Raw genomic sequence first — 57671 nt, 5'->3', positions numbered from 1 at the left:
TAAGCAGCGGGATGAACCTTGCGCTCTTCAAGCCAGAAAAGGCGACGGCAGGTGCTGTGCAGAAACACGTGGTTACGCGTGTCTCCGTCGAGGTCGAGGGAGCGCAATAGCTGCACCGGCAACAGAGCTAACTGGGCTGAGTATCAGGCGGAAGTCGCACATTGCGCTTAATCACTCTATACAGAGAAAATCTAGCAAAAAAATCGTAGATCAGACTCGATTGATCTTGAATTGCTCCAGTCGACTATCACCACCCTTGGCCGCAGGCCCTACCCGTCTTTTCAATGAATAAATGCTCGTGGTTGGTCATCAGCACATAGGCGTGAATGTCACAATCGTGCTTTTTACAGGCTAACCGTAATTTACCAATATAGAACCTGTAATCCACCTCTTCATAGAAAATCGAAGTCCGATTATTGCCATGTAAAATCACTTGCTGCGGTTACCATTCTGATCTTTCGCGTCACTATATTTATAATTCCAGCGTGCGCTTACGTAATAAGATAATAATTGGCAGTTTGAATACCAAGCTTGTCGGCAATAGCCTCACGTTAACCTGAAGCGCTGACGTCTCTGACCAATTTCAGATAAGTGAATCATCTCGTCATCACCTGGAACAGATAATGAATCATCTAATCACTAAGCTCGGCTGGTGGGCGTTTGCCGCGCTTGGCGCGTTTGCATTCGCCTTCATCGCACTGCACCATGGCGAATCGATAGGCGCCATCTGGATCGTTATCGCCACTGTCTGCGTCTACACCATTGCCTATCGTTTCTACAGCCAGTTCATCGCCAGCCGGGTGCTGAGGCTGGATCCCACCCGCATGACGCCGGCTTATAAATTCAATGATGGCCTGGATTATGTGCCGACCAACAAGTACGTATTGTTCGGGCACCATTTCGCCGCGATTGCCGGCGCCGGTCCCCTTGTCGGCCCAATTCTGGCGGCCCAGATGGGTTACATGCCGGGCATGTTGTGGCTGCTGGCGGGTGTCGTCTTCGCCGGCGCGGTGCAGGATTTCGTTGTGTTATTCATTTCCACGCGGCGTGATGGCCGCTCGCTGGGTGATCTGATCAAATCGGAACTGGGGCAGATACCCGGCATGATTGCCCTGTTCGGCACCTTCTTCATTATGCTGATCCTGCTGGCAGTGCTGGCGCTGATCGTGGTCAAAGCGCTGGCGGAATCACCATGGGGCACCTTTACGGTTGCCGCCACCATGCCCATTGCCTTGTTCATGGGCGTTTACGCGCGTTATATCCGCCCTGGTGCGATCGGCGAAGTTTCATTGATCGGTTTTGTTTTATTGATGCTGTCGATCATCGGCGGGCAATACGTGCAGGAAATTCCCGCGCTGGCGGTCATGTTCACCCTGACTGGCGAACAGTTGACCTGGGTACTGATCGCCTACGGCTTCATCGCTTCCGTACTGCCTGTCTGGCTCTTGCTGGCGCCGCGCGACTACCTGTCCACCTTCCTCAAGATCGGCACGATTGTCGGCTTGGCCATCGGCGTCATCTTCATTTCGCCTATGCTCAAGATGCCGGCGTTCACGCAGTTTGTGGATGGCTCCGGCCCGGTCTGGTCGGGCAGCTTGTTTCCCTTCCTGTTCATTACCATCGCGTGTGGCGCGGTATCCGGTTTTCATTCGCTCATCTCATCCGGCACTACCCCCAAGATGATCCGCAACGAGACCGATGCCCGCTTCATCGGCTACGGGGCGATGCTAATGGAATCGTTTGTCGCCATCATGGCGCTGATCGCCGCTTCGACGCTTGAGCCCGGGGTGTATTTCGCCATGAATAGCCCGGCCGCGATTATCGGCACCACAGCGGAATCGGCTGCGCAAACCATATCGCAATGGGGTTTTTATCTCACGCCCGAAATGGTCACGCAGACCGCACGGGATGTGGGCGAACACACCATTATTTCTCGTACCGGCGGCGCGCCGACACTGGCGGTAGGCATGGCGCAAATCCTGTCGGAGTTTGCCGGCGGCAAGGCGATGATGGCGTTCTGGTATCACTTCGCGATCCTGTTCGAGGCGCTGTTCATCCTGACCGCGGTCGATGCGGGAACCCGTGCCGGACGCTTCATGCTGCAGGATTTGCTGGGTACCTTCATCCCGTCGATGAAGCGCACCGATTCATTGGTTGCCAGCCTGATCGCCACCGGTATCTGCGTTGCCGGCTGGGGATATTTTCTGTACCAGGGCGTGGTTGATCCGCTGGGCGGCATCAATACGCTGTGGCCGCTGTTCGGCATTTCGAACCAGATGCTCGCCGGCATTGCGTTGATTCTCTGCACCGGCGTGCTGTTCAAGATGAAGCTTGACCGTTTCGCCTGGGTGACGATCGTGCCTGCCACATGGGTGCTGGTGTGCACGCTGACCGCCGCCTGGCAGAAGATATTCGATGCCAATCCACGCATCGGTTTTCTGGCGCACGCCAGCAAATACAAGGACGCTGTCGCGGACGGCGTGCTCCTTGCGCCAGCCAAGTCACTGGAGCAGATGCAACAGGTGATTTTTAACGACTATGTGAATGCATCGTTAGCGGGATTGTTCATGCTGGTACTGATCAGCATCCTGTTTTTCGGTATCCAGACAGTGCTACGCGCACGCGCCACGGGCAGACCTACCGCTAAAGAAGCGCCATTCGAATTGCTGCCGGTCGAGGCGGCAAGAACGTGAGGAATCACCTATGCTGAATAAAATAAGCAGAACAGTTCGGTATCTGGGACAGAGCATGCGGCTCATGGTTGGCGTGCCCGAATACAGCACTTATGTTGATCACATGAAAAATGCGCATCCCGACAAGCTGATCATGTCTTACCAGGAATTCTTCCGGGAGCGCCAGGAAGCGCGCTACGGCAGTACCGGTAAAATCACCCGCTGTTGCTAAGCAGCCGTCCAAAGCTAAGCTGCCGCATACGCGATAAGGATCGCGTAAGGATACTGATAGTCGGAAAGCGAGGATGGGGGCCTATCGCTGCCTCCCAACATTGATGTCGATCAGTGCCGGATAACTCAAAATCTGGCTCGGGATGCCTCTGCTCTTCCCTCTCATCACGCACAGTACGCCAACTTCGCGATTAACCCGGTAAAAAAACTCCCATTTCGGAATGCCTGAAAGGAGTCCGGACGAGTTCCGATTTAACCTTCCTGTCTGTTCGCTGAACAGTCGAAAATAAAAAACTTCAATTCATGATGGAGATTCAGCATTCCGATCTTGCTTTGCTGAACCGTGAAGTAATCATGAATTTTATTTTCGATGCCTAGGAGGTTATATGAACCATCTGATAAAACATGGACTTTTGGTAACAGCATGCGCAATCGGAGTTGGACTGAGCCAATCTTCAGTTGCAGCCGACACCACTGCCCCGGTTGCAGCGACCGCTACTATCGACTGGAGCAAGCTCCAGCTATCGATTACGGGTGTCAACGATACAGTACCTACAGTGACATTTTCAGGTCAAAACACGTCGCTGAGTTCATATGCGTCGTCTCCCGGACAACACGAAAATAATTCGAAGTCAATCAATAACTGGACAGATCCCAAGAGTGCCGACGCAGATGCCGGAACCACGTTTGCCAATGCGTTAGCCTCCACGCTAAATTTTTCAGGGGACGCGAACTCGGTGCATGGTTCTGCAAGCTCTTCGGGTACCCGAACGGAGCAATTCACTTTTGACGGGCCGGGTGTGCTGACTGTAACCGTTCCTTATACTATCAGCTTAAACGGGGAGACTTCCAATTACTGCTACTATTGCTACAATTACGACCACGCATCAGTCAGCGGGAGCGCGTCCTTTAACAGCTACGTAGACAATGGGAGCTCCAGTACTCATTCCAATTCTTCGTTTTCGCTGCATAATTACTATGGGACCCCACCTTCACAATCACAATCGGGAACCCTGGTATTTGGCATTTTCGCCAGTGGTGCTGGCAATGGCTCGCTCAACGTTAACTTCGATCTATCGGCACACTCTCCAGTCAGCTCGGTGCCGGAGCCCGAATCCTATGCAATGTTGCTGGCTGGCCTGGAGCTGATGGGCGCAATGGTCCGGCGACGGGGCAATAACCGGAGCACCTGAATCCCGTCACCCAGGAATCGGTCTTCAAAGGATAAGAGGATTATCCAGCCTCCTTCGGGAGGCTTTTTTGTATCGACTCGAAAATAAACACCCGAGCTTCGGGGCTTTATCGCGTTGGACCAATGCGTAGTTTTTTACGTGGCTATCCCCTTCATAAGGCCCGGTTTCAGATACTCATGATTCATAACCAATCTAAAAGTTAGCAACGACCGTCAGGCGAAAAATGCGGGGCGCACCCGGCGTTATGTTGTTATTGCTGTTGGCTGACGCAACATAGTTGACATTAGCTATGTTTTCGATATTTGCCTGAACCCGCAGGGTCTTGTTGAGGCGGACGAACACGGCCGTATCCAGTCGCGTGAAGCCGGGCAGGAGCACGGTATTGTCTACTGCAGCATACATGCTGCTGCGATGAATCACGCCTAGTCCCAATCCGATAAACGGCGTGAAATCATAGCGGTTCCAAACGGAAACTGTATGCTTGGGAACTTGTGCCACAACCGAGCCGGCTGGAGTAGTGCTCCCTGAGGTGGTGACTAACGCCTTGCTAATTTCCGCATCGGTATAGGCATATCCCCCCATCACGCTCCACTGCGGAGTGATGCGGCCCATCAAACCTATCTCGGCCCCTCTGGCGCGCTGGCCATCGACCAAGCTTGTCCGGCTGAGATCGTTGGGATCTTGAGTAATTACATTACTGCGGTCCAACTGATACAGCGCCGTGGTCAGCGAAAGATCAGGGCGAATATCCCACTTGGCACCCAGTTCCAGGTTCATGAAACTTTCGGGCTTGAGCGCCGCGTTGCTCAACGTTAACGAACTGAGCTGATCACCCGCACGCGGTACATAAGCCAGACTGTAGTTGCCGTAAATGGATACTTCTTCGATCGGTTTATATATCAATCCGACCCGAGGCGAAACCAGTCCATCATTGGTATGTATCCGCTGGCCGTTGCGATTATTGACAAAATTCGCATCGAAATTATCGTAGCGTATGCCCAGGACCGCCTTCAATTGGGGGAGAAGCGTAATCTGATCCTGTAAATAGATTCCCACCACCTCTACCACACCGTGATTATTGGCATCAGTGGGGCTCTGTGAGAAGGAGACCGGACCCAGAAAAGTGGGGTTAAGAAAGGATACTCGATTAGGCGTACTGAAAAAACCGCTATTGCGGAAGTTGTCCGAAACCTGGCGGCCATACTCCACGCCCGTCATGAACTCATGCTTCACACCCCAAGTTTCGAGGTTGTACAGAAAGTCTGTCTGAGTGAAAAGATTCTGGCGTTGGGTTGCATTGTTGTAGGCCGAAATAGCTACTGTTCCCGTAGCATCTTCGGCTGAAGCAGCGCTTCCGGCAAATACGTTCTGGTAGAACTTATCGTAACTGGCATAACGGGTACGGTTACGGACTTTAAGATTGTTATCGAACCTGTGCTCGATGAGCGAATTCAGCGACCAGGCATCGACATTCGTCGGGCTGTTTTCCGCATTGCCAAAGAAGGTCGAGCGGTCCGTATTGGCTGGGCGCCCCATGAAAGAAGGAATGCCGCGGTCTGCGGTACGCCGATCGAAAAAGTATTCCCCGCTCAGCACGACCTTGGTTTGAGCAGTCGGCTTGAATGTAAACGTGGGATTGACCCCGCCTCGCTCCAGATCGACGCCGTTACGATAGCTGTTTGAATGTTCGTACATTGCGTTGAGCCGGAAAGCCGCGACGTCGTTGATGGGTTGGCCGATATCGACCGCAATCCGCTTATGGCTGAAGGATCCATACTGCGCCGAAATTTCACGAATGGGCGTCCAACCGGCCTCCTTGATGACACGATTGATCACGCCACCCGCACCACCCCGCCCGAAAATCATCCCGTTGGATCCTTTCAGGACCTCGACCCGGTCTACATTGTAGAGATCGCGGAAATACTGAACGTCATCGCGTAACCCATCGACATAAAAATCGCCCGTTGAGCTGTTACCACGAAAAATCACGGTATCGCGATTGCCCTCCCCCTGTGATGTGTTGACACCCGGCACATAACGCACCACGTCGCCGATACTCAGCATGGTCTGATCCTTGATCATCTCCTGTGTTACAACGGTGATGGATTGCGGTACATCGCGTAGCGGGGTATCGGTTCGGGTGGCGCTAAAACTTTTTGTGGCCATATAACCATCCGTCGGGCTGGTTATGGTGCTCGCAGAGACTTTTATTGGCGGTAGCGCCGTAGGTTGATCAGCTACGATCGCAGGTAGCTTCCTTACAATGTACCCATTGGCCTGCGGTACCGCTTCGAGGCCGCTCCCAGTCAGAAGATGGTTCAATCCGCCCTGTACCGAGAAATTGCCGTTCAGCCCTTGCGTGGTGATATCTTTTACATCGGCGGCAGCGAAGGAGAGCTTGACCCGTGTCTGCCTTACAAAATTATTGAGCGCATCTTCCAGCGGGCCGGCAGAAATATTGTATGGCTGTGCATGGGCGCTGTCGCCAACGCCAGACTCGGCAAAAGCCGCATGAGGCAAGGCTATCGCAGCCGTGCCAAGAAAAAGCAGCGCACCCTGTATTGCCGCTGCGAGGGAAGATCGATATAAGTTGGATTTTTCTTTCCTGCCATTGTGCTTTCGTACCACGTCGTGGTTTTCGGAGCGAATCGCACAGAGGGGGGTATTCTTGAGTTCATTAGCGTTAACCGAACAGGCGATAAGTCGGGACGCAACAATGTTCGCGCTACTTTTATATTTATTTTTCACAGCCAATAATTCCAATAGGTTGGATAAAAATTGGCTGGCTTGCCGAATGGCTGGCGGGCTATAAGAATGCCGCTGGTTTAGGCACTAATTCTCCTATCCCAGCGGCGGTGAAATCATTTCTCGGCTTTGCAGCCGGTTCTCAATACGGTATCGCCTCGGAGTGGCGCCTTCCATATCCCACTCTGATGAGTGGGTTTACGATTGCCGCCTCGTCTGAGGCGCCGGAACACGGTATGAGATTGTGAGTAATTCTTTCTTTATCTTAAGAAATGATAACGGTTCTCATTATATTTCAATGACACCGGAAAGGCAATAGCGTTAATAGGGTTTTATGGTTTTCCCTGCGCAGCTTTGCGGCTGATAGGAACCGGATTTTTAGAAGTCTTTTTATATACTCTCGTTTTCGTTCGATTCCTCCACATGAGGTAGCCGGTAACAAATAGCACAAGAGGCGAAAATCCTATGATCACTTGTAAAATCCGTGTGAACGTTCCTCCTACCATACCGATATGGAGAGGGTAAAAAAAGTTATAAATCCGGGTTCCTGAAGGTGCTGCCAAAGCATTTTCAATCCGCAATACTGCTCCGGTGTATTGGTCGAAATAGATGAAGCTTCTTCCATTCGGATGGAATTCTTCCGGCATTTTTTTGCGCACCACCAGAGGCGCCTGGGGCGTTTGCGGAAGGTTGATCCAGGTAGTTGGCCCTGAGAGAATGCTGTCGGCCTGATGCAGTAGATCGTCCAGCGGAAGAATCATTCCTGCGGCACCGAGAGGATCGGAATGAGGCGGGGCCGGTCTTGGCACACTCGCTGTCAGAAAATTGGTAAGCTCAACCACGGTTTTATTGAACACGAGGGAGACACCGGTAAAGGCAATAATCAGGAGAAAAACGATAGTGTAGGCGCCTGATGCACGATGCAGATCAAAAATAACTTTTTTCCATGGCGCAGACCAGCCAACCTTGAAACCCCGCGCAAGTTTCCCTATTCCCTTTCCATTGGGCGGCAACCAGAGGAAGAAGCCGGTAATGCTCATGCAAATCAGCAGTAAGGCGCTGACACCGAGGATGGTTTTACCGCCCTCCCCAATCAGAAGTTCGGTATGCAACAGGGCAACCCACCCCATAAAAGTGTCTTCCTGCCGATGGGCGCCAAGCAACTCACCGCTGTAAGGATCCGCATAAATGAATAGCCCATGCGGCTCATTCATTTTCAGCAGGTAAGTCTGCTCCGGCGTGCGCGGCATGCGAACAGAAAAAACCGTGTCGTCAGGGTAAGCCTGTTTGACCGCATTCAGCACGGTTTGCAGAGGAACCCGCTCGCCGCTCACTGCTGCTTCCATCAATTCGGGATGCAAAAGTGCTTCGATCTCCTCGCGAAACACGATCATGCTACCGGTCAAGCCGCTCAATACCAGGAACAATCCAGCCGCTAACCCGATATAAAGATGAAAATTGAAGACGACCCTTCGTATTTTCATGACGAATACCTCATCTGGATATTTAACCCGGTACCCCAAAAGCGGGCGCTCCAGCTTCAGGAATTCGGCTTCCCGAATACCCTCCTGGAACCAGTTATTAGAACTCGACCCGAGACACGACCTTCATAAGAATCGGGGCGCCGACACCCAACAATCCGTTGCCCGCAGTACTCCAATAATTGCTGTTGGCCGCGTTATCCACGACTGCCTGGATCATGGTGCGTTTGCCCGCAATACGAGTCGTGTAGCGTGCGCCCAGGGAAAGTATCGCGTAATCATCCACGAAGGCCTGGTTGGCGCTGTTCACGGGCCGCCTCCCCACGTAATGCACGCCGCTGCTGAGCGCCAGTCCAGGTATGCTGGTCGGGCGGTATTCGGCAAAGAGGCTGGCCGTGCGTTGCGGCGTGTTATCCGGTATCTTGCCGAATGTCTCGGCATTGGCTCTGTTCAATTGTTCCGCCTCCATGAACAGGGCCGAACCGATGAGCGACAATTGCTTCGTTATCTCGCCAGAGGCTGACAACTCAAAGCCGCTATACCGGGCCATGCCGTTGAGAACAAAACGATTGGCTGCATCCACGGTTGTCGAGGCGCGCTTGATGTCGAAGTACGCTACTTGAAGCAATATGCCCTGCGCGACGAGTGCCTTGACGCCCACTTCCTTTTGCTTCGACACCGCCGGCGCCAGGATCTCCCCACTATTGGCACGATTGGCGGGCGCCTGCCCGCTTTCCTCGACCCCTTCAATGTAACTCGCGTATATCGACACGTTGGGTATGGGCTTATACATCAGGGACAACGACGGATTGACCCTATCGGCTTTATAGTGAGTGGTCGCAGCGACACTCTCATAGAAACTGCTGCGTACCCCCAGCATGACTTGCAACCTGCCGCCAATCAAGATTCGATCGGATATATACAAGCCGAAATCCGTTATTTTTGATCGGTTTGCGCTAAATGGCGTGGTGGGAGACTGCCGCGCAATATCAATGGGGTTATACAGATTCTGCGTGGCATTGAATGTGGATGAGGTGCGAGGATCCTGCCTGCGCTCGTTGCCGGTAAACCCCACGGATACCTCATGGGTAATGGCCTGGCCTGGAAACCGCCCGAATACTTCGGCGCGAATATTCTGGTTATCCCAATGCTGGCCACGGTTGAAGAAAGTTTGCAGAGTTCCCTCGCCGGTGGCAAGGTTGTAATTCTGGAACTGGGAGAAATTGCGGTCTCGCCTGGTTTGCGCCTTACCGATCTCGAATAGCAGTCCCCAATTGTCGCTTATCGCATAATCGGCACGGAGCAATAAGTTGGTTGCTTCCGCATCATACTTTTGCCATTCCCCAGCGAGATTACGGCGGGCATTCGGAATAGGGGGTAATGTGATCACACCATTGACTGCTGGAAGGATCTTTATCGCCGCTTGCTCGGAAACCTCCTTACGGTAATGCTCCACATCAAACTTGACGGAAAGGTTGTCGGTGATCCGCCAGTCGAAGGCTCCCGACATCAGGGCGCGGTAACCGGAAAAATTGTGGATGCCGATATCTTCACGCCCGGCGAGAAGATTGATGCGCGCCCCGAACTGCTGCTCGCTACCGAAGCGCCGCCCAACGTCGATATGCGTATTGGCGCCGCCGTACATATTTGCCATCAACGAGACATTTGTAATGGGATCCTTGCCCGCACGTTTGGTTACCAGGTTGACGATGCCGGATGGCGGCACGAAACCATAATATAGCGATGAGGCGCCTTTGAGTACTTCAACGCGCTCCTTGTTCTCCATCGGGATATCGATCAGGTTGATAATCGGCAGGGATCCGTTGAGCCGGTAATTGCTGCGGTTTTCCACGAGAATGCCGCGAATCGCAATATTGTCGTAAGTCGAACCGTTCAATTGCGAACGCGTAACACCCGCTGTATTACGCAATGCGCCAAATACACCGGTTATGGCCTGTGCATCGAGCACTTCCCGTGTGATCACATTGCTGGTCTGTGGCACATCGATTGGCGCCATATCCCGGAATGTTCCAACCTGAACGGAATCGGAGTTGAAACTCCCTACCCGCTCGCCGGTCACGGTGACGGCGGGCAGCTTTTTCCCTGCCTCGGATTGCTCTGCCTTGGATTGCTCTGCCTTGGATTCAGCAGGCGGAGTCTCTGCTTCCGCCTGCTGAATCCAGAACGTCGATGAAAGTGCAACGATTGCCGAGTACAAATTAATTTTCATGATGCCAATGCCTCTCTCCATGAACCAGGATTTACGCCTCACGTTAAGTCCTTATTCATGGTCGGATGTTGCTCATCAGCCGCCGTTGCCATACTGATTTCATAGCGAGACATGAAACGCGTGGATGCGGGCAAGGAAGATATGACAGCCGGATCCTGCAGCAACGGCACCGAAATGTTGCAAATGGGAAACGGCGATGAAAACCGGTGGTGGGTGGTTTTCGGTGGATATAACTCGCCGGTTCTGGCGCGGCGCACGATTTCATGCGGGTTGACCAGGTAGCCCTGGCGCGTTGCATCGACTTTTACGCAATCGTAGTCGAGCAGCAGGCAGGGGATATACTTCAGCCTGAGCCGGCGCGCTGCCTCCAGGCGGTGGTGACCATCCATGACAGCCAGGCTGGTACGCTCCACGGCGATGGGGATGCGCCAGAGCTGTTCGCGCAAAATGGTATCCGCCAGGGTCACCGCGTGATTAGAATAGTGGCACTCATTCGGGCGAACCCGCTTGACCTGTACAAAATGAATGGGGAGCGAACAGAGCATCGTGAATCCTTTTAATAATTGTCCAGAAACACACGTTCAGGATGAGGGTGGCTTAAAAAATCGTGATGGGAGATATGCCAGCCATAGGCGCCGGCCAGCAGGAAGGCGACACAATCCCCGGCTCGAAGCTGTTTGACATGGACATCGCGTGCAAGGGTGTCCTTCGGCGTGCATAGCTCGCCGCAAAGTGTGACCGGGGCATCGCGAACTGAAGGACGCGAAAAAGGGTAGTGCCAGCTTTCGCGCTCCAATATCATGAAAGGATGATTGTGCTGCCACGAAACCGGTAGCCGGAAGTGGTGCGAGCCTCCACGGAGGATGGCAAAGTGTTTGCCATAGGCGGTTTTCACGTCAATGACTTCACTCATGTAGCAACCACAGTCCGCGGCGAGAAAACGTCCGCACTCGAATACAACCTGAAACCCGGGCTGGCGCGCGGCGATGAGTACCGACAGGCCTGCGCAGAAGCTTTCCCAATCGAAAGACGAATCCGGGTCAGCATAATCAATGCCAATGCCGCCGCCGACATTCAGCCAGTCGAACTTCAGCCCATAGTGGCGCTGCCACGCCTCTGCCAGGTCAAAGTAATGCTCCATCAGGGCGAGGTGGGCATCCGGATTGAGGTTGTTGGAAATGGCATGGATGTGCAGACCCTTGAGGCGAATGCCCGGCAAGGTCCGGATGAGTTCGAGCAGGGCGGGAATTTGTGCCTCTTCAATGCCAAACTGGGTCGCCTGTCCGCCCATGCGCAATGTTGCCTCTTGCGGCACATGGGCCGGGTTCACACGGAGCAGAATATCCGCCACCTCGTGACGGTGTCGCGCGATCCAGTCGAGGCGCCGCAACTGATGCTCGCTTTCCACATGGATCAGCATGATTCGGTGGTCAAGCGCACCTTCCAGTTCGGCGTCACTTTTGCCGGGACCACCGAATACGATGGGAACGGCGTCATCGATGGCGCGCACGCGCCGGATTTCGCCCAGCGATGCCACTTCGAAGCCGTCGGTGTGGTTGAGCAGCGCCTTCAATACCGGCTCGTCGCTATTGGCTTTGATGGCATAAAAGAGCTGGCATTGTGAAGGCAGGCTACGGCGCAGCATGTCAGCGCGCCGCCGTAAATGTGCCAGATCATAGATATAGGCGCATACGGGCTGAATATCGGGCGAGTCGGACTGGGCGCGACCATGCAGATAATCGTGCAGGCGTTGCGGGTTCATTGCTTGAGCACCTTGGCCTGGTGCTGTACCAGATGCGACGCCATGGCGCGCCGCGTAATACCGCGATCATCGCCAAGAATGAACATGCGAACCGAGCTGCGATAATCAGATTCGAAATCCCCCGGTATCCGCGGCAAGCCGCAGAACATCTTGCTGTGGCGTTCTGCCGCGGCGCGAACAAGCGATACCGCTTCACGTACGTCCGGATGATGGGTTTGCCAGGGCAAGTCCAGCGATTGCGAGAGATCTGCCGCACCCGCCAGCAATACGTCTACCCCTTCCACCGCCGCAATTTCATCGACATTTTCCATCCCTTCACGGTCTTCAATCATCGCTACCACCAGGGTGCATTCTCGTGCGGCACTCGTGAACCTGGCGAGGTCATCGCGCCCGTAACGGGTATGCAGGGTAGCGTTCAGGCCACGCTCCCCGAGCGGGGCGAAATGGCAAAGGCGCACCGCATCCCGTGCTTCCTGCGCCGAGCGAATATGCGGAAATACAACGCCCTCCGCGCCGGCATCCAGTACCTGAACAATCTGATGAGGCGAGGCTACCCGGACCAGCGCCGCAATGCTGCCGGCGCGGGCTGCCAGCAGCATTGCGGCAAGCTGCCCGGAGCTGATCAGTGTGTGTTCCAGGTCGATCACAATGAAGTCGTAGCCGGCCGCTGCGATTATTTCCACGCTCAGCGCGGCGGGGGTGGAACAGAACAATCCATAGACGATGCCGCCTGCCTCCAGGCGCGTCTTCAGACACATGACGGCTCCTCGATTTTTGCAAGGGGGTTCTGCGCAGGCCGGGTACGTAACCGAATTTCCGACTGGAAACGCCGGCTGGCAAGTAACTCGACGCCTACCTCATCGGCAAAGCAGTCGAACAGCGAATAACGCGCCTCGCTCTGAGGATGGCGTTTCTGGTGTGCCTGCAGCACTTCGCCGGTGATCTGCCAGAATCGTTTTTCCGCTACACCGTAGTGGCGCAGGAACAGCCAGGCCAGTTCCGCCAGATTGACGAAAAAAAGCGCATCGAAGGTGAAATCCCGTAATTCCTCGGCGTTCTCGCTTTCCAGAAAGGAATTGGGATTGATCTGCGCATGCTCGGGCGGCGGTGCGGTGAGCACGGGCGCAGGCGCGGATAATAGCGCTCTGCTGAAGCGCACCCCATCATGGAAGTCCTTGAGTGCTACGCGCGCCGGTAGCCCCTCTTCCACCAGCAGGAGCATATTCTGGGCATGCGACTCCAATGCGGTTCCATGTTCCCAAAGCAGATGCAGTACCGGCAAGTATGCCCGCTCCACCAGCCGCTTCAGCCATTGCTCGGGCCCATGGCGCCGAACCCACGGATCGATGAAAGGCTTCCCGTCGATATCGATATGCGTGACGGCGGTCATCGGCACCGCTCTTTCACTTGGGCGCAGATAGTTATGCACGCTTTCGCGCCAGATGCACGACAGCGCGCCATACTGGCCGTGAGCCAAGGCCACTGGCGTGAAACTCACGCCGGCCACTTCGCGCAACAGCACGGGGCGCGCCAGGGGTAATGACCAGTCGGTTCGCTCCGCCAACCCATGCAACCAATCACTGATGACGGGTGCATTCTGCACGGTGTGCGGCGCCAGCACCCGCGAGGTGGATGTATTGACGAGGCTCATCGAAAGCTTGAGTGACAGTCGGTTGCGGTCGCTCAAATTACTTAGCGTACGGATCGATTGCTGAGGCAGATACCGATCAGGTAGCAGGCCCAGCGCAAACAGTTCGCCTCGCGCCAGGGCCTGGTGATAGCCGGGCAGGACAACTTCGTCCCATTGCCAGGGATGAACCGGTAGCGGCAGATAATCGTCGGGCTGCAACGAGCGTCGGGATAATTGATTGTAAAAGTACTGCCAGCCGGGCTCACCCAGCAGCGCAGCGCCCCTTTCCGCATCATTATTCAGCGTTTTACTAACCGCCCAGCGGCAACGATCCCGGCGTACGGCGAGTAGCAGCGGCCTTACCGAGGCCGCGATTTCAGGCGCATACATTCCGTTGTCATCCAGCGTGAAGCCCATCCGCGACTTGTAGGCCGGATGATAGAGATGGCCATCGGTCAGCCTTGCTTCCAGCGTGTCATAGTCCGCATCGCGCAACGGCTTGCCGCTGTGTGCGAATAATGTTTGCGCATCCTTGATCTGCGTAGCCAGCAGTTCGGATGCAAATTGGCTGAGCCGTAGTTCGTCGGCAACCAGCCAGGGGGCAATTTCCGTCAGGAACAACGCAGGGTCGCAAGCCTCATGGGTAACGCCGCCATCGATGCGCAGCAGCGGCGTAATAATGCGCACGCGGCCAAAGCTCATGGTTTGGCGGGCCTGGCATTGATAGCTGAGGGGAACGTTATCCGCACGGAGGCCCGGCAAATTCAGTGTTTCGCCATCCCAGGTGCAATGCGGTATCGCACGCTCAAATAGCAGCGCCTCCAGGAGTTGGCGTAACACGCGGCGGCTCGCCTGGCGGTAAGCCGGACTATCAATCAGGTTTTCATAGTCGACAGGATTCATTAGTTTACTTTTGCAATCATTGGATTGGGTATCTCGACCCATGATGGGTGTTCTCCCTGCTGGTGGAAGCTGCTGAGCATATTGGCCTTGGCCGGCAAGGTCGGCTGTATGAGCAATCGGCGTATCAACGGGTCGTCGATCGAGCTCAATATCGATGCGGTGTCGCGCCACAATGCCGCCTCGGTAGTCAGCCCGGTGCGAGCCAGACAGGCGGCCACATGGCCGATATGATTAACCAGCACGTAATACTGGAAGCGGTGCCAGGCCTGCTCCTCCGCGTAGAGAACCGGGCTGTCGCCGGGTAGGTGGTCGAGGAATTGGAAACGTGTGCGGCTGATGCTGACGCCCTCCATGTCTCGCGCGTAGCCACGAGACGGCCAGCCATCATGGAAGGCGATCAGGGTATTCTGCAGGTGGGCTTCAAGGCTGATGCCATGCTCCAGAAAGAGATGCAGCAACGGCAACAGAGTGACATCCAGATAGCATTTCCACCACATGCGTATCAATTCCTCGCTGAGCGGTTTTCCCCTGGCAGAGAGCCGCAACAAGGCCAGCAATGGAATTTCTCCATCGGCAGGCTCTTCCAGTACCGCCACGATTGTCTGGACGTGCCCTGCCTCGATTACTGGCATCGCCTGCCGGTATACCACTGCACAGGCAGCGCGCAAGGCCTCGTCCGCCAGCCTCAGCGTCTGGCTCGCCAATTCGGGCAGGATGCGAAATGCCGATTGCTCGGAGATATGACGCGGTAGTAACGACAAAGCCAGGCTGGCATCCAGCGCCCGCCTGACCTGTTCGGATGGGTTGTTGCGTATGAAATTGGTGATACGGATATTTAGCGACAGTTTGAGAAACAAATTTTGGCGAGGTAGCCAGACGGTGCGCACCGAAGATGTAGGCCAGGCCACTTCACCCATCGGTCCGAGCGAAACCAGCGTTCCTTGATTTATCAGCATGCTGATTTCGGGCAGACCCAGCAAATAATTGGCTTGCCAGGGATGACAAGGCAAGAGCCGGTAATCGCCGTTGGCGAGCATGTCTCCGGCGAACAATGCCACTTCCGGGTCGATGGCGGGCTGCTTCCCATTGATAGTGCGGGTCTCCAGCATGCGGGACGCGACCGCGAAGTAGTGCAGGCGAAATGACGCACTCAGCTCAGGCGCGTAACGTTGCATGTCTTCTTCGCTGAAACCTTCCGCAGCCTTGGAGGTAACATGAAAAATGTGACCGAAGCGCAGTCCCTGCTCGGCAGAGAGGAAAGACGGGCGTTCCCCGGTGGGTTTATGCAAATGGAAGCGGCGGACGTGGGCTATGCTGTTCCGCATCAGCGTTTTTAACCGGACACGGCTGTGATCGGTTATTTCCGCAGGCTGATCGGCGACTGCGGCGAGCGCGTCGGCGATCAGATCAGCCAGCAACGCCGCATCTGTAATCAAGGGTTGCCAGTTACCGTGCCGTCCAATCCAGGCGAATGGCGCCAACCGGTGATAGCCAATCGGCGAAAAGTAGGCAAACGCACCCGCTAGCCAGTACTCGGTTTTTGCAAGCGAAACCAGATACGGCGCCGATCCGGCGGCACGCCAGGCCTTGATATGCGAACGGAGTTCAACCGGTCCTGCGTCATCCGCTGCGAGACGTGGATCAAAACAACCTGTTTCCCGGCAATAGGTGTTGACATACTGCTCTACCAGGCGCCGCTCTATGGGTGCCATTTCCAGCAGATGTGAAGGCATCGGAATCATTTTTTTAACTCCGCAAATGAAAAACCATCGGTACGATCGCTGAGAACCAGTAGTCCACCCGCGAAGAACAGCACGGCAACAGGCCAGATAAGATCGATGGGGGAAAGGAACGGCAGCAGGAATAGAATGAGTAATGGGCCGACCAGCTGACCGACAACCATGAAGCTCCTGCTTAATCCCGTCACATAGCCATATGCCGAGATGGGTAGCTGGCGGCTGCAAGCCAGTAACACCGATTGCATCAATGCTGCGTAACAGGCACCCTGGGTTATCCGCAACAGCGCGACGATCCAGATTTCGTCGATAAGGATCAGTAAACCGGCCGATAGCGCGCACCCCATGGCAGCAAACGTGAAGTAGCGTCGCGGTTCACCGCGATCGTTCAGGCGGCCCCACAACGGAGCGGCCAGCATGGTCGCAAGCCAGCCCAGCGCGTGCAGGAACCCAATCTTGCTGGCCATTGCCTCGGCGGCAGGGAAACGCGCCGTCAGATAGAGTGCGAAGACATTGACAAAGGCGAATGCGGCCGCCTGAATAAAACAGGCTGCAAGCATCCAGTTGCGCAGGTTGCTGTCGCCAAGCACAGTACGTAGTCCGGAAAAGGGCAAGCCGGAAATTCCTGCAACTTTTTGCGGTTCGCTGAGTTGAGTCCACAGTATTCCGCCAGCCACACCCGTAAGTACGGCACTCGTCAGCAGCAGTGGTTTGAGCGACCAATAATCCAGCATCATGCCGCCCAATAACGGGCCGGCCAGCGCCCCGCACGCAATAGCGCTTTCCTGCAAACCCAGCGAGCGCCCACGTGAAGTGTCATCGCTGACATAGCCGATGAAGGCGGTGAGCACCACGCCTATGGTACTTATGCCCTGCAGCAGACGGCCCAGCATGAAACCGTGCACACCCGGGCTCAACGCCATCAGCAGCATGCTGGCGGTGAATACGGCCAACGATGCCAACAGCATCCGCTTGTAGCCGAAACGATCGCAGCATTTGCCGACGTAAGGAGCGAAACACAACGTACCGATGGCGGGTGCCGCCAGTGCAAGACTGCTCCAGTGCGCGGCACCCACGGCATCCATCTGTTCCAGCGTTGCAATATATAACGGCATGATGGGCACGAAGACCATCAGCCCAAGCGTGGTAACAGCCTGGCAGACCAGTAGCAACGTGAGGTTATTCATGCCTGTTATCACCGTGCCTGTCTGTCGTCTTCCGGCCACGATGGACTGCCGGCTAATAAAGGATTGGGCAGACGACCCATTGCGCTGGGCATACCGGTACCGAAACTTGTGACATTGAATAGCGGAGCAAGCAACTGCTTGAAGGGCCACTCCGCCTCCTCCAGCAGCATTTTTCTTGCCTGCCCGGCGATTTCAACCGGCAGCGGAGCATGTGCCAAACAGATTTCGAGCGCTTGGCGGACAACACCCCAGCCATGCGCTTCGTCCCGGCCATAATATGTGGCCAGCGCAGCGAGAATCGCATACAGATTGACCTCAATCGCCAGGGTTTGCAGATAGGCCAGCAGTTCCCGCGGGGTATTCAGTTCCAGTGTATTAGGCGTGCTGCGATCGATTACGTAGTCCGGGATCGTGACGCCCTGGGCCTGCATCAATGGATGGCACACACGCAATGTGTCATGATCACGCAGCACCAGCGCGGCAATTTGCCGGTCCTTGAAGGCCAGCAATACATTCTGCCCGTGCAACTCCGGCATGACGCCGTGCGCAAAACAGCGCAGTCCCAGCTCGAGTAAAGCCCCGGCAATGTCGCCGAACAGGCGCCAGGCGGCTTCTTCCGGCGCTGCGGCGCCGATCAGGTGATCGAATGCCGGCAACTTGCCATCAGCCGAGACTGTCGGCAACGCTGCCATCGGGATCAGTGTTGCGCCGGGGAGCACCGGATAGCGGCGAATCATGCAGGCCAACTCACCCGGTTCAGCGTCGAGTGCGTCGCATTGGCTCAATGCCCACCACTTGTCCTCATCGCACAGCAGCAGGTGAGCAGCCAGCCAGTCGTCGCGCCGACGCAAGGATTCCAGGCAAGCGCTGGCAAGTATGCCGTTATGTAGATAGCGTGGCGGCAGAGCGCGAGTTGCCCCCAGCGTACGAACGGAGAGTGCGAGCTTCAGATGGGTACCGGGGTTTCCTGTGACGGCAAGCGAGCGCAACGATGCAGTGGGAACCGCCGTTCCGGGCCCCATACTCAAATAAATGCATTCGCTGAGCTTCGGGGAAATTGCCCGGTTGAGCCAGGCCCACTGCCATGGATGGACCGGCATCCATAACCAGTTCGCGCCATCGGCATGGCCAGCACGAGCAGCGCTGGCCAAGTTGTCTTGCTGACCAGGGTCAAGCAGACTCTCCGCCAGAGGCTGACCGGCAAACTGAGCCGCCGGTGCGCTTACTATACAATCGCGCGGTACGGCCACCCAGTGAAGCGGAAGCGACGCCATCGTTTCCGTGGCATAGCCATAGCCATGGTCCCCATTCCAATCCTTGGCACGGGCCAGGGGGTGAAACGGCCGGTCTTTGAGGCAGCTCAACGCTTCCCAGGGCAGCAGGTCTTCGGGCGCAGCCATGAGACTTTCCAGGATATTTTGCTCATGCACTGCCGCAAATGCGGCCTGATCATAGGCAAGCGTGAAGAACCGCGTAAAACGACCTGTCCGGTCACGCCACCAATTTGCCGTCTGCAAGACTTCGATAATCTTGCTGAGCTCGAGATTCGTCGTATTCGTAGCCGTATGCAAAACCGCGTTTGAACCCAGCACCCGAAACGGGCGCAAGCCATCCGCCCTCTGCCCTTGCCAGCGTAACGACCGCGTTTCGTCAAGCGCAATTTCCATCACTACTTTTCCATTGACCTCCGGATGCATGAGGCAATGCCCGCGAAAACTGTAAAGGTTTTCCAGCCAGAGCGCATCGAACAGGTCCTGAGCCAACCGGCTCGCATACGGATGAGGTGGGATGATTTGCATGGTTCAACCGTATAGCGGCAGCCGGGTACCGGTTCCACGCTCATGCGCAAGGCGGTAAAAGTGACGCGCGCAGATGATGTCGTCGATGGCCATACCCATGGGGTTGAGCAAAATGATTTCGTCTTCGTTCTCCCGTCCCGGCCTGTCTCCGATAACGATCTCCCCAAGCTCCGCATGTAACTGTTCGCGGCTGAAGCGCCCTTCCAGCACCAACTGGCTGATGATCTTCTTTTCGCGATTCGACTGGTCCCAATCATCTACCACCACCTTGTCAGCCTTCTCATAGACATCCTTGTGAACGTCCATGATGGATATATTGCTGATGAAAGCACCAGGTTTAAGCCAATCGAAGGCCAGGTAGGGTGTACTGGTTACGGTACAGGTCACAATCACGTCAGCCGCTCTCACTGCGGACTCCGCCGAGTCTGCGCTGATAAAATCCACATCCGGATAGCTTTCCGCCAATAGGGTACCCAGCAATTTGGCCGCTTCAGCGGACAAGTCAAACAGATGAATACGCTCGATATCCGGAAACTGCTCCAGCAGCGTCTGCATCTGCATACGTGCTATCGGTCCGCATCCGATACAGGCAACATCGGTAAAGCCCTCGCGTGCCAGATAGCGGGTACCCACGGCAGTAATGGCCGCCGTGCGCATGCCGCTGATCAGCCCGCCTTCAAGGATTGCGACCGGATAATTGGTCTCCGCATCATTCAGCACAATGACCGCGCTGGCACGCTCAAGACCGAAGTGAACCGGATTATGCTGGCGGCTACCCACCCATTTCAGGCCGGCGACCGGTTGCTCGCCGCCCAGATAACAAGGCATGGCAATAATACGGTCGGCGATGTGATCGGCGCCTGGCCAGCGCAGATAAGGTTTGAGCGGTTGCACGTAGTCGCCACGAGCATGTGCCGCCAATCCATCCACTATCGCATCTACATAAGGTTGCGAGTGGCTGCCGCCTAGTGAGCTGAGGTCGCTGCGGCTAAGGTAGAGCAAATCAGGTGAGGTATCCGGCATGCTCATGCTGTTTGCTCCTGAGGCGTGCCGGTAAACCCTTTTGTCATGCGTGCAAAATGGCGTTCCCTCATGCGCAACAGCCACTGGTCGTTGTATACCGTGTCCAGATAGCGCTCGCCCCGATCGGGCAGGATGGTCAGGATGCGTGCCGGTTGCAACAGACGGGCGGAAAGGCGCTGGATAGCGGCGATTACGGAGCCGGATGATCCTCCGGCAAAGATTCCTTCACGCTTTACCAATTGCCGGCACGCCACAGCGGATTCATAGTCATCGATCTGGATGACCTCGCCGAGCTCATCGCGCTTCAATAATTCGGGTACGCGGCTTGCGCCAAGCCCGGGTAATTCGCGAACTGCCGGTGAAGTACCGAACAATACGGAACCAAATGCATCCACGGGGATGACCTTCAGGGCGGGCCAGGCCTCGCGCAGACGCCGCGTAATGCCGTGGATGGTTCCCGAGGTGCTGACGCCCAGCACCAGATAATCCACGGGCCGATCCAGGTCGCGCAGGATTTCCTCGCCCTCGCCGTGATAATGGCTTTGCCAATTACGCTCGTTGGCATATTGATTCGTCCATACCGCATCGGGTTGCTCGCGCAGCATGTGCTTGACCCGCTCGATGCGGGTTTCCAGATAACCGCCCTGGCGATCCTTTTCGGTGACAAGCTCGATATTACCGCCGTAACATTGAATGATCTGGCGGTTCACAGGTGAGAGTTTTGGATCCACCACCGCCGTGAAACGTAGTCCGTGCATACTGCAGACCATGGCCAGCGCAATGGCAAAATTGCCGGAGGAGCTTTCGATGATATGCGACCTGGAACTGATGGAACCGTCCGCCAACCCGCGCTCGACAATATGGTGTGCCGGCCTGTCCTTGATGCTGCCACATGGATTGAACATCTCCAGCTTTGCCAGCACTTCACACCGCGAATCGTTGAACATACGAGAGAGGTTGACTATTGGCGTCTTCCCTATGCCATCAAGAATACTGTGAAGGATCATTTTGGTGCCTTCCATTAGATAATAATAATGATTAAGTAAATAAGAACGATAACGCGAGTAATAATCATTACTTCACGATGCAGAGGCTTGGATCGGCCTTCTCTGCTTTGTTCTACTTCTAGAGTTTGATTTCGACCAGAAACCGGCCCTTCGCAAGGCTCGGCCGGACGATGTGATCCAGCCAGGCTGGTTGTCAGGCTATGTCGGCTTCGGCTGAACTCCTCCGGCCGCCCGGCTAAAAGTTATTATGTGGCGCTGATTACGTCGGAAGCAGCCAAGGCGTGGCGATGCGTGCAGTACTATTGTTGATATTTCCATAGCCAATATTCCCGATAGATAGGGTTAAAAGATTGGCTGGCTTGCCCAGGACGGGCTGGCGAGCTACAGAACTGTCAGCGTAGAAGAATGCGTGAAAAATTATTTACAACTTATTTACAACGAATAGCCCCGTGATTTCTTGGCCGGCTTTACGCCATTCCTTGACGAAGCGCAAATAGAGTGCATTTCTTCTTATGGATCGGTTTTGCACTCCCTCTTTCCATGAATTTGCATCTACGACCGAATGTCGAAAAATCGGCTGGGGATGTACTACTATTACCTGATGGTTTCTATACTTGTAAACGGGAATGATTCTTATTATATTTAATCACAACTGAAAATCAAGTCTTTTCATCAAACATTTTCACATAGACGTAACAATAATGCCGTATCAACATTTCAGTGACTTATCGACGCAACGCCAATCATGAGCCCGCCTCGCAAGGACACCAGCACTTCTCCAGCCGCGTACGCCGGGAAAAATGCTTATGGGGATTTGCTGCAGGAATTGACGACATTGCGGCAGGAGTTGATGACGCTTGAAGCCGAATCGGCCGAAATACTGCGCATGGTGGATGCGCGCCATCTGGCTAGCGCGGCTAATCTGATACATTATCTCGCCTTGCGGCGGCGCGATATGCGCCCCCTGCAGGAAAAGCTCGCGGCAGCCGGTTTGTCTTCCATGGGGCGTGCGGAATCGCATGTCCTGAGCAATCTGCACGCCATCATCACTTTGTTGCAGCACGCGCTTGGAAAAAAAACACGGCAAGCGCCCGCTTCCCTCATCGCATCTTCCATAACCGGCCCGGATCTGCTGGAAATCAATACCAATAGCCTGCTCGGCAAGCCGCCGGCGCACAGATGCGTACGCATTATGGTCACGTTTCCGAGCGAAGCCGCGGATGACTACCCATTGGTCAAGGAGATGCTTTTGCAGGGCATGGACTGTGCCCGCATCAATTGCGCGCATGACGATGCTGGCGTCTGGAAGCGCATGATCAAGCACATAAAACGTGCACGCCGTGAAACAGGTCGTCCTTGCCGCATCCTTATGGATCTGGGCGGCCCCAAACTACGCACCGGAGAGATCGCATCAGGCTTGCCGGTGCTCAAATGGCAACCGCAGCGCGACATGTACGGCAAAGTGACGGCGCCTGCCCGAATCTGGATATACCCGCAGAATGATGGTTCCACCTGTCCGGCGCATGCCCATGCGTGCCTTCCTGTCAAAGGAAATTGGCTGGCCCAGGTAACTTCACCGGACAGGCTTGAATTCCGCGACGCCAGGGGAGCACTGCGCAGCCTGCAAGTGGTAGGAAAGGTTGACGGAGGCTACTGGGCGGAGTCTACGCAGACCACTTATGTCAAGCCTGGCCTGAAGCTTTACCTGTTGAGAGTGACCGATTCCGGCGTAATACGAAGAGCCGGTCACGCCGGTGAAATAGGCGCGCTGCCGCAGATGCCCGGAACGATCCGGTTGCACCGCGGAGATAATCTGATTGTGACGCGTGAACCGATTCCCGGGCACCCCGCCCAGTTCGGTGAAGATCGGCAGTTGTTGCGTGCTGCGAGCATTGCCTGTTCGTTATCGGAAATCTTTGCCAGTGCGCATCCCGGTGAGCGAATCTTGATCGACGACGGCCGTATCGGCGGCGTGATACGCAACGTCAACACCGAGGAAATCCTGGTTGAGATCACCCAGGCCCGCGATGGTGGAGAAAAATTGTTGGCTGACAAGGGCATCAACCTGCCCGACAGCCATCTCGATCTGGACGGTGTCACGGCCACGGATATCGAGCACCTCGAATTTGTTGCCCGTAATGCGGATATGGTTGGGCTTTCCTTTGTGCGAAAGGCCGCCGATGTCGCGCTGCTGCAGGCGCATCTCAAGCGCCTTGATGCCGATAAACTGGGAATCGTAATCAAGATCGAGACACGCGCCGCTTTCGAGCAGTTGCCGGAGCTGATGTTTACGCTGCTACGCTCGCCGATTGTCGGGGTCATGATTGCACGCGGCGACCTCGCCGTGGAATGCGGTTACGAAAGGTTGGCGGAATTGCAGGAAGAAATTCTATGGCTGGCGGAGGCAGCGCATATCCCTGTAATCTGGGCCACCCAGGTACTGGAAGGACTAGCCAAGACCGGTAAACCGAGCCGGGCCGAAGTGACCGATGCGGCCATGGGCGAGCGGGCGGAATGCGTCATGCTGAACAAGGGCCCCCACGTCGTTAAAGCCATTCAGATGCTGGACAACATTCTTCAACGCATGCAGGGACACCAACAGAAAAAGCGCGCATTATTGCGCCGCCTGCATTGGTAGCGCCCAAATACTGCAATTCATCTCCGCAGAGTCATGGCAAAGCCAAAATATCGAGCTGAACAGAAGATGGCAATGGGGAAGTGCAACCTCTGCCCTCCCCCATTGCCATCAGATGTGCCTGAGACCTCCCTCAGTTAACCCTTGCTCGCGCTAACCGTTAGAGGAGTATCTTCCGCGGCGAACCATGGCGCCCATCAATCCAAGACCCGCCAGCATCATGGCATAAATTAGTGCTTGCGGCGATAGTTTCAGTGAGCCCACCCAAGGCAATGAATGTGCTGGGAACCAGAAAACCCAATTTTATGTGCTTAAGCATACCGTTCTCCCAAGAAATTGATAGGGCGTCGATTTACGAAGTACTGCACATCCTGATATATATAATCGGCGAGTCTTCCGATTTCTGCCGAATCAGGTGCCGGTGCTTCTAACCGTGCAGCAGGATGAAAATATAACGCGTAAATATGACAAGCTTGCTTCGCAGCCTGTAATTACCTTTACGTTTGACCTGCTGCAGGCGTCGGATCCGTTGCTGAAAAGCGCCTTAATCTTGGCTGGCTTGGCGTCAAATTGTTCCATCAAATCTTTAAGGCGGTACCCATTTCGCGTCGGTGTCGACTCCAGATCGTCAAGCTACCGCGATAGGATCGACTCAACCATTTCGGCAGATATGGGTTAATTCTGATGGGGCGGTGGGGCAGTTTTTGGGATTAAATCAACTCTAAAAAGGTGGATCAGTTGCGGATAGTCAGGGTGAGCGATGAGTGGTTCTGAACCTGGTTTGCACTGGATTTCGCTGCGCTCGAACAGGGCCATTACCGATTCATTATTATATTGATGGCTCATATATAGAATGCCATCTGCTTCAGGTACTTGACTGTGTAATGCTGCGGATATTTGCATTGAATGGGTATAATCATCGGATGCGCTGAGATCGCTGTTTAGTCCGAGCACTTTAAGATCGCGGCCAGTGAGTTTGGCCAGCTTCAGGGGTATTCCATTCGCCCGATCGAAGTGAGCAATATATCTCTCATTAACGCGCGCCTGCTCGATGATCCATCGGTTGTCTCTGTAGCAGCCCTGTTCATGTAGAACGGTTTCCGCAAAAGCGACCTCTAATTTTTGGGCTGCATAAGTGACTCCAAAGGTTGCCACAGGGTCGTCAAAACGGTACTTTACGTTCCTTCCCCAATGCGGCTCGGAATTTGGGAACCTGGTTAAACGCAAAAGCGTCCTGGCGTCAATATCTATTAACGATAAGTTGCCTTCCGCCCATATGGCAGCGAAGTCCGGCAGATGCATCAGTCGCGACCCCACCCGCCCGCCAAGCGTATGATGTCATTAAGCATGTCGCCGGCAGCATCGGCAGGTGTCCGGCCTTTTAGGGCTCCGTGTTTATGCAGCAGAAATACGAGCTTACTTGAAGGGTCAAGATCACCCAAGGCTTCGTTAATGCGCGCGAAGGTAGTACGTTCGAATTTTCCCAATTCCCCAGGATACCAATGCTGCCCTTTCACCCACAACGAGAATACCTCGCCGCGATTGCGCGCGGCATCCAGTGCTTGGCGCGTGATTCCCCATAAATCAGCAAGTGTCTTGCTATCGATCAAGGTCCCGTCTCGAGTCCAGTCTACCAAGCGAGCTTCGCCCCGAGCTTGGGCGTTCTGAACCGATTCAGCATAACTGATGTTTGGCGTCGAAGTCTCAGCAACCACCGGTATCCATTCTAGAATCTCCTTTGATTGCTTTAATTTTTCAATATCTTCTCTCAGGGCTTTCACCTCAGTCCTGAGGTGTGAGGCTTCCGCACCAGTTTCAATATACCTGTTCAATTTCTCACCACCCATAATAACCGAGTCAATATCCCGTTTGAGTTTTTGCTTAATTTCATTCGTGATTGTGTGCCTTACATTCTCTTTATGCATTACATCCCCCAAATATCGTGGTTAGCTCATAGTCCTTTTAGTAAGGGGTGGCCGTATTACGAAATGGCTCACCTCGACCTTAAAAAGGCTGCGTGAAATTTTTATCGCTTTAGCAAATATAGCATAAATCGCAAATATAGCAAAATTGAGATTTCAAACATTGCTACGACTCGAATTTCCCCCACTTCAGAATTTGATTTGGGGCTTATACGGACTCGAGAGCCGGCAAGGCTGTTTTCAAGGTTTGTATTCCAGGCACAACCACGATCACTGCCGGCATCCAACGTGTCGAAGCGTGCCTATAGTGAAGCACTCCTTGGTTACTTTTTTGTTGGGGCAATTCGGCATGCGCCGCTTTACTTGCTTTTTCAACGCCCTGATCTATATTAAAGAATCTTTTGAACAGTTCGGTCTATGGTGCCGATTCAAGCGTTGAAATGCCAAACAGGAGACGATCCATGCCAAGCCAGAACCAAATTAACCGGCCAACCATGAAGTCAATAAGTTCATACGTCAAAAAGCATGCCCCACAAGTGGAGGAAGCCCAGAGGCACCAGCACGAGGCATCTGAAACTGTCCGCGAAGCGGACTATGAAGGCCACCATATCGTTGTCCGCACAACTTATCAGATAGAGGTCGATGGGGTACCGGTTACCGGACACCTCGGGGTGACCGACGACGGGCAAGTCCATTATCACCCCATACCGAACATGAGCTTCGCTTCCGCCCTGGACATGGTCAGGCAGTTGATCGATGTCTTCCCTGATGACTTCGTTGATAAGGGGGGTATGCCCGCTGGACATGAGGGACATGAGGGCCATGGCGCCCCGGGCCGACCTCGCACCAAATCCGCGCCGAAGACCCATCGCACCAGGAAAACCCATACTGATCACGAATAGACGCTGGAGAACGCCATGGCCATACGAGAAAATATTCTGACTAGCGCGGCCGCGCGCGACAAGTATATCCAGGGTGTAAAATTATTGAAGAACGAGTTCCCAGGGCCAACCACGGCAAGCCTCGGCATCGGAGGTCTTTCTCAGCCAGTCAGCACCTACGATCTGTTTGTAGTTTGGCATCACGTTGCGATGACAACGTTCACTCCGCCTACGCAGAGTGACAGAAACGCCGCCCATCGCGGCCCTGTCTTTCTTCCGTGGCACCGATTCATGCTGATGCAACTGGAAATGAATCTCCAGCGCGTGCTTGGCGACGACTTGACCTTTGGACTGCCATACTGGGACTGGGCGCAAGATGGCCAATTGTCGCCGGCACGTCAGAGAAGGGCTGCCGTCTGGGCCAGCAACTGCATGGGAGGTAGCGGAGTTCCGGTAACGACAGGTCCGTTCGCGTTCGAACCCGGTGATCCAGGCGCTTGGCGCGTTCACATCACAACAAATGTCAACGGACAACTGGTTCAGGTAAACCGTGGCTTGCGCCGGCAGCTGGGAACACAGACGACCCGCCTGCCGAAAAAAACGCATACGGCCGCCGCCCTCGGTCAGCCCATCTATGACACTGCTCCATGGAACACGACTTCCGCCGGTTTTCGCAATCTTGTCGAGGGCTGGCAAGACCAGCCGCAAATTCCATCCCCGAGCCTGCACAACCGTGTCCATGTGTTCGTTGGAGGAGATATGTCGCCTTCAACTTCACCCAACGACCCGGTGTTTTATCTCAACCACTGCAATGTAGACCGCATTTGGGAAAGCTGGATGCAGCCGGCACCGAAAGGTCATGGCCGCGCTTATGTCCCGGCGCAATCGGCACCCGCTAGCTTGAAAGGCCACCGCCTCAACGACACCTTGAACTCCCTTTTGTCTGGAACCACTACTCCTGCGGAAATGCTGGATATCAGTGAACTGTATACCTACGACTCACTGAGTGTGTGAAGTCATAAAATGCCCCCAGGCTGCTGGAAGAATCGTAACGACCTGATACAAACCATTCGAGAAGATATAATCCAGGGTGATAAAGATATAAAGCGCGAGCGGTATATTTTGTCCTATAATACCGCGCAATCCGCATGCAGGTTCAGATGCTGAGGACGCCCTGCATCCAAACTACTTCGCTAAAAGCCGAGATTCAATCACGACGGCTCATCGCGATAAGTTCATAGTAGGTAGCAGGTGCAAAGAACGAACCTGAATCCCTGCAGCAAGGTGATCCATTTTGCTTGCTGGTAGTGGGAGTGATCATGGCCATTTTGATATTTTAACAAGAAGCATGTCATTGATCAGCCATCCCTTCATTATTGAGTTCCTGCAATTGCCAGTCCCCTCGCATTTGAGCCAGAGTGTCGGCTTGATATACGTCAGCCATGAAACCGGGCAGCGCAACCTTATACTCAAACAGGCACTGCCGTCGTGGCCAGCTGCCATGTCATTTCCCTAGAGTAATCAATGTATTCGACAAGAGTTCATGCACAACGCACGAGCTTGTTATTCAGCGGACGCCATTGATGTGCTCAGCATCCTGAACGCTGCATCAAAATCAGGTATTTTTTTTGGCCTGCTGCTCGCCTCATGCGCCATGGCGCTACAGGCGCAAACAATGTCCGCTGAGGTGGCGGGACAACTCGCCATTACTGAACAACAGGCCGTCGCGTTGTTCTATCAACGCAATCTTGGTTTGATTGCGGCACGCCTCAACATCGATAGTGCCGAGGCTGAGCAAATTATTGCCGCCGCGATTCCTAACCCGGTGTTCAGCCTCAACACTTCAGAACTGGCCCCGAAAGCATTTGCGCGGGAAAGTCGTCACCTGGCAGTCCCGGCGATAATGCCGCAGATTGAACAACTGATTGTAACCGCTGGGAAACGCCGGCTGCGGATAGAGAGCAGCGAACTGGCTACCGAGGCAGTGCACTTTGATGTGCAAGATGTTGCGCGGGTACTCACCAACGCCGTACGGCGCAGTTATTACAATCTTTTGCTGGCACAAAAGACACTTGAAGTGGCAAGCGCTAATTTTGAGCGCTATCGGAAAATTTTGCGGGTCAATGAAATCAGGCTCAAGGTAGGGGATGTAGCAGCAGTCGACTTTATCCGTATTGAGGTTGAAAGCCTGAAGGTTCAAGGTGATCAGGATCAGGCACGGGCTGCGTTGAACGAGGCGCGAGCCGATCTGCTGCTGCTACTGGGATGGCCAGAAAACAGTGTAGAAATCAGTGCGGTGGAAATCTGGCCTGAAGCAGCTCCCGAAATTGCGCTGGCAGGACAGGATCAGTTGGTTGGACGCGCGCTGGAACGGCGGCCGGATATGCGCGCGGCGAAGGTGCGCATAGCGCAGGCCAAGAAGATGCTGACTCTGGCGCAGCGGCAGATCATCCCCGATGTGACCATAACCGCTTTTTATGAACAGGATGCGGGTAACCAATTCCCGCGTACGGGCGGCGTCGGTATCAGCCTGCCACTTCCCTTGTTTTATCAACAAAAAGGCGAAATTTCCAAAGCTCGTGTGGGTGTAACCAACTCTGAACTGGCGCTAGCGCAAGCCAAGCAAGACATCCGGGCCGAAGTGATGAAAGCTTCGGCATCCTGGCAAAGTGCCGATGCCATAGCCCGTCGCTTTGAGACTTCGGTAGTCAAGCGAATTGAGACATTACGCAACGCACAGGAAATCGCGTATCAAAAGGGGGCGATAGATGTACTGGATCTGATCGATGCCGAGCGCAGCTACAAGGCAATAATGCTGGATTATTACACCGCTCTGGCGAACCGCAGCAAAGCCTGGGCAGATCTCCTGATGGCATATGGAGAAGAAATGAGAAACCCTTCAAGTAATCATCCGAGTGGAGATGGTTAATCCATCTGCTGTCATCCTGTGCGAGATGCCTTGCAATCGTAGCGGATCAAGTATCTGGTTGAGAATCCTTTTACGATATCTCTTTTACATCGTGTCAATTAATCACATCCACACCCACATAAAATCATATAAAGAAATACATAAAGAACCGGGTTGAATAATGAGCAAGAAACTTATCAATATCACTCATCTGGCTGCCGGCCTGTTGAGTTTATCGCTCTTGGCCTGCCAGCCGCAAAAAGACGAACAGCCGCAGCAAATCGTCGACCACCCCAAAGACGAAGTCATACTCAGCGAGAATTCACCCAAGCGCGAGTATATCAAGGAAACCATTGTCGAATTGGTTCAGCGCCCGCTGATGGATCCAGTAACAGGCAAGATCACTTATGACGAAACTCGTACTGCCCGTGTTTCCTCGCCGATAGCCGGACGGGTGATTGGTGCTATTGCGGCGCTGGGCATGCATGTTCGGACAGGTAATGCGCTGGTGGAATTGGATAGCCCGGAACTGGGAGCAGCACAATCAGCCTATGCGGAAGCAATGTCCGATTTGAATCTAGCCAACCGTGCTTTTCAGCGGATACAGGAGTTGTACGATAATGGCATTGCTCCCCGTAAAGAGCAGGAGCAGGCGGAAGATAATCTGGCACGTGCGCGGAGTGAGGCGGAACGAGCCAGACTTAAACTGGCGAACCTGGGGTCACGTCCTGGGCGTATGGATAACCGCTTTATTTTGCATGCTCCCATCTCAGGAGTAGTTACCGAACGCAATATCAACCCTGGCATGGAAGTCAGGTCCGATCTGGCCGCACCGTTGTTTGTCATTTCTGATCTGAGCGACTTATGGGTCCAGATAGATCTATTCGAGAAGGATATTGGTCTGATTCATGTCGGCACAAAGGTGTTGCTGCATGTGCCTGCCTATCCTGCTGAAAGTTTCATGGCGACGGTCAGTTACATTAGTCAGGTAGTGGATGAGACTTCGCGTACGGTGAAAGTGCGCTGTATTTTGCCCAATGCGGACGGACGGCTGCTGCCAGCCATGTTCGCTGCTATCGAAGTGCAAAGCGACCCGGATGATCTGGCGGTTGTTGTGCCATTGACTGCATTATTCACTGAGGATGAATCCGACTGGCTATACGTAAATATAGGGGAGTTTCATTATCAGAAACGTCCCGTTAAAGTGGGTTTACGCCTCAAGGACCAAGCAGTGATTCTTGAAGGTTTGAAACCAGGGGAGCGTCTCGTGATACATGGCGCCCTGCTGTTGCGCACCGAGCAGGATGCTGAGCATCAAACTGGAGAAAGTGCGCAGTGACATACAAAATAATTGCGTTCTGCCTGCAGCAACGCGTGACGATTCTTGTCGCATCAGTGTTGTTGGCTGCCATTGGTATTCTATCGTTTGATCGTCTGCCGATACAACCTTTCCCTGATGTGCAGAATGTTTTTGTGCAGGTGGTAACCCAATATCCCGGTCAAGCGCCGGAAGAAGTGGAAAAACTGGTCAGCCTGCCGATCGAAAAAGAAATGAATGGCCTGCCACATTTGATCAATATGCGTTCGGTGTCCATTTTTGGCTTATCTGTGGTAACCCTGACCTTCGATGACGACGCCGAGGATTATTTTTCGCGGCAGCAGGTACTGGAACGATTGAGATCCGTCAGTTTGCCTGGGGGACTTGAACCATTGCTGGGACCCTTGTCCACCGGCATAGGTGAAATTTATCGTTATCGCATCGAAGCGCCTGGCATGCCACTTGTGGAACAGCGCGCGCTACAGGACTGGGTGATCGAGCGCACGCTTCGCTCCGTCCACGGCGTTGCCGATGTTGTAGCCTTCGGTGGCGGCATCAAGGAATACCAGGTGCAGGTCGATCCCAACAAGCTGAGGAATTACCAGCTGACACTTCCTGAAGTCTATACGGCCATTACCGTCAACAATGCCAACATCGGTGGTGGCTATATCGATCACGGCAGCGAGGCGTTGGTCATTCGCGGTGCCGGTTTGTTGAAGTCCATAGCTGAAATCAGCAACATCGTCGTTACCAGCCAGGATGGTATCCCTGTTTTTGTCAAGAATGTCGCCGATGTGGTCATCGGCCCCCAGCCGCATAAGGGTCTTGTCGGTTACAACGAGCACGATAATGTAGTTGAAGGCATCGTTTTACTTATAAAAGGCTCGGATGCCAACGTAGTGTTGAAAGGAGTGAAGGGTAAGATCGAGCACCTTAATAGCCACGGATTACCTCCGGGTGTCAAGATCATCCCCTTTTATGACCGCACTGACCTGGTGCGGCACACCCTTCATACGGTCGAGCACAATATGCTGGTCGGCGTGATACTGGTTCTGGCAATCCTGGTTATTTTTCTGCGTCGAGTGTGGGCTGCGGCGGTGGTTATCCTTGTCATTCCAATGTCCTTGCTGTTCGCCTTTATTCTGATTGAAAACGCACATATTTCCGCCAATCTGATTTCCCTTGGCGCGATCGATTTTGGCCTTATCGTGGATGCCTCGATTGTGCTGGTTGAAGCGGTCATGGTCAAGATAACATTAGAAATGCGACAGCAGGCCGGGATGGCGCACATGCGTCAATCCATGCTCATGACAGCGGCAGAGATGTCCCGGCCGATGCTGTTTTCTCAAGCAATTGTTATCGTCGCCTTTATACCCATTTTCACCTTTGAGCGCGTCGAAGCAAAGATTTTCTCTCCAATGGCATATGCGCTCAGCTTTGCTTTGGCAGGCTCGCTGATTATCAGCTTAACCTTGGTACCGGTGCTGCTGAGTTACTTGCTGGGACCAAAGCTCACCGAGTCTCACAACCCACTTGTAGACGCCATGGAGCGGCGCTACCACACATTGCTGGAAGCGGTGCTGCGCAGCCCTCGCAAATTATTCATAGGTGCGGGGCTGGCACTGGCCTTGATGGTGGGTTCTTCACCGCTGATCGGCACGGAGTTCATGCCCAAACTGGACGAAGGCAATATCTGGTTGACAATTACCATGCCCACGCCTGTCTCACTGGACAGGGCTAAATTACTGGAACAAGATATACGTGCCAGAATACGCGAGTTCAGCGAGGTCAAATCAGTACTCACGCAACTGGGGCGCCCAGAGGATGGCACTGACCCCAAGGGCTTCAATAACCTAGAAATTCTCGTCGATCTCAAGCCGAAGGAAACCTGGCGTTTCAGCAACAAGGACGACTTGGTGAAAGCCATGAATAAACGTTTGTCCGTGTTTCCAGGCTTGCAGTTCAATTTCTCACAGGTAATCCAGGACAATGTGGAAGAAGCTATTTCCGGCGTCAAAGGCGAGATCGCCATCAAGATCTTTGGCGAAGACCTTAGAATTCTCCAGGAAAAAGCCAACCAGATCACCAATATTCTGCGCTCCATAAAAGGTGCGACTGATGTGGCTGCCGAGCAGCAATCGGGTCTGGCTCAGTTGGTTATATCCATAGACCGGGCGAAAATCGCCCGATATGGGATCAGCGTGTCCGATGTGGAAGACGTGATCGCCATGGCGGTGGGGGGTAAAGCCGCGACACAAATGCTGGAAGGTGAACGCCGCTTTGACGTCACGGTGCGACTGACCAGCACGGCGCGCGATTCAGTGGGAGCAATTGAAGATATAACTGTTTTGTCCCCAAATGGGGGCCGCATTCCATTAGCTGAATTAGCCGAGATCAAGGTCAACCAAGGCGCCTCCCGCATCACCCGCGAAGATAATATGCGCCGTATCGCTATTAAATGTAACCTGATCGGGCGCGATCAGGGTAGTTTCGTAGCGGAGGCACAAAAAAAGGTCGCTCAACAGGTTCAACTTGACCCGGGTTACAATATCGTCTGGAGCGGTCAATTTGAGAACCAGCAGAGGGCTATGAAGCGGCTTTCCTTTATCGTTCCCGTTAGCCTGATGTTGATTTTTTTACTGTTATTCTGGGCCTTTCAGTCACTCAAACATGCCTCGCTGATTGTAATGAACGTACCATTCTCTCTAATCGGCGGATTGCTAGCCCTGCTGCTCACTGGCATACACCTAAGCGTTTCCGCAGCGGTCGGGTTTATCGCATTATTCGGCATCGCTGTGCAGAACGGTGTAATCCTGTTATCCAAAATCAACTTTCTCAGGCGCGAAGGTATTCCGTTATACGAGGCCGTTCTGCAGGGCTCCGTCAGTCGCGTGCGTCCGGTAATGATGACGGCGCTGGTAGCGATGCTTGGGTTATTGCCTGCTGCGCTCTCAACCAGTGTTGGATCGGAAGCTGTCAAACCTTTTGCCGTAGTCATTATTGGCGGGCTTGTGTCAGCCACGTTGCTAACTTTGACCATGCTTCCTGCGCTCTACTGCTATTTTGAAAAACAACACAAAACGTGAGGCATGCCCCATGAAAGAAATCCGCGCTTATATTGAGCCCTTCATGCTACCGAAACTCACTCAGGCACTGCTTGATGAGATACCCGATTTCCCGGGCATGAGCGTGTCCGATTGCGAAGGTTTTGGGGAAGTTAAACTTATCTCTGGACGAGACTTCACACCGTACATGCCGAAAAAACGCATTGAAATTTTTGCTCCCGATGAATTGACGGAGATTATTTTTGATACGTTGATGACGGCCGCAAATACTCACCAGCATGGCGCCGGCAAGGTTTATGTCATCGACGTGATTAAAAGCGGAAAGATAAGCACGGGGGTACGAAAAGATGAATATCTTCCATGAATTTGCGAATAATTTACTTGGCTGGCGCAGATTATATTGAGTTGATAACCACCCACACCCTTAATTGGTCTGCCCTCAAGTCAGGCAGACCTGTTTCTTTTGCTCAATCGTATTCAAACTTGATAAGTTTGCCGTTTTCGCGAACTTTAATCTCTATCTTCGCACCGTCCGCTCTTATCACATCGGCTTCGTAAATAGTAATTGTTTTGCCGTTTTTAGTTTTTGTTTTCTTCTCGATCTCCTGAACGTCTCCCCCTTCTGCGTGGTGCGTTATTGTTTTCTGAGCCTCAATCGGTACATCATCCCACTGAACCTTCTCTTCATTACTGTCGGCAAAAGCCGAGGTTGCAAATACCATCGCAGCCGATAGAACCATAGATAGAATTAGTCTCTTTTTCATTTGAATATCTCCTTGGTTTGAAATTATATTAATAGGGATTTTTAGGCACGGCATCAGAATAGACAGGAACCCAAGCCTCAATCTGTACGGTAACGCACGAAGAAGCGCTCGAACAGGTCCCATTATCATTATAAATGCACCGGAATAACGGCATTGAAAACAAAGCGACAACCAAGCTGGTGAAATCCGGATAATCGCGAACGGACCCAATGGCGCAAAATTTTCCCGCGCGCGACAACAGACCTGATGGTTGGAGCCATCCATCCGCTCATACCGTTAATATATAACGAACATATTCCAAAGTGTGTCGCAATCATAAATGCATAACAAGCCTCAAGAAAATAAGCTCCTGGTTTATCGAATACTGGCTTTTGCCAGTTTTGTCGTATTCGCGCTTTTTCTCTGGCAGGGGCATAAGGGGTTCTTGATATGGGATGAGGGTTTTCTTTGGTATGGTGCTCAACGTGTGATGCTGGGTGAGGTACCCATCCGCGATTTCATGTCCTACGACCCCGGCCGATACTATTGGTCCGCAGCGCTCATGAGTTTGTGGGGAGACAATGGCATCATGGCCCTGAGGGGCGCTGTAGCGGTTTTTCAGGTAATAGGGTTATTCGTCGCTCTACTGTTAATCGCTCGAAGTGCAAGAACTCCAAATTTTCCTTATTTAGTTCTTTCAGCCATCATATTGGTAGCGTGGATGTATCCGCGCCACAAACTATTCGATATTTCCTTGTCTATTCTGCTGATGGGGGTATTGACTTTCCTCGTGCAGCATCCTACAAGGAGACGGTACTTTCTCGCTGGTCTATGTGTAGGTCTGGTGGCCGTTTTTGGCCGTAACCACGGTATGTATGGTGTTTTAGGCAGCCTCGGGGTTATGGGCTGGCTGACCATCAAGCGAGTGGATGACCCTGGATTTATCAAGGGAGTTACGCTATGGGCAATAGGCGTAATGGTTGGTTTTACGCCCCTACTTCTCATGGCATTGCTGGTGCCAGGTTTTGCTACCGCCTTCTGGGAAAGCCTGCTCTTTTTCCTTGAAATCAAAGCAACTAATCTTACTTTGCCAGTTCCTTGGCCCTGGCGTGCAGCGTTCGACTCACTATCTGTTGGCAAGGCGATTCGTGAAGTGTTGGTCGGCTTATTCTTCATTGCCATAGTCATTTTTGGCATACTTGCTATCGCATGGGTCACCCTGCAAAAATTCCACAAGAGGGTTGTTCCACCCGCGTTAGTTGCAGCTGCATTCCTGGCATTACCCTACGCGCACTACGCTTATTCGCGAGCTGATGTAAGCCACCTTGCTAAGAGCATTTTTCCATTATTAGTCGGCTGCCTGGTGCTGCTGGCCACACAGCCGGCCAGGACCAAGTGGCCCTTGGCACTCGTGCTATGTGGTGCAAGCTTGTGGGTGATGCATATCCATCCCGGCTGGCAATGTCGCGCTAGTAAGCAATGCGTGAATATCGAAATCTCTGGCAGCGAGCTGAGTGTTAATGCTCGTACAGCGAGTGAAATCGCTCTACTGCGGAAGCTGGCTGCTGAATATGCGCCGAATGGCCAAAGTTTCATCGCTACTCCTTTTTGGCCAGGTGCTTATCCGCTGCTGGGGAGAAAATCCCCTATGTGGGAAATCTACGCCTTGTTCCCGCGGAGTAAAAGCTTTCAACAGCTAGAAATCGAACGCATCAAGGCGGCTAACCCCGGTTTTATTCTGATATTCGATTTCTCCCTTGATGGACGAGAAGAGCTGCGTTTCTGCAATACACATGCTCTAATCCATCAGTACATTCTGGATAACTTCGAACTGTTGCCTGAGTCGCCCAACCCAGCCTATCAAATATACACAATCAAGACGGCAGTCCAATGAAGAAAGCTGCCGCTTGAACCGCGATGTCAGACATTCGCCACGCCAACTAAAATAGAGCGAATATATGCCAGCGAGGGTATATAAGCTAATATAGTGCGCCTATAAGATTGTGGCTTCCAAGTATGTCAACACCCGCCAGCTCACCCGGCCTCACGCAAAGCATCCTCACCTGGCGTGATGCGCTGGCGAAGTTTGCTCTGCTCTTTTTCGGTGTCGCCTTGTGGTATAAAGGGCTGAGTTTTTATGCCTACTATCTCTTGCCGGTTGCCTGGGTTCTGGACGGAGGCATGCGCCGTTTTGGAGAGATAATTTACGAGCCATTGATTGGCGCCCTGCTTGTTTTGTGTCTCGTCCTCGCTTTTGGCATTCTCTGGAGCGATTCTTCCACACTTGGCTTCAAGGTCTGGCGAAGGTACTTCGCATTCCTCGTTTTTATTCCTTATCTGGGCCTTCTGAATAAGGCGCGGTTACCATGGGCGATAGGCGGCCTGCTCATCGGTTACCTGGGAGCGCTGGTCATGGGGGTTTACCAATGGGTGGTCCTGGGTGTTCAAGGCATTCCACCTCTTGGCATGCCTTACCTGCATTTTTCTTCGATGTTGGGGATAGGAACCATACTGTCGCTCTACTTTGCCGGTATGAACAGAAACAAAAAAACTAAAACAATTTTGTGGTGTCTTGCAGTTTTTTTACTCTTTCTTCAATTCAATCAGAATGCGCGCGGCATTCTCGCGGCCACGCTCATCTCATCCGCACTATTGCTTCTGCTGCTTCATAAAAAAGAAATCCGGACGCTTTTCGCACTGACGGTATCGTTAACGATTATCCTCGGTGTTTTCGCATCCAGCAGTATCAGCTTTCAGGAAAGACTGGTTCAAGCCCGGCACGACATCGAATTGTCCACGCAAGGACGATATGACACCAGCCTGGGATATCGCATCGCAATATGGGATGTTGGCCTGCACGGTATCGCCGAAAGCCCTTTTTTCGGCCATGGCACCGGGATGGCTGCGAGCTATTTCGACCGAACCATCGAGACATACAAGGGCGGCCTCTACAAGGAATTGCCAAATTTCATTCCAACCACCTATCATTATCATAATGACTGGATCGAGATCGGAATGCAGATCGGCGCGTTAGGTCTAATGGCTTATGCGTATTTCTTGTGGAGCTGGTTTCAAACGTTCAAGGCACATCAGTTGAAGATCCTGGGAACCGCGCTGGTGTCTTTTGTCTTTTTATCGGGCCTGACAGACAACCTCGTTTTCTTCAGGCAAACCTTTTACCTGCTCCTCATCATTACCGCCATAGGTATCGGTTGGCATACAGCGTATACAGCCGGCTTCACTCAAGCAAAAGAACTTCAGTAAACGAGCGGCAGGGTTTTCTGGGATAATTGCCTTCAAAATGGCACATCCGTCATGTCGCATCCTCCGATGGCAGTAACATGAAGACACGGCTCTCATTATCCATTGCGCTGGCAAGCTATAATGGCGAGCGCTATATCGCAGAGCAGCTCGACAGCATCGCGCGCCAGACCCGGCTGCCGGATGAGCTGATTATCTCTGACGATGCCTCCAGCGATGCCACCCCGGCAATCGCGCGGGATTTCGCGCTGCGAGCACCATTTCCCGTAAGGGTCCTTCAAAATAGCGAACGCGCCGGTTCCACTTGCAATTTCGAGATTGCCATTCGCGCGTGCAAGGGCGACATTATCTTTCTATGTGACCAGGACGATGTCTGGTATCCAGATAAAATCAGCCTCGTCGAAGAGCGTTTTATCAATAACCCGGATGCAGGCGCTGTATTCACCGACGCCGATGTCGTCGACGAGAATTTGCATCCTATCGGTCGGCGGCTATGGCAAATCTATAGATTTAGTCCCGATAAACAGGCGCGTTTTATGGCCAACGATGCGCTCGGGGTGCTGCTCAAGCAACCGGTGGTAACGGGCGCCACCATGGCCTTTCGCTCCAGCTATCGTGATCTGGTGCTGCCCATACCGAAAACCTGGCATGATGCCTGGATCGCTTTGTTGATGGGCGCCACATCGCATCTGGACGCGTTACCGGTGCAGTTGATTGCCTATCGCCAGCATGGCCAAAATCAGCTTGGCATACCGCGCGCCGGGCGAAACCGCGGCAAAAGCTGTGCTGCAATCTATGGGCCGCGGGTTTTGCTCTATGAGGCTATTCGCAAGCGTCTTGAAGAGTCCGCAGAACGCTTTCACGTGAGCAAGCAGACGATTCACCGTCTTAATGAAAAACTGGTTTTTTTGCGGGCCAGCGCAACGCTACCCCAGCCCCGCTGGCGCCGCTTGCCGGTTGCCCTGCATGAGCTCTTGGCATTGCATTATCATAGGTACGCTCATGGGCTGGTCACTTTTTGCAGGGATCTGTTACGCTAATCAGTGCTGGCTATGATGTAATTAGTTGTCCTTAAATGCGCTGCTTTAACAATAGTCTTCGTTTAATCTATAAGGGTTTGCATCGTGTTTCTGCTGAAAACCGTCAGCTGTTCGAGAAAGAATAAGTAAAAAATCGGTCTTGAAATTAGATAACCTTGTACGCTTCTGAAGTTATAGATACATGTAATGCGACCATTTTTATGTTCCTGCTTCTGTAGGATTTATTGATCAAGGTGTATGAAAATATCCCCGCACAAACAGAAGAATCAGCGAACCACCTGGCCGATGAGGTGGACCATCAAGATGATAGTCAAGGAGTTGCGATATGCTCTTTATTTATATGTTTATTTGCTCAAGCGGAAGAAAGTACGTAAGGAACCGCTGGTCAGATTGGATGAAAAAGGGCAGGTATCGCCAGATTACACTAAACCGGTCTGCCTTTTTTGTAGCTACGATTACGAGAATATTGTCAGAAAGAACGTGTATCAGTACCTTGATGCGCTCGCACTAGCCGGGTTCAATATCATATTTATCAGCTCGAGCGATGACATCTCAGTTTTAGACCTGGAGAAACTTTCAAGATGTTGCGTAAGAATCATAAATCGGGAAAATAAAGGCTACGATTTTTACGGATGGAAAACAGGACTGGAAAAATACCCCCGCTACAAGGACCATACCGGCCTTCTGTTAGCCAACGATAGCGTTATCGGGCCGCTTTTCAGTATCAGCGATATCGTTACTACGCTTGAGAACTGTGACGCTGATGTGATTGGAATGACCGATTCTTTTAAATTTCATCCGCATCTGCAATCTTATTTTCTGTATTGCAAGAAAAATGTAGTGTTATCTGAAGAATTCCTTCGCTTCTTCAAAGAGGTCGATATTCTTGAACTTAAGGCTGCTATTATCCGAAGGTACGAGGTAGGTTTTTCTAAGTTTCTTGGTCATCGATTCTGCGTTTTTCCACTTTATGGTTTAGATCGGATCGCTCAAGTTGATTATCATCAACGAATCCCCCGCGAGATTGAGCCCACTTTTCATTTGTGGCAGCCTCTTATTACCGAGTTCAAATTCCCGTTTATTAAAAAAAGTAATTTGACGAGAAAGGGCGTGAGTTTAGAAGCATTTTCAGCGGCGCTCGTGGAAAGTGATTCCCCTTATAATCTAGACATTCTCAACGACTGGAGTGTGCCTCACAGATAGAATGGAATTTATGTCTTCCCTCTATGATAGATAGTACAACTTAAACTAGGGACTGTTAACTCTAATAGCCATATTGCATGTATTCAGGTATACTTGCGGGCATGGAAATCACTCAAGCCCAGTACGAGCGAATCGTACACTGTCTGCCGCTTCAGCGGGGCAATGTCAGTCTCAGTAATCTGAATGTATTGAACGCCATTTTGTACGTGGCCGAGCACGGCTGCAAGTGGCGCGGTCTGCCCAAACGCTTCGGTAATTGGCATACCATCTACATGCGCATGAATCGCTGGAGCAAAAGCGGTGTGTTGGACCAGGTGTTTGAGCAGTTGCAGCGCGCACAGATCGTTCGCGTCAAGATCGAGGCCGTTTCCCTGGACAGCACCATTGTGAAGGTTCATCCGGACGGCACCGGGGCATTAAAAAAAACGGCCCCCAATCCATCGGTAGATCCAGAGGTGGGTGGACCACCAAGATTCATATGGTTGCCGCGGATGCTCGAACGGCTATAACGTTTGCGCTGTCCCCGGGGCAGGCTCACGATGCGGCGGAGGGGCGCAAGCTGCTCGGCAGCCTGGGCAAGCCCCGTTGGCCAGTTCATCTGGTAATGGATCGCGCCTACGAGGGGAATGAAACACGGCAACTGGCGTTGGACCTTGGTTTCATTCCGGTAGTCCCGCCCAAGGCCAACCCGGTTGAGCCTTGGGAATACGACAAGGTTATGTACCGGCGGCGTAATGAGATCGAGCGACTGTTCAGGAGGCTGAAAGGATTCCGCCGTATCTTCTCCCGCTTCGAGAAACTGGATGTAATGTTCACTGGCTTCATCCACTTCGCTTTGATCGTCGAAGCACTTAGATTGTGTTAACAGGCCCTAGATTGATTTCTGCTTGATGAACGAATCCCTCATCTGGTAAAAGGTGAAGACGCAATTCTCTAACAGGCAGCAACAGCCATAGGAGTGTTTAGTGCGTGTGTGTTTCGTGTCACATACTGCAAGCGGTGGTGGGGCAGAACTCGCCTTGCTTGAGTTGTTACAGGGGCTAATGGCGGAGGGCGTGGAGTGCAGGGTGCTGGTCCCAAAAAAAGGCCCCTTGTTGGCAGCGCTCGATCATCTACATATCGAGTGGAAGATAATTGGTTTTCCTCTATGGTTAGTGGCTCGCGTTCGGCGCCTATGGTTGCTAGGTCGCATTCTCCGTACGGCTAGGACATTATTATTTGCAATCCCAATGGCACGGTCCATTTTAAAATGGCAGTGCGACGTGGTTTGTTCTAATACCGTGACTATCGGTGCCGGGGCGCTGGCGGCAAGGCTAGCACGTTGCCCTCACGTCTGGCAGCTGCATGAGTTCGGGTATCGCGATCCCAATCTGTTATTCGATCTGGGTGAGCGCCGTACAGCGGATTTAATGGATCGGCTTTCAGAAATTTTTATCGCTAACTCCCACGCAGTTGTTAAAGATTATGCCCGATACATTAATCCAGACAGAATGAGAGTAATTTATCAGGCGGTAACATTACGCGATAAGATTAAAAGTTCGTCAAGTAATCATGCTACTGATAAGCCACGTTTTACGTGTGTCATCGTTGGTGCGCTGCACATTGCGAAAGGCCAAGACGAAGCCATTCGTGCACTGGCTGAGGTAATGCGCCGGGGGGTCGACGCTGAACTGCTTCTTATCGGAGGTAGTGGTAGGCGATTTCGCAAAATGTTGGTTCAGCAGACTGGCGATTTGAATTTGGAACAACGAGTCAAATTTATCGGATATGTTGAAAATCCCGCACCTTATATTCGGATGGCAGACGTTGTGTTGGTATGCTCTCGTTGGGAGGCTTTTGGGCGAGCCACGGTGGAAGCCATGCTTGCGGGTAAACCCATTATCGCTACAGCTAATAGCGGCGGTACTGCCGAATTGATCAATGACGGGGAAACAGGGCTCCTGTATGAAGCCGGCAATCACGTCGAGCTTGCTGACAAGATTCAGCACCTGTATCAGAGCCCGAAGGAAGGAGCAAGGTTGGGCACGGCTGCGCGCGTATGGGCAGCAGGACGTTTTACTCAACAAAGATATGCGAGGGAAGTGATTGATGTATTAAATGAGGTACTGGCGGAAAAAAATTGGTAACCACAGGTTGAAAGGTGAAAGTAACAATTTCATTGGATAATCATAGCTGTGACGACCTCAATCTCTAGTAAACAAACGAATAAACGGCTTTCATTATCTATCGCGCTAGCAAGCTATAACGGCGAACGTTATATCCGAGAGCAACTAGACAGTATCGCACGTCAAACCCGGCTACCAGATGAATTGATAATCTCTGACGATGCTTCGGTTGATGCAACAGGGGATATCGTGCTCGGTTTTGCCCAGAATGCGCCTTTTCCAGTACGGTTCCAGCGAAATAACGTACGCCTCGGGTCAACGCGCAATTTTGAGTCTGCTATTCGCGCATGTAATGGCGACATCATCTTTCTTTGCGACCAAGATGATGTTTGGTATCCAGACAAGATAGCAGTCATTGAGGAGCGTTTTAACAGTGTCTCAAGCATAGGTGCAGTATTCACCGAAGCTGATGTAGTCGATAAGGATTTGCATCCACTCTCGCAACGACTTTGGAAGACCTTCAAGTTCAGCCCGAAGGAACAGGCACAGGTCGCAGCTTCAGATGCGCTTCGGGTATTACTTAAGCATCCCGTGGCCACTGGCGCGACTATGGCTTTCAGGTCCGTTTATCGTGACCTCGTGCTGCCGCTACCAGAAACAATATGGCATGATGCGTGGATCGCGTTGCTTATTAGTGCTACATCATGTCTAACCGCGTTGCCCACACCGCTGATTGCTTATCGTCAACATGATACTAATCAGGTTGGCATACGCTTGGGCAACCATCGCGGCAAAAGCTGTGCTGCAATATATGGGCCGCGAATTTTACTTTATGAATCGGCTCTTAAACGCCTTTTGGATTCTGCAAACCGCTTTTCTGCTAGAGAACAAAAAATTCGTTGTCTTGATGAAGCTTTGCTTTTCTCCTATGTCCGCGCCGCTCTACCAGAGGCCCGGCGGCAGCGATTACCAAGTGCGCTACATGAGCTTATGACTCTGCGTTACCATCGGTACGCGAATGGATTAGGAAGTTTCTTCAAAGACCTCCGGCGCTGAGCTTGGGCAAAAAACCATGGCATGCGGTTCGACAATCTATAATTTGCTCAGGATTGATATCAGTAAGATACTAAGGAATTTCAAAATCACCATAACGATCCGCTACTAACATTCTCTGTTCCTCGAAGATGGGCTCAATGGAATAATGTCGATTAATATTTTGTTATTATCCGCCCCCATATCTACCCTTCCGTGCTTCATAAATTAATGAGCGAGCAGGAACTGAAATTGTAACATTCGTGACATACGGTCGTTGTCGAACACCTTTCATAATTCTCCGAATTGGTGAAGTACCATCTGTTCAGCCCAGTATGAATGGTTGGTACCGATAAATGATATCAAATGCAGTTCCAGCATAATTTATACCTTCACATAACACGAGAGACGAGCAGGCCCAGCATGCGTTTTCGAATATGCTGTTGGAGGGCAATCGGCATATTACTTATTAGGCTTTTTAATTCCTGTCTGTAAGCCTTAATAACCTTCTGGAAAAAATTTGATAGCCAACTTCTTTAGATCGATATCCTTTTGCGCACCTTTCAAGAAATTGAATCTCCAGACATGTTCGGGTGTATCTCCATTATAGACTTGCACCGGATCAGCCAACAGATTCACGCCCCCTTTTTCCAAAATTTCCCTGGCGCCTTTCGAATCTCCATTCAACAAGAAATGCAACGTATCAGGAATACGGCTTTTCTTGGCTGCGTAGACCTGGTTCATCCATGGCGCCATCTCTTCCAGAAGGCCATATTTCTCATAAATGCCTGCCATCCGCGTCAGCTCATCCGGGTCTTCCGGAAGATTGCTGGTCAACATGCGCATGCCGATCATTTCATCGGATGACATCGTTGGCTGCGCCAACGGCTTGTTCATGCTGGAAAGCCCGGCAGCTCTTTTATCGGCAACCATGGGTATTTGTTCCGATATCTCGCTCAGCCCCGGCGCTGCGGATTGTACCGGCTGAGTAGTTAGGGCCTGCTGATTATGTTGCCAGCCTGCAACTATTTCATCGTTGGCGTTCCGCAGCCGGTTCCGCTTTTGGCTGTCGAAACCGACCTCTTCCATTTTTGCCTGATGCAATTCTGTTTTGCGTAGACCGGATTTTTTCTGTTCACCGATGTATTGGCGCCGCAAATTGATATCCTGCCCGGCGCCCAAACCTTTCGCGAGCCCGCCCGCAAATGCGCCCAGTCCATTAATCATGCCCGACCTCCCCGTTTTTTTTATCGATAGCACGGTTGCGCTTCAGCATAGCCAGGCTTCCGCTATTGATTCGATGGATAAAATCCTCCCCTACCAGCTCTATGGCTTCCTTGTTCAATACTGCTTCGCCGTTGGATAAACGGATAGGCTTGATCCCTTCAATGCTTGCCTGGATGGAATCGCTCGTGCCGGTGCCCGGACCTTTTATCATGCCGCCCTTCACATAGCCTTTACGCTTCAGCAATCCCGGGCCATAAGGGCTTCCATTCTTGATGATGCCGCCTTTGCGAAGTCCTGGACCCATCATATAAGCGCCCCCTAGCGTTCCCACCAGGCTCCCCAATCCTTCCAGCGCGGCCGCCTTGTTTTGCTGCTGTTGCTGCCATGCGCCAAGCTGGCCCTGATACTGATTCAGCATTGTATTGCCTGCTGAGTTGTTTGCCCCGGTAGCCCCACCGAACCAGCTCTGTGCGGCACTCAGGCCGGCATTGTGCAGCCCCGCCTGGGTGGCAAGGTTTCCCGTGGCTGAGTTACCGGCGTTCAACGCGGCTGCATCGGTTGCTATCCCTGTGGTGGGCATATTGCGCCCGAATTGCGCCGTGCCTTGCCGCATGGCCATGCCTTGCAGTTCGGTATCCCGGCGCGCCTTATTCATGGCGCCTGCCATATCCTTGGCCAACCCCAGGCTGGTTTCATGGGCCAATGCCTGGAACCTGCCCGAATTCGGGTTGATGCCCATGCGCTCCATTGAGCGCTGGCTGGCTTCCCGCGCAGCCTGATAGCTGCGCACGACGTCGCCACCCGCCTCTGCCGCCATCCGGTCTTTGCGTGCTTGGGAGTCGAATTCATTGGCATCCTTGACCATGCGCTCCTCTACCGGCGCGAACAGATCGCGGTAAATTTGCCATTGCGACTCCGCCCTGGCAGCATTGGCATCGCCCGCTGCAATCTGCTGATCGACAATCTTTTGAATCAACGGGTCTTGCACACTGGCCCTGTCCCTTTCCCACTCGAGCTGTTGTTTCGCCACATCAAGCTGTTGCTGCGCGATGTCGGCATTCTGCTTCGCTGTCTGGCCGATCAGCGGATCGGGTTTTGGCGGTTTCGAGCTACACATTTTCAGCCTCCAGTATTTTATTCAATCCATTTTCCACATGGCGATAGCCGAGCAGACGGAAGAACCGCGCAGCCTTGTTGACCGTCTTCACGGTAATATTGATCTCGCTTGCGCCGATGAGTCGCATTGCGTTTTCCGCATACGCCACAAAATACCGGGCAGCCCTCCCCTTGCGCGCTTCGGGCAGCAAATAAAGGGTATCTTCCGTGGCGATGATGGTTTGCGTATGTGCGCTCTTATCCAGGTACATGGCACAGTTGCCCAATAATCTTCCTCGGTATCTCAGGGTCAAGAGAACATATCGCCCGGCACGTTCATAACGGATGAAGGTCTCGTAATCCGGGTTGAACGGCAGCCCATGCCGATGCGCCTCCGTCTCATCCCAATGCGCCCGGTGCAGCGGCTTTATCTCCTCGCCAATGTTCTCGATACGCTCCAGGGAAAATATGAAATCTTCATGTTTTTCAGGCTCGATCCGTTCAATGACGCTTGCCGGTACCAGCGTTCCAATCCGGCTGGCGGCGATGCAAATATCCGCCGCCAACCCGGGCAGCAAGGGCAAGCCCATGTTTGCCTTGAGCAAAACAATCAGTTCTGTATTCATCAGCTATCCAGTCTGGTAATAATGCGTTCCACCGCGTTGCGGACGTCATTGGTATAGGCATAGAGAGCCTCGCATTCCGTTCGAGTAGGCACGGCAGAGAATGTGAGCGCGCGAAACGCCGGCGGCATGATCCTGTTTCCCCGCCGCCCGGTCAGTAGCTCGATCATGGTTTTCAGCCATTCCGGCGTTCCAGCAGGTATGCCCGGCTTCTTGATGCGTAGCGTTGGCGCCATGCCGGTACTCAGTGCGGCTTCGACTTCAATCCCATCGCTGACGGCGCCAGTGGCGGCTTTACTGCCCTGGCTGGGAAAGGAGACAATAAGGATGTGCGTCTGGATAATGATCGCGGCGCCAGCGGCGTTTCCTTGAACCGCCGATTCCGCTTCGAGCCCGCCGCTGGCGATATGTAGGATGCCAGTGGTGCTTTTATTCTCCTGGGTAGGCGCAGTGGCAACGATGATGTGCGTTTGGGTTATCGTTGGCACGGAGCATGCCTGCCCCTGCGTTTGCCCTGGCACGATCAACATCCGTGCCTGTGTTACCGCGCCGGTACTGGATGAATTAACCTGAGCGTTCGATACAACGGCAAGAACCTGATTCCGGGTAATCTGCCCATCCGCACTTGATGTGCTGGTCTGAGCGACGGGTGCAACAGCAAGAGCCTGATCCTGAATTAGCGGCCCGGCGCTGCCTGTACCATTTTGCATCGATGCGGACCCAACCAGCGCGTGATCCTGCGCTACTGCTCGCATGTCGCCGAAATTCGCCTGAACCGGCGCTTCCGCAGTCAAATAATGTATCGTACCGCTGCTTTTCCACAGTTTTTTTGGAGAAACCTTGAATAGCTGCCACGGATTGTCATGGAACGCCCTTGATTCAGCGTCGCCCCAGATTTTCTCGGTATGCCCGGCGATGAGTATTGTCCCGTCAAAATCCCAGGATGTTCCGCCGACATATCGCCCAAGGTTGAAATTCTTGTTCCCCGGTCCCCACGCGGCGGGCGCGCCAGGCCAGGTCAACCCGCTGTCTTTACCGTCGAGAAAAGCCCTGCACGTTGCCGCTGTGCCGCCCGACACAAGAACAAGGCTCCGGTTTCTGGTATTGAACCAGGATGGCAGCGTCCCGTTGCTGGGCGGACTGGAACCAATATGCACTTGCATGGCTGGATTGATCTGATGAGCGAACGCGACAGGAGACGATGCACCGAATAAAGCATGCCCATAGGTGTCGGCGGCCCCTACGGTGGGACACCAGATGAAGAAGGAGCCGACATTGCCGGTAATCTCCGGATACCCGGTATAACCGTAATAATCATCGGCCCCGTCGAACGTGAATACGTGCCCCTTCCGACCCCTCGCTATTGCCGCATTACCGCCCGTAGACCATATCCGGCCTGTCGCGAGGTCAACGGGACCAGCGGCTGGATTCCACAGTATGCGTATGCTCTTACCGAGCCCGGCGTAGTCGATCGGGGCAGCGTACTGTGGCTGCTTGTTAAGTCGGTTGGGCAGGATTATTACGGACATGTTTACGCAATCTAGGTGGAAAGGCCGGTAATGTCTGCCCGGTAAACATTACCGGAACTGAGCGCCACGCCGGTATCGTTTTTTACGACCAGCTTGAGATAGCGTGTAACGGGCAGGCCTTGCAAGCTGAAGAATTTCCTGTGTATGTTGGTATCGTTGCAGGGCATTGAACCGATCCAATGCAAGTCCGCTTCTTCTGTGGATGTTGTGCCGCTTTCCGGCCCGCTGCCAAAATTGGTATTGTCCAGCGATAGCTTTGCGAACAGGATGAGCTGCCTGTTGCCGGCAGGGGTTCCGTTCGGGTCACATTCAATTTCCAAAGTAACGTCCAACGGAATAACGGAGCCTAGGTCAATTGCGGCCGAGGTTATATAGGTCGCGTTCGCCAGCGTTCCCAAGTTGAGTACGGATGGGCTGCGAACGCCCTGAGTCTGTGTGAAGGTTGCCATGATCTGTTCCTCAAGAGTTTTCCGGGAAAACCTCGTCCAGCAGGCTGTGAACTGGTTTTAGGCAGGCTGTGAACTGGTATAAGTCAGGCTCGGGAAATTGATGGTATTCCCGCTGGTAATCACCTGATCGCTGGTTTCATCCGTCACCAGCAAAACCTTGCTGACGCTATCGGTAAAAGCAATGTGCAGATCCGGCGCTGCGCCTGAGTTGGCGAAAGCCGCTCCGCTCTTGGCTGAAATACTCAAGACACGTGCCGCGCCATCGGCGCCGGTTAGCGCGTAGTCGCCAGAGGTCATGGTAACTTCACAGATCGCGTTTCCGGTTACTGTTGCGTAGCTGTCCGCCGGCATGTAGGTTTTGAGCAAAAGCATGCGGATGGCGCCATTTCTGATTGCATTGAGGCCGCCGTCCAGTACATCGGAATGAACGTATTTTGCCACTCGATACTCCTTTTTCCATAAACAAAAAAAACGCCCAGACAAACTGAGCGAACTAAGCAGGTCACTTTTTAAATAAACACTTGCTATGCCTGCTTTAACCCATCCATTGTCTCTGCCAGTACCACTCCGGTAACCTTCACATTGCCGGATAGCACAATCTCCACGTTATCGGATTTATACCCGGCGGGAAGCCGAAAAGCGCGGCTGTTACGCACCTGCCTGGTGAATTTCAACGCACCACCCGCCCATAGCTGAAATTGCAGGGAATCGATGGCAAGGGGCGGAATATCCTGCATGGCATCGCCGCCAATCTCATATTCGGCGAGACAGGAGTCGGCTAATCCGTCATTCATCATCCCGGCGGTAATCAATGCCTGGTTTGCTGCAATAGCCGCATCGTAAGAAGTCTGCGCGGATGCCACCTCCATTTCCGGCATATCGAAGTCAGCGTCTATCTTCGCCGCTCCATAATTAACGGGAGACGCAGTGATGAATTTCCTGCTTTTCCACTCGTAGGCGAGTTTGGCCCCGGCATCGCCTTCCCATTCGTAAATTTTCTTGTCCACTGCCACATAGAGTTTGCCTGTAGCCGGGTCCGCCCATATTGCGGTGATATTCTGATTCACCTTGATAAAGGATGCGCTCTCAGCCTTGTCGATCACAAACATGAGCGAACTATCGTTAGCGGTATAACCTGCGTAATAGCGGTTATCGGCAGAGGTCCCGATAAATGTGGCAGGGTTCAGTTCCGCCCATTCTCTTTGCGTAAACAGATCTTTGGTAACGATGTCGCTATTCGCTCCAATCATTACCATGCCTTGCGGGGCGGGGTAGCCTATGCCGAATGCAAAGCTCGCCACGCCGCGCTTCGACATACAGGGCCACGCAACACCCAACTTTTCCATGCCGCCGCCCATTGTCACCGGATCAACCCCGCTGATGGTAAATGGGTTGCCTTCGGTCATTCCGACCAGCGTGGCGCCGGTAACGGCAATCGCGACGATGTCCTGATCATAGGTCTGGCGGTAAGAGGTCGGCCAGGCATAGGGCTTGAATGGTTCCGAGAACAGGACTTCATTGCCCGCGAAACCAGCGGCAACCCCATTTGCAAGAATCGTAATACCCTTCATGTCCGCTGGCGGCATATTCCATGTTGTGGACGGCAACATTTCACCGAGGGCAACTTCCTCATCGCGGGTTGAATCATCGTACGTGGCGGTAATTGCGGATACCGTGACGACATAGTGATACTCCGAGCCACCCGAAGTGGTGAGGGTGCGGTAAATACGCTTGGTCATGCCGCTCGTATTGTGCCGCGCCACCCGTACCCATGCCCCGCCGGCGGTGTAAACCTGTGTTGTCGATAGCGACACCACGACCTTATTGGTGGCTGGATCCACACGCACCAGCGCAAACTCGCCATTGAGATCCGTCATGCCCTCCACGGATGTGAACCTGATTTTCTCGTGCGCCCGAAGCCCATACACCGTATCCAGCGTGATCTCTACCTGTCCCCCAAATGGTATATCCTTCACAGCGCCGGTTATTGACCCGGTATTGGGCGGCGCGGTATCCATGCCTGATAGCGCCCAGGTATCGTCATCCTTACCGGTCGTTACCGAGGATGCGGGCGACGGCGCGGATTCTTCGCCCCATTGTGTGACAAAGGTATAAACGTAGGAACGGGTAACCGTCGATCCAGCGCCGCCGGCAGGCATGACAGCAGGCGGGTTAAGCGGTTGCGCCACGCCCAGCACATAGCAGCCCGATGGATAAGGCCCAGCGCCCGCAGTCGCCATGTCATATTCCGATGCGCGCGGTTCACCATCGCCGGTGTAGTAAAAGCGTCGCGATGTATTCCCGGCAACAGGAGAACGGGCAACATCCACATCCTTGTCCCACGCCAGCCATTTTTCATTCCCATCCTTCTCCATGCGAAACATGGAAACGATGTCGTTGGCGATGACCGGTGCAAATACCAGACGCGGGCCGTTTATCGGGCGTAAATCGCCGCTTGTCAAATTACAGTTGGTCGCAACCTGAGCCTGGCTGGCGCCAAGCAACTGTTTTGCCAGCCTTGGCACCAACCCGGAAAACCCGGTGATTCTGAAAGCGCTCACTCTGACAAAACCTCAATTTTGGGATAATGTTGCGTTTTGCTGGCCTGATTTCTTTCCTTCGCATATCGCACGTTCTTCGGCCCGCCTCTTTACCAGGCCCGGCAATACTTTTCTGCCCGGTCCATATTTGAACGCCTCTATACGTGCGCATGCTTCCGCATATTTTTTGGCGTTGATCAAGTCGATCAGGTTGGGCGGTTTTCCTGGCGAAGCTTTCCGGCAGAATGTAGGCACGCCAACGTTATAAGCCAGCCTGACAAACGCCTCGTACTCATACTGGTACAGCGGTACGGTCACGCAGTGTTTTACGCCGGCGGCATAGACGCCCTCGATCTCGTCAAGCAACCGCACCAGTGACCGTACCGGCGTGGTCCTGTCGCCCATCCTGACCCCGGCAGTCGTGCCGTATCCAATAGTCGGCACATCGCCGGGCACAGGAATATATGCCTCATCCTTGTAGCCTTCATGCACTGCAATCCCCACGAGCGTGGATGCCGTCAGCACCAGTACAGCCATTGCAGACCGGACTTGCGCGGTGGATGGTTTAATCATTTCTCAATCCCTCGGATTTTTACTGCACTCTTGTCGATTGCGCCGAATGTCATCTGGCATTTTCCGTAATGCAGTCGAGCTTCGCCTTTATCGTCTCTTTCATGTCGCCTGCATCCAGCGTGGCGCAGGACGCGATTTCGGATGAGAGTGAGGGTGAAGACGATATCCTGGGTTTCGGCTTGCGCGCCCCCGTCCAGTTTTCCGGCTCTGGATGAATGACGGACGCGGGCTCTTCAATCATCTGATGTTCCGCCGGCAGTGGCGCCAGCATGGTGCATGACGCCAGAAACAGGGCTCCAAGCGGATATCTCATTGCTTCCTCCCGCGTGCCCACTGGTCAATGATCCGGTCGAGCTTCTCGTTGAATTCTTTCATCGTTTCCCGTTGCTCGACCCGTACCGATTTGAGCTCTTCGCTCAGGCGCTCATTGGTTCTTTCCTGATAAAGCTCCCCGCGCTTCAAACTTGCGATATCGTTTTGCACCGCGTTGTATGTCGCAACGCCCGACGCAAGCAGACCCGCTACTGCAATAATCCCGCTAAAGGACAATGTAGAGGTGGACGGCCCGCGCCGCCGCTCGATCTTGTGATCGCTATCGTCGTCCGCCATGATCAGGACAGTATCCACAAGAGTGCAATGGCAAGCAGGACCGCGCCCAGCAGCACGACCGCCGTCCATTTGGATGCCTTCAGTTTATCGAGCAGCTTGTCAGCGCTTGCGTCGACCGCCGCATTCTGCTTTTCCAGTTCTTCCTTGATGATTCTGATGCGCTTGCGCTGGAACATGGTCATGGTGGATTCTCCAAAAAAATAAATCTGAACAAACAGGCAAAGTGGTCCAGTTGATCCGAAACGGTCAAAGTGGTTCTATGCAGGTGAAGAGCAAAAAAAAACGCGGCAAAGCCGCGTCATATCCGATGAATCTGATCAGCTGAATCTGATCAATTGCGTTACGGGTGAGTTATGCGTCTTCGCCCGCCGGGTAATCCGCGCTCATTACATCGACAGCGGCCTGATAGGCTGCATCGATGCGTGCCAGCGCCGGCATTTTCGTTTGGTTGCCTGAAGGCGGAGCAGGTGGCATGGATGATTGCGACTGAGCGGTAGTCCATCGCTCTATAAATGGCTTGAAATCCGTTATGCTGTCCAGGGCCGTGTTTGCAGCGCCGTCATACTCTATATGCCCGCTTGTGCCATTCCACTGCACGGCACGTATGCCTGCAGGTAGCGCCGACAAGTCAACCGGCCTGAATATTCCGGCAACTCCGACGACGCCGTCGTCTCGAATAATTGTTACTCGCATATGTCTGCTTGCTCCAATGGTTTGATGTCCGGTTTCCTGCTTGCCGATTGCGCCGCCACCAGCAGCACCTGCTGTGTCTGCGCTCCCTGCTTCACCATTTCGTTGCGAAACGATTCGGTGGCCGCCACACCTTTGCGCGATTCATTGGCCGCATTGATCGTCAGGGTGGGAAGCCATGCAATGGCGCAGCCCCAGGTGCTGCTTTCCTGTCCGGTATTCGTGTCAACGCCGCGAATCTGCACATACCAGGGGCAACGGTACAGGATCGGTTTCCCATCTTCGATTTTGAGCTCCTCGCACTTCGCCCCCAGAGGGCAATCGGAAACCCTGGTTTCCATCAATCTCTACTCGCTATGATCATGTCGATATATTGCACGGCCAGGTTGATGGCTGTGCCAGTAAAAGTGTGATTGTGGGAACCCCCGCCGCCAGTACCGCTATCTGTGACTGGCGTTCCCGTTACTACCCCCCCACCACCGCCGCCAGGGTTCGGTCCCGCACCTGATGTGGCATACACGCTGAAACTGTGGGTATGAAACGGTATCTGGGCCGAAGTAAGAGTGGTGGCACTGTTCGATCCGTTAACTGCTTGCGGCGCAAAGGCGCTCGTAAATGTGACTGAACCGCCAGAGTTCCCGCCGAGGCCGCTGACTATCCGTATGGCCTTATTGTCATGTGTGGTTATTTGCGTCCAGCCAACGGGGGCGACGGGCTGAAAAAATGACATGACCGTGCCGGATGGGATAAGCGCGCCAATCGCGGCGGGAATACCCAGTGTTGCCCGTGCCGTCGCCGCCTCTGCATCATCCAGCAATGTTCGGACAAACGGGCTCAGGTCAGCCAGTGCTGCCGTACCCGCCCCCGTGAAATACGGCAACTTGTCGGCGGATGCGGCCAACCTGCCCAGTGCGATAAGATTTGCGTTTGCAAGTGACTCTTGCAGGGCAACGTTGGTCACGCCAGCCAGAAAATAATCACCGGCCGCCCAGGTTCTTGCGGCGGTACCGTCGAGCCCACGTCCGCCCACGGAGATCGTAAGGCTATCTGCGCTGCGCGCCTCGATCTTCACGATTTCCCGATTGCCCGAGGCGTCCTTGAAAACGCCATAAAAATAATCACCGGCACCGAGCACCGGGAAGAGAATCCCTTTCCCGGCCTCAACCGTGAAGCTCAACCCCGCTGTCCCGCTTGGGGCAGAACTGACTATAGCCTTGCCGAAGTTCGAGAACTTGAGTCCCATGCTTTACCCTTATTATTTGACTTATTTGACGGCTTGTTCTATGCCCCTGGCCATGATCCTGGTTTGCAACCGCGCGCGCGTATAACCTCTCGCCACCCGCTGGCCTGCCGCCGCTGTCTTTACCGCGAATTGCTGCTGATGGTATTGAGCAAGTTGGGTGCTTGAGTACGGCTTCTTGGGCGACAGCATCAACCGCACCAGCGCGCCGTGGACAATCGCTTCGCGGTATTCGTTGAATTGCCCATCAACTATCCCCGTGCTGACCGGTGAAGGTTTGAAAGCAACGGTCATCGACAGCGTACCGGGCGCGCCAGGTACCGGCACAAGCGTTAAGGAAGCGGCACCGGCAAGAATATATGCCGGAATACCCTTCCGCCCGTGCCGGTTCATGCTGCCCATACCCGGTTCACCTGGATACAATGCGATTTCTTCTCCATCCAGTGCTGCATGGATAATTGCATGTACAACCGCATCCGTCGGTGGGGTAAAAGCATATTCTGCCGTACCCGCCGCTACTGCAACATCAGGATGCGTTCCTTGCCACGCAAGAGATTGCTCGCAAAACGCAATGGCGGATTGGCGCAACGCGCTATCGGCAGCAGCGGATGGGCAACCGGGCACGTCCGGCATCATCAAATCGTAGAAATCACGCCACAGTTTCATGATTGCGCCTCGGCGCTGAATAGTTGGACGAACACCGCAGCCCGACCGGAACTGGCGTGCTCGTCATCAGTCATTTCCGTTCTGGCCGTGACGTAATCCGCAACGGTTTGCACATACGCGGCAGATACCGGAAAGACATCGCTCAACATCCTCTCTCCATCCGGCAGACTGGCGAACTGCCCCACAAACAAGTCAGGCCGGCGCTTGAGGATTTGTAGCACTGCCTGGTTGGCTAATGACAGCAACGTAGCGTCTGAATACCTGGCTTTATCTTCATCATTGAGCGGTATGCGCGCCAGATCGATAACCGATTGGTAGGTGAAAGTCATCCGTTATCCTCAGTCGGCCATTTCATGTCTGGAGAATAAGGCGATGACCTTGTGTCGCACCGTTTCTTCACTCTGGCGCTTGCCCAACCGTTCGTTATAGTGACGTTCGGCATACTCGATCAGCGCATTCTTATTCATGGCATGGAAGTCGATGACGGGCAGCGGCTCTTCCACCGCTTGTGGCTGCTCAGCGAGCCCAATGCGTTCATTGCTTCCGTTCGCTTCACCGGCAATCTGCCAGGTATCGGTAAAGACAAGAAGGCGTTCGGCCACCTCAGCGGTTACATTACGAACCTGCCCCGGCTGCCAGTTCAATCCGACACCGTTGATACTGTCTGTCTTAACTGTAGCGGCAATGTATTTCAGATGCGGCATGTAATGCTCCATAAAAAAGGCGGCCACCTCGCGGTAGCCGCCCAAAATCACGCCCTTACTCCTTTACTCACTTGCTGCTGCCTGATGTCTACTTCACTCCCACTGCATCGCCCTTGACGATTGCCGTTACCTTGCCTGGAGCAAACGACGCTGCGGATGCGGTAAGCGTGATAGTCAGATATACCGGTTTCTCGAATTTGACCGGCTGGAACGCCAGCGAAGCGCGCCCGGCATTACGGAGCGCGGTATTGCCGGCGGCCGTGAAGTACGTATCGCTCGCAACGGGACCGTCATCCGGATAGACCGGCGCATAACCTGCCTTGAAGGCGATTGCAGGGACGGCGTTGCTGTCCAGCTTGTCGTTCACGATATCCACATCGGTTACCTCTATGCCTGCCGGGATAATCATCGGACGGTAGATGTCGCCGACAGCCCCTGCGGCAGGCGCCACTGAACCCCAGGCAACAGCGGTGTTGCCATAACCGCCCATATGCCGGGCTTTGCTGCTCAAATCTGCTGCACTAAAAGTAGCCATTCGTAACCCCTTTGTAATAATGATTGAAGCGGTACCTTCATAAGGCCGGTATCACATGGAGGGTATCGCCGTTCCCGCGGAAACGGGAATCTGGAGTTCTCCCTCCAATTATTGGATACAGATCCATGGCACCACCTGCGCTAGCCGTGAGCCTGAGTTAGAGCGGTATCGCGGAATCGACCGCGATGACGCCGAAGTCTGTCGGCACTTTGGTACCGGTACCATCATCGACCGAAAAGCGCACCTTGCTCTTTCCGCACACTTTCTCGCCCATGACTTCCAGGTTGCTTTCGAAGTTGTACCAGTGCTCTTTCCAGCCGAACTGCATGCCGCTGACCTTGGTCTTGCCATAAGCGACGCCCAGTGCCTGAGCGCCGAGCAACAACCCGCGCTCCACGGCGTAACCAGCGGTGAGGCCGCCATTGACTGCCTGGCTGGTTTCGGTAGCGGTCGGCGCATTGCCGGCAGTAACGATACTGGTGTTCTCGCCTGGCATGAAACGAATTGCCCGTTCATTCTTGATCACCAATATGCCGTTCCACATGCCGACTTCACCGGCAAAAAGCGGATGGCGAGTGTCCAGATAGGCCGAGCGATTCATTGCGTTCTGTTGAAATGCGCGTAGCGAACCTTCGGTCAGCAGTACCGAGTACTGGTTCGGTGTTGCAAGGAATATCCACATTTTCGAGGTCTGTGCAGCGCGGTCACTTGGCAGCTTCACCGATTGCAAGGGCTGATCCATGTCGTCCAGGCGCTTGCGCAATACATCCAGATGCGAGAGTTTCAGCATATCGGTGGAGACAATCGAGCCAAGCTGTTGACCGCCCGCAGTCAAATTTGCCCCGTTAACCACGAAATGCCGGTTGAAGGTTGGCGCTTTCACGGGGTTAACCATAATGTCGGCAAATTTGTTGCTGGTCTGAAGCGGTATCGTCCAGTCTGTTCCGGTTTGCGAACCACGCGCGCCTGCCAGATGAACTAGCGACTCCTGGGTATCCAGTCGCGGAAAGTAGCCGGACAATTGCGCCAGGGCAATTTCACGCAACTGGTGCTTGGTGCGTTGCTGCGACATGCTGCCACCGGCATCGATCACCTTGCTGGAAAGATTGATCTTGATTTCCATCGAAGAGAACGACAGCGGATCGCCCTTGCCCTCGCGGTTAACGTCGCCCATCAACGGCTCGCCGCTTACGGTATCGACCAGATCCAGCGAAACAATGTCGCCTGCGCTTTTCATCAGGTTGTCGATACGAACAATAGGCATTCCAGGCTCGGTTTGACCCGCAATCTTTTCCATCGCAGCGGATGGCTCCACGGGTCCGGATAGATTTTCGATCGATGATGCCCCCTTCAGGGTGTTGGCGAAGAGTGCGGCGCTATAATGTTTTACAGCAACCGAGCTTCCGCTTGCTACGTTTGTTTCAGCCATTTCATTATTCCTTAATCAAGTTCGGCTCTCAGGGCGGCGGCTTTTTGCGA

General features: G+C 53.4%; 54 protein-coding genes and 1 pseudogene (2 of these 55 running past the window's edge). 18 read left to right on the top strand and 37 right to left on the bottom strand.

All coding sequences use genetic code 11. The features are described from left to right. Nucleotides 1–110, top strand: partial view of an RES family NAD+ phosphorylase gene (locus tag F822_RS00810; protein WP_197272855.1) — the 3' end only. 844 nt of this gene lie to the left of the window's left edge; only the last 110 of its 954 coding nucleotides appear in the window; its start codon lies beyond the left edge, outside the window; the stop codon is at nucleotides 108–110. Between the two features lie 137 nt (nucleotides 111–247). On the opposite strand, the gene F822_RS15960 is transcribed toward F822_RS00810, so the two are convergent. Then, a complete protein-coding gene (locus F822_RS15960) occupies nucleotides 248–433 on the bottom strand; it encodes a transposase (RefSeq protein ID WP_082204567.1) in 186 nt (61 codons plus the stop codon). Nucleotides 434–623: 190 nt separating this feature from the next. On the opposite strand from F822_RS15960, the gene F822_RS00805 reads away from it, so the two are divergent. The 3 genes from F822_RS00805 to F822_RS15675 all read left to right on the top strand — a co-directional run bounded on the left by F822_RS00805 (nucleotide 624) and on the right by F822_RS15675 (nucleotide 4096). After that, nucleotides 624–2693 (top strand): carbon starvation CstA family protein, encoded by a 2070-nt coding sequence (locus tag F822_RS00805; RefSeq protein WP_025039816.1) that lies wholly within the window; start codon nucleotides 624–626, stop codon nucleotides 2691–2693. A gap of 10 nt (nucleotides 2694–2703) precedes the next feature. Beyond that, entirely contained in the window at nucleotides 2704–2904 is a 201-nt protein-coding gene (locus F822_RS00800) for a YbdD/YjiX family protein (RefSeq protein WP_025039817.1), read from the top strand. Nucleotides 2905–3289: 385 nt separating this feature from the next. Then, a complete protein-coding gene (locus F822_RS15675; RefSeq protein ID WP_025039818.1) occupies nucleotides 3290–4096 on the top strand; it encodes a PEP-CTERM sorting domain-containing protein in 807 nt (268 codons plus the stop codon). A gap of 192 nt (nucleotides 4097–4288) precedes the next feature. On the opposite strand, the gene F822_RS00790 is transcribed toward F822_RS15675, so the two are convergent. The 12 genes from F822_RS00790 to sbnA all read right to left on the bottom strand — a co-directional run bounded on the left by F822_RS00790 (nucleotide 4289) and on the right by sbnA (nucleotide 21599). Continuing rightward, nucleotides 4289–6844, bottom strand: coding sequence for a TonB-dependent siderophore receptor (locus tag F822_RS00790; RefSeq protein WP_025039819.1), 2556 nt, complete (start codon nucleotides 6842–6844; stop codon nucleotides 4289–4291). A gap of 329 nt (nucleotides 6845–7173) precedes the next feature. Continuing rightward, nucleotides 7174–8325, bottom strand: a complete 1152-nt coding sequence (locus F822_RS00785) for a PepSY-associated TM helix domain-containing protein (protein ID WP_025039820.1) — start codon at nucleotides 8323–8325, stop codon at nucleotides 7174–7176. A gap of 97 nt (nucleotides 8326–8422) precedes the next feature. Beyond that, nucleotides 8423–10552 (bottom strand): TonB-dependent siderophore receptor, encoded by a 2130-nt coding sequence (locus F822_RS00780; protein WP_025039821.1) that lies wholly within the window; start codon nucleotides 10550–10552, stop codon nucleotides 8423–8425. A gap of 38 nt (nucleotides 10553–10590) precedes the next feature. Further along, nucleotides 10591–11097: a ParB N-terminal domain-containing protein gene (locus F822_RS00775; RefSeq protein WP_025039822.1), complete on the bottom strand. Its 507-nt coding sequence runs from the start codon at nucleotides 11095–11097 to the stop codon at nucleotides 10591–10593. Nucleotides 11098–11108: 11 nt separating this feature from the next. Further along, the gene (locus tag F822_RS00770; protein ID WP_025039823.1) at nucleotides 11109–12314 is read right to left on the bottom strand and encodes a type III PLP-dependent enzyme; all 1206 of its coding nucleotides are present in this window, start codon (nucleotides 12312–12314) and stop codon (nucleotides 11109–11111) included. Beyond that, the gene (locus tag F822_RS00765; RefSeq protein ID WP_025039824.1) at nucleotides 12311–13072 is read right to left on the bottom strand and encodes an HpcH/HpaI aldolase family protein; all 762 of its coding nucleotides are present in this window, start codon (nucleotides 13070–13072) and stop codon (nucleotides 12311–12313) included. The genes F822_RS00770 and F822_RS00765 overlap by 4 nt, the downstream gene beginning before the upstream one ends. Further along, entirely contained in the window at nucleotides 13063–14847 is a 1785-nt protein-coding gene (locus F822_RS00760; RefSeq protein ID WP_025039825.1) for an IucA/IucC family protein, read from the bottom strand. Before F822_RS00760 ends, F822_RS00765 begins: the two co-directional genes overlap by 10 nt. Continuing rightward, complete coding sequence (locus F822_RS00755; protein WP_231623534.1) at nucleotides 14847–16589, bottom strand: IucA/IucC family protein; 1743 nt, start codon at nucleotides 16587–16589, stop codon at nucleotides 14847–14849. Before F822_RS00755 ends, F822_RS00760 begins: the two co-directional genes overlap by 1 nt. Then, complete coding sequence (locus F822_RS00750; RefSeq protein ID WP_036574411.1) at nucleotides 16586–17770, bottom strand: MFS transporter; 1185 nt, start codon at nucleotides 17768–17770, stop codon at nucleotides 16586–16588. The genes F822_RS00755 and F822_RS00750 overlap by 4 nt, the downstream gene beginning before the upstream one ends. A gap of 8 nt (nucleotides 17771–17778) precedes the next feature. Continuing rightward, nucleotides 17779–19569, bottom strand: coding sequence for an IucA/IucC family protein (locus F822_RS00745; protein WP_025039828.1), 1791 nt, complete (start codon nucleotides 19567–19569; stop codon nucleotides 17779–17781). Between the two features lie 3 nt (nucleotides 19570–19572). After that, nucleotides 19573–20598, bottom strand: coding sequence for a 2,3-diaminopropionate biosynthesis protein SbnB (gene sbnB / locus F822_RS00740; RefSeq protein ID WP_025039829.1), 1026 nt, complete (start codon nucleotides 20596–20598; stop codon nucleotides 19573–19575). After that, on the bottom strand, nucleotides 20595–21599 hold the full coding sequence (sbnA, locus tag F822_RS00735; RefSeq protein WP_025039830.1) for a 2,3-diaminopropionate biosynthesis protein SbnA: 1005 nt from the start codon (nucleotides 21597–21599) through the stop codon (nucleotides 20595–20597). The genes sbnB and sbnA overlap by 4 nt, the downstream gene beginning before the upstream one ends. Before the next feature lie 745 nt (nucleotides 21600–22344). On the opposite strand from sbnA, the gene F822_RS00730 reads away from it, so the two are divergent. Further along, nucleotides 22345–24237 (top strand): pyruvate kinase, encoded by a 1893-nt coding sequence (locus F822_RS00730; RefSeq protein WP_025039831.1) that lies wholly within the window; start codon nucleotides 22345–22347, stop codon nucleotides 24235–24237. Between the two features lie 408 nt (nucleotides 24238–24645). Here F822_RS00730 and F822_RS15955 read toward each other — a convergent pair. The 3 genes and pseudogenes from F822_RS15955 to F822_RS00715 form a co-directional block, all read right to left on the bottom strand. After that, a pseudogene (locus tag F822_RS15955) lies at nucleotides 24646–24909 on the bottom strand (hypothetical protein); the annotation flags it as partial. Next, nucleotides 24910–25536, bottom strand: coding sequence for an RES family NAD+ phosphorylase (locus tag F822_RS00720; protein WP_025039833.1), 627 nt, complete (start codon nucleotides 25534–25536; stop codon nucleotides 24910–24912). It lies immediately after the preceding pseudogene. Beyond that, nucleotides 25536–26159, bottom strand: coding sequence for a hypothetical protein (locus tag F822_RS00715; protein WP_025039834.1), 624 nt, complete (start codon nucleotides 26157–26159; stop codon nucleotides 25536–25538). Before F822_RS00715 ends, F822_RS00720 begins: the two co-directional genes overlap by 1 nt. A 458-nt stretch (nucleotides 26160–26617) precedes the next feature. Here F822_RS00715 and F822_RS00710 point away from each other — a divergent pair, with 458 nt between their 5' ends. The 6 genes from F822_RS00710 to F822_RS00685 all read left to right on the top strand — a co-directional run bounded on the left by F822_RS00710 (nucleotide 26618) and on the right by F822_RS00685 (nucleotide 34692). Beyond that, complete coding sequence (locus tag F822_RS00710) at nucleotides 26618–27058, top strand: hypothetical protein (protein ID WP_025039835.1); 441 nt, start codon at nucleotides 26618–26620, stop codon at nucleotides 27056–27058. A 15-nt stretch (nucleotides 27059–27073) separates the two neighbouring features. Further along, complete coding sequence (locus F822_RS00705) at nucleotides 27074–28051, top strand: tyrosinase family protein (RefSeq protein WP_025039836.1); 978 nt, start codon at nucleotides 27074–27076, stop codon at nucleotides 28049–28051. 529 nt (nucleotides 28052–28580) lie between these two features. Further along, complete coding sequence (locus tag F822_RS00700) at nucleotides 28581–29966, top strand: TolC family protein (protein ID WP_025039837.1); 1386 nt, start codon at nucleotides 28581–28583, stop codon at nucleotides 29964–29966. Nucleotides 29967–30126: 160 nt separating this feature from the next. Next, nucleotides 30127–31284, top strand: coding sequence for an efflux RND transporter periplasmic adaptor subunit (locus F822_RS00695; protein ID WP_025039838.1), 1158 nt, complete (start codon nucleotides 30127–30129; stop codon nucleotides 31282–31284). After that, the gene (locus tag F822_RS00690) at nucleotides 31281–34349 is read left to right on the top strand and encodes an efflux RND transporter permease subunit (protein ID WP_025039839.1); all 3069 of its coding nucleotides are present in this window, start codon (nucleotides 31281–31283) and stop codon (nucleotides 34347–34349) included. The genes F822_RS00695 and F822_RS00690 overlap by 4 nt, the downstream gene beginning before the upstream one ends. 10 nt (nucleotides 34350–34359) lie before the next feature. After that, on the top strand, nucleotides 34360–34692 hold the full coding sequence (locus F822_RS00685) for a P-II family nitrogen regulator (protein ID WP_025039840.1): 333 nt from the start codon (nucleotides 34360–34362) through the stop codon (nucleotides 34690–34692). Between the two features lie 103 nt (nucleotides 34693–34795). On the opposite strand, the gene F822_RS00680 is transcribed toward F822_RS00685, so the two are convergent. Continuing rightward, complete coding sequence (locus tag F822_RS00680; RefSeq protein ID WP_025039841.1) at nucleotides 34796–35092, bottom strand: PepSY domain-containing protein; 297 nt, start codon at nucleotides 35090–35092, stop codon at nucleotides 34796–34798. Between the two features lie 319 nt (nucleotides 35093–35411). Between F822_RS00680 and F822_RS00675 the strand changes: the two genes are divergently transcribed. The 7 genes from F822_RS00675 to F822_RS00640 all read left to right on the top strand — a co-directional run bounded on the left by F822_RS00675 (nucleotide 35412) and on the right by F822_RS00640 (nucleotide 43736). Then, nucleotides 35412–36965 (top strand): hypothetical protein, encoded by a 1554-nt coding sequence (locus F822_RS00675; RefSeq protein ID WP_025039842.1) that lies wholly within the window; start codon nucleotides 35412–35414, stop codon nucleotides 36963–36965. 122 nt (nucleotides 36966–37087) lie between these two features. Further along, nucleotides 37088–38335, top strand: coding sequence for an O-antigen ligase family protein (locus F822_RS00670; protein WP_025039843.1), 1248 nt, complete (start codon nucleotides 37088–37090; stop codon nucleotides 38333–38335). Nucleotides 38336–38412: 77 nt separating this feature from the next. Next, the gene (locus F822_RS00665) at nucleotides 38413–39372 is read left to right on the top strand and encodes a glycosyltransferase family 2 protein (protein WP_025039844.1); all 960 of its coding nucleotides are present in this window, start codon (nucleotides 38413–38415) and stop codon (nucleotides 39370–39372) included. Between the two features lie 303 nt (nucleotides 39373–39675). Beyond that, the gene (locus tag F822_RS00660) at nucleotides 39676–40575 is read left to right on the top strand and encodes a rhamnan synthesis F family protein (RefSeq protein ID WP_231623533.1); all 900 of its coding nucleotides are present in this window, start codon (nucleotides 39676–39678) and stop codon (nucleotides 40573–40575) included. A gap of 101 nt (nucleotides 40576–40676) precedes the next feature. Continuing rightward, nucleotides 40677–41440, top strand: a protein-coding gene (locus tag F822_RS15045) for an IS5 family transposase (RefSeq protein ID WP_156304447.1) whose coding sequence is annotated in 2 segments (ribosomal slippage) — nucleotides 40677–40992 and nucleotides 40992–41440 — 765 coding nt in all. Because the reading frame shifts where the segments join, the coding sequence is not laid out codon by codon here. A 100-nt stretch (nucleotides 41441–41540) separates the two neighbouring features. Further along, nucleotides 41541–42701: a glycosyltransferase family 4 protein gene (locus F822_RS00645; RefSeq protein ID WP_025039849.1), complete on the top strand. Its 1161-nt coding sequence runs from the start codon at nucleotides 41541–41543 to the stop codon at nucleotides 42699–42701. A 48-nt stretch (nucleotides 42702–42749) separates the two neighbouring features. Beyond that, nucleotides 42750–43736 carry a glycosyltransferase family 2 protein gene (locus tag F822_RS00640; protein ID WP_025039850.1) on the top strand — a complete coding sequence of 329 codons (987 nt, stop codon included), beginning with the start codon at nucleotides 42750–42752 and terminating at the stop codon, nucleotides 43734–43736. 474 nt (nucleotides 43737–44210) lie between these two features. Here F822_RS00640 and F822_RS00635 read toward each other — a convergent pair whose 3' ends face one another. From F822_RS00635 to F822_RS00540, 20 genes are all read right to left on the bottom strand, one after another. Continuing rightward, on the bottom strand, nucleotides 44211–44939 hold the full coding sequence (locus tag F822_RS00635) for a hypothetical protein (RefSeq protein WP_025039851.1): 729 nt from the start codon (nucleotides 44937–44939) through the stop codon (nucleotides 44211–44213). Beyond that, complete coding sequence (locus F822_RS00630) at nucleotides 44932–46056, bottom strand: hypothetical protein (RefSeq protein ID WP_025039852.1); 1125 nt, start codon at nucleotides 46054–46056, stop codon at nucleotides 44932–44934. The genes F822_RS00635 and F822_RS00630 overlap by 8 nt, the downstream gene beginning before the upstream one ends. Further along, nucleotides 46049–46660 carry a GNAT family N-acetyltransferase gene (locus F822_RS00625; RefSeq protein ID WP_025039853.1) on the bottom strand — a complete coding sequence of 204 codons (612 nt, stop codon included), beginning with the start codon at nucleotides 46658–46660 and terminating at the stop codon, nucleotides 46049–46051. Before F822_RS00625 ends, F822_RS00630 begins: the two co-directional genes overlap by 8 nt. Further along, complete coding sequence (locus F822_RS00620) at nucleotides 46660–48186, bottom strand: hypothetical protein (RefSeq protein WP_025039854.1); 1527 nt, start codon at nucleotides 48184–48186, stop codon at nucleotides 46660–46662. Before F822_RS00620 ends, F822_RS00625 begins: the two co-directional genes overlap by 1 nt. A gap of 11 nt (nucleotides 48187–48197) precedes the next feature. Beyond that, the gene (locus F822_RS00615; protein ID WP_025039855.1) at nucleotides 48198–48635 is read right to left on the bottom strand and encodes a hypothetical protein; all 438 of its coding nucleotides are present in this window, start codon (nucleotides 48633–48635) and stop codon (nucleotides 48198–48200) included. Nucleotides 48636–48692: 57 nt separating this feature from the next. Continuing rightward, complete coding sequence (locus F822_RS00610) at nucleotides 48693–49076, bottom strand: hypothetical protein (RefSeq protein WP_025039856.1); 384 nt, start codon at nucleotides 49074–49076, stop codon at nucleotides 48693–48695. An 83-nt stretch (nucleotides 49077–49159) separates the two neighbouring features. Continuing rightward, on the bottom strand, nucleotides 49160–51196 hold the full coding sequence (locus tag F822_RS00605; RefSeq protein WP_025039857.1) for a hypothetical protein: 2037 nt from the start codon (nucleotides 51194–51196) through the stop codon (nucleotides 49160–49162). A 12-nt stretch (nucleotides 51197–51208) separates the two neighbouring features. Further along, nucleotides 51209–51748, bottom strand: a complete 540-nt coding sequence (locus tag F822_RS00600; RefSeq protein ID WP_025039858.1) for a glycoside hydrolase family protein — start codon at nucleotides 51746–51748, stop codon at nucleotides 51209–51211. A 49-nt stretch (nucleotides 51749–51797) separates the two neighbouring features. Further along, nucleotides 51798–52061, bottom strand: a complete 264-nt coding sequence (locus F822_RS00595) for a hypothetical protein (protein ID WP_025039859.1) — start codon at nucleotides 52059–52061, stop codon at nucleotides 51798–51800. Beyond that, nucleotides 52058–52357 (bottom strand): hypothetical protein, encoded by a 300-nt coding sequence (locus tag F822_RS00590; RefSeq protein WP_025039860.1) that lies wholly within the window; start codon nucleotides 52355–52357, stop codon nucleotides 52058–52060. The genes F822_RS00595 and F822_RS00590 overlap by 4 nt, the downstream gene beginning before the upstream one ends. Before the next feature lie 2 nt (nucleotides 52358–52359). After that, on the bottom strand, nucleotides 52360–52539 hold the full coding sequence (locus F822_RS00585) for a hypothetical protein (RefSeq protein WP_025039861.1): 180 nt from the start codon (nucleotides 52537–52539) through the stop codon (nucleotides 52360–52362). Nucleotides 52540–52708: 169 nt separating this feature from the next. After that, complete coding sequence (locus F822_RS00580; RefSeq protein ID WP_025039862.1) at nucleotides 52709–53050, bottom strand: hypothetical protein; 342 nt, start codon at nucleotides 53048–53050, stop codon at nucleotides 52709–52711. Beyond that, the gene (locus F822_RS00575) at nucleotides 53041–53388 is read right to left on the bottom strand and encodes a hypothetical protein (protein WP_025039863.1); all 348 of its coding nucleotides are present in this window, start codon (nucleotides 53386–53388) and stop codon (nucleotides 53041–53043) included. Before F822_RS00575 ends, F822_RS00580 begins: the two co-directional genes overlap by 10 nt. Continuing rightward, nucleotides 53388–54290 carry a hypothetical protein gene (locus F822_RS00570; protein ID WP_025039864.1) on the bottom strand — a complete coding sequence of 301 codons (903 nt, stop codon included), beginning with the start codon at nucleotides 54288–54290 and terminating at the stop codon, nucleotides 53388–53390. The genes F822_RS00575 and F822_RS00570 overlap by 1 nt, the downstream gene beginning before the upstream one ends. 21 nt (nucleotides 54291–54311) lie before the next feature. Beyond that, the gene (locus F822_RS00565; protein ID WP_025039865.1) at nucleotides 54312–54953 is read right to left on the bottom strand and encodes a phage adaptor protein; all 642 of its coding nucleotides are present in this window, start codon (nucleotides 54951–54953) and stop codon (nucleotides 54312–54314) included. Next, a complete protein-coding gene (locus F822_RS00560) occupies nucleotides 54950–55282 on the bottom strand; it encodes a DUF6682 family protein (protein WP_025039866.1) in 333 nt (110 codons plus the stop codon). Before F822_RS00560 ends, F822_RS00565 begins: the two co-directional genes overlap by 4 nt. A 9-nt stretch (nucleotides 55283–55291) precedes the next feature. Further along, nucleotides 55292–55708, bottom strand: coding sequence for a hypothetical protein (locus F822_RS00555; protein ID WP_025039867.1), 417 nt, complete (start codon nucleotides 55706–55708; stop codon nucleotides 55292–55294). Nucleotides 55709–55745: 37 nt separating this feature from the next. After that, the gene (locus F822_RS00550) at nucleotides 55746–56192 is read right to left on the bottom strand and encodes a hypothetical protein (protein WP_025039868.1); all 447 of its coding nucleotides are present in this window, start codon (nucleotides 56190–56192) and stop codon (nucleotides 55746–55748) included. A 157-nt stretch (nucleotides 56193–56349) separates the two neighbouring features. Beyond that, the gene (locus tag F822_RS00545; protein WP_025039869.1) at nucleotides 56350–57621 is read right to left on the bottom strand and encodes a phage capsid family protein; all 1272 of its coding nucleotides are present in this window, start codon (nucleotides 57619–57621) and stop codon (nucleotides 56350–56352) included. Nucleotides 57622–57632: 11 nt separating this feature from the next. Continuing rightward, nucleotides 57633–57671, bottom strand: partial view of a hypothetical protein gene (locus F822_RS00540; protein WP_025039870.1) — the 3' portion only. It continues 930 nt past the right edge of the window; only the last 39 of its 969 coding nucleotides appear in the window; the start codon falls outside the window, past its right edge; it ends in the stop codon at nucleotides 57633–57635.

The organism is Nitrosospira briensis C-128 (assembly GCF_000619905.2).
In the GTDB taxonomy this organism is placed as follows: Bacteria; Pseudomonadota; Gammaproteobacteria; order Burkholderiales; family Nitrosomonadaceae; genus Nitrosospira; species Nitrosospira briensis.
This window is presented reverse-complemented; position numbering and strand designations above follow the sequence as displayed.

Excerpts from the sequence above, each read along its gene's own strand:
- F822_RS00685 (WP_025039840.1), top strand. The coding sequence starts at position 34,360 with ATGAAAGAAATCCGCGCTTATATTGAGCCCTTCATGCTACCGAAACTC.
- F822_RS00780 (WP_025039821.1), bottom strand. The coding sequence starts at position 10,552 with ATGAAAATTAATTTGTACTCGGCAATCGTTGCACTTTCATCGACGTTC.
- F822_RS00760 (WP_025039825.1), bottom strand. The coding sequence starts at position 14,847 with ATGAATCCTGTCGACTATGAAAACCTGATTGATAGTCCGGCTTACCGC.
- F822_RS00710 (WP_025039835.1), top strand. The coding sequence starts at position 26,618 with ATGCCAAGCCAGAACCAAATTAACCGGCCAACCATGAAGTCAATAAGT.
- F822_RS00715 (WP_025039834.1), bottom strand. The coding sequence starts at position 26,159 with ATGCATAAAGAGAATGTAAGGCACACAATCACGAATGAAATTAAGCAA.
- F822_RS00785 (WP_025039820.1), bottom strand. The coding sequence starts at position 8,325 with ATGAAAATACGAAGGGTCGTCTTCAATTTTCATCTTTATATCGGGTTA.
- F822_RS00590 (WP_025039860.1), bottom strand. The coding sequence starts at position 52,357 with ATGGCGGACGACGATAGCGATCACAAGATCGAGCGGCGGCGCGGGCCG.
- F822_RS15675 (WP_025039818.1), top strand. The coding sequence starts at position 3,290 with ATGAACCATCTGATAAAACATGGACTTTTGGTAACAGCATGCGCAATC.
- F822_RS00550 (WP_025039868.1), bottom strand. The coding sequence starts at position 56,192 with ATGGCTACTTTTAGTGCAGCAGATTTGAGCAGCAAAGCCCGGCATATG.
- F822_RS00800 (WP_025039817.1), top strand. The coding sequence starts at position 2,704 with ATGCTGAATAAAATAAGCAGAACAGTTCGGTATCTGGGACAGAGCATG.
- F822_RS00635 (WP_025039851.1), bottom strand. The coding sequence starts at position 44,939 with ATGATTAATGGACTGGGCGCATTTGCGGGCGGGCTCGCGAAAGGTTTG.
- F822_RS00775 (WP_025039822.1), bottom strand. The coding sequence starts at position 11,097 with ATGCTCTGTTCGCTCCCCATTCATTTTGTACAGGTCAAGCGGGTTCGC.
- F822_RS00705 (WP_025039836.1), top strand. The coding sequence starts at position 27,074 with ATGGCCATACGAGAAAATATTCTGACTAGCGCGGCCGCGCGCGACAAG.
- F822_RS00595 (WP_025039859.1), bottom strand. The coding sequence starts at position 52,061 with ATGAGATATCCGCTTGGAGCCCTGTTTCTGGCGTCATGCACCATGCTG.
- F822_RS00675 (WP_025039842.1), top strand. The coding sequence starts at position 35,412 with ATGCATAACAAGCCTCAAGAAAATAAGCTCCTGGTTTATCGAATACTG.
- F822_RS00545 (WP_025039869.1), bottom strand. The coding sequence starts at position 57,621 with ATGGCTGAAACAAACGTAGCAAGCGGAAGCTCGGTTGCTGTAAAACAT.
- sbnA (WP_025039830.1), bottom strand. The coding sequence starts at position 21,599 with ATGATCCTTCACAGTATTCTTGATGGCATAGGGAAGACGCCAATAGTC.
- sbnB (WP_025039829.1), bottom strand. The coding sequence starts at position 20,598 with ATGAGCATGCCGGATACCTCACCTGATTTGCTCTACCTTAGCCGCAGC.
- F822_RS00720 (WP_025039833.1), bottom strand. The coding sequence starts at position 25,536 with ATGCATCTGCCGGACTTCGCTGCCATATGGGCGGAAGGCAACTTATCG.
- F822_RS00600 (WP_025039858.1), bottom strand. The coding sequence starts at position 51,748 with ATGATTAAACCATCCACCGCGCAAGTCCGGTCTGCAATGGCTGTACTG.
- F822_RS00585 (WP_025039861.1), bottom strand. The coding sequence starts at position 52,539 with ATGACCATGTTCCAGCGCAAGCGCATCAGAATCATCAAGGAAGAACTG.
- F822_RS00700 (WP_025039837.1), top strand. The coding sequence starts at position 28,581 with ATGCACAACGCACGAGCTTGTTATTCAGCGGACGCCATTGATGTGCTC.
- F822_RS00580 (WP_025039862.1), bottom strand. The coding sequence starts at position 53,050 with ATGCGAGTAACAATTATTCGAGACGACGGCGTCGTCGGAGTTGCCGGA.
- F822_RS00575 (WP_025039863.1), bottom strand. The coding sequence starts at position 53,388 with ATGGAAACCAGGGTTTCCGATTGCCCTCTGGGGGCGAAGTGCGAGGAG.
- F822_RS00660 (WP_231623533.1), top strand. The coding sequence starts at position 39,676 with ATGATAGTCAAGGAGTTGCGATATGCTCTTTATTTATATGTTTATTTG.
- F822_RS00750 (WP_036574411.1), bottom strand. The coding sequence starts at position 17,770 with ATGAATAACCTCACGTTGCTACTGGTCTGCCAGGCTGTTACCACGCTT.
- F822_RS00805 (WP_025039816.1), top strand. The coding sequence starts at position 624 with ATGAATCATCTAATCACTAAGCTCGGCTGGTGGGCGTTTGCCGCGCTT.
- F822_RS00615 (WP_025039855.1), bottom strand. The coding sequence starts at position 48,635 with ATGGCAACCTTCACACAGACTCAGGGCGTTCGCAGCCCATCCGTACTC.
- F822_RS00570 (WP_025039864.1), bottom strand. The coding sequence starts at position 54,290 with ATGGGACTCAAGTTCTCGAACTTCGGCAAGGCTATAGTCAGTTCTGCC.
- F822_RS00565 (WP_025039865.1), bottom strand. The coding sequence starts at position 54,953 with ATGAAACTGTGGCGTGATTTCTACGATTTGATGATGCCGGACGTGCCC.
- F822_RS00770 (WP_025039823.1), bottom strand. The coding sequence starts at position 12,314 with ATGAACCCGCAACGCCTGCACGATTATCTGCATGGTCGCGCCCAGTCC.
- F822_RS00665 (WP_025039844.1), top strand. The coding sequence starts at position 38,413 with ATGAAGACACGGCTCTCATTATCCATTGCGCTGGCAAGCTATAATGGC.
- F822_RS00745 (WP_025039828.1), bottom strand. The coding sequence starts at position 19,569 with ATGCAAATCATCCCACCTCATCCGTATGCGAGCCGGTTGGCTCAGGAC.
- F822_RS00765 (WP_025039824.1), bottom strand. The coding sequence starts at position 13,072 with ATGTGTCTGAAGACGCGCCTGGAGGCAGGCGGCATCGTCTATGGATTG.
- F822_RS00680 (WP_025039841.1), bottom strand. The coding sequence starts at position 35,092 with ATGAAAAAGAGACTAATTCTATCTATGGTTCTATCGGCTGCGATGGTA.
- F822_RS00625 (WP_025039853.1), bottom strand. The coding sequence starts at position 46,660 with ATGAATACAGAACTGATTGTTTTGCTCAAGGCAAACATGGGCTTGCCC.
- F822_RS00560 (WP_025039866.1), bottom strand. The coding sequence starts at position 55,282 with ATGACTTTCACCTACCAATCGGTTATCGATCTGGCGCGCATACCGCTC.
- F822_RS00620 (WP_025039854.1), bottom strand. The coding sequence starts at position 48,186 with ATGTCCGTAATAATCCTGCCCAACCGACTTAACAAGCAGCCACAGTAC.
- F822_RS00755 (WP_231623534.1), bottom strand. The coding sequence starts at position 16,589 with ATGATTCCGATGCCTTCACATCTGCTGGAAATGGCACCCATAGAGCGG.
- F822_RS00630 (WP_025039852.1), bottom strand. The coding sequence starts at position 46,056 with ATGTGTAGCTCGAAACCGCCAAAACCCGATCCGCTGATCGGCCAGACA.
- F822_RS00670 (WP_025039843.1), top strand. The coding sequence starts at position 37,088 with ATGTCAACACCCGCCAGCTCACCCGGCCTCACGCAAAGCATCCTCACC.
- F822_RS00730 (WP_025039831.1), top strand. The coding sequence starts at position 22,345 with ATGAGCCCGCCTCGCAAGGACACCAGCACTTCTCCAGCCGCGTACGCC.
- F822_RS00695 (WP_025039838.1), top strand. The coding sequence starts at position 30,127 with ATGAGCAAGAAACTTATCAATATCACTCATCTGGCTGCCGGCCTGTTG.